This window comes from Rhodopseudomonas sp. BR0M22, from assembly GCF_010907035.1.
Lineage (GTDB): Bacteria > Pseudomonadota > Alphaproteobacteria > Rhizobiales > Xanthobacteraceae > Rhodopseudomonas.
This window is the reverse complement of the sequence record NZ_QUMK01000005.1, coordinates 1-56,369: the sequence shown is the minus strand read 5'-3', so window position 1 is coordinate 56,369 and position 56,369 is coordinate 1. Positions and strand designations below refer to the sequence as shown.

Genomic DNA, 56,369 nt, shown 5'->3' with positions numbered 1-56,369 from the left:
CTGCCGCCGATGATCCTTGCAGTCTTGTCTCTTGCGCTGGCGCTGAGCTTCGTTGGCGGCCTGACGTCGTTGCTCGGCAAAACGGCCAGTGCGGCGTTGTTCGTCGCCTATGGGCTGACCGGCGCCGCGACGCTGCACACCCTGACGCAGGCATCGCGCAACCGCCTGTTTCTGCTCAGTTCGGCCTATGCGCTGATGCTGATCTTCCTGTGGCCAGCCGTCGGCTTGATCGCCCTCGGACTGGCAGACGCCTTCTTGAATCTTCGACAGCGCTACTTCCAGCGCCGCTCGATGCCGCCTCCGCCCTCTCACTGAAACGACATTCGCAAACACACCACGAGGAGATATCGTTATGGAAGTTATTCTGCTGGAACGCGTCGCCAAGCTCGGCCAAATGGGTGAGCTGGTGCGGGTCAAGGACGGTTACGCGCGCAACTTCCTGCTGCCGCGCGGCAAGGCGCTGCGGGCCACCGCCGCCAACCGCGAGAAGTACGAGCACATGAAGGCCGACCTCGAGGCGCGCAACATCGCCGCGAAGGCCGAGGCCTCCAAGGTCGCCGAGAAGATCGACGGTCAGAACGTGGTGGTGATCCGCCAGGCGTCGGAAGGCGGCCAGTTGTTCGGTTCGGTGTCGGTGCGCGACATCATCGCCAGCTTCGACGGCCAGGGCGTCAAGATCGATCGCAGCCAGGTGCTGCTCGACGCGCCGATCAAGACCATCGGCAAGCACAGCATCCAGGTCGCGGTGCATCCGGAAGTCGAAGTCGAGGTGTCGGTCACCGTGGCGCGCAGCGCCGAGGAAGCCGAGCGGATCAACCGCGGTGAGGACATCTCCTCCCGCCGCGAGGACGAAGACGCCGCCGCCGAGGCGCTTGCCGCCGCCGGCGAATTCTTCGATCCGGACGCGCAGTTCGGCGAAGAGCAGCCGGCCGAGCAGTAAGCAGCGTTCGCAATCTCGCAATGCCGAGGCCCGGCCTGAGCAATCAGGCCGGGCCTTTTGCCGTCCGGCCCAGCATTCACGGCCCTTCAGACCGGGGCGCTGGAATGAACAGCCCGAAATACAAAAAAGGGCCGCGTCGAAGCGGCCCTTTTCAGCATCAAATGGTCCCGAATTATTTCGACGCAGGCGCGTCGGCGGAGCCGGAAGGCTGCGGCGCCGGAGATGGCGCCACCTCGGTCGACGACGGAGTTTCCGACGACCGATTGTTGGGCGGACCGGCTGGCGACGGCGCAGGCTGAGGCGCCGCGGCCGGTGCAGCTGCGGCAGGCGACTTGGCCTCGGCAGGCGCCGCGGGCTTGGCCGGCTCGGGCTCGGCCGCTTTCGGCGCCGGGGTCACGGCGGGCACCGGATCGGTGCGCGCGGGAGTTTCGGCCGCGGGAGCAGCGGCGGGCTTGTCAGCGCCATGCTTGGGTGCAGCGCCCGTCTCCGCCTTGCTGGGCTCGGCCACAGGCGTCTCCGGCTTGGCGGCTTCTGGCTGAGCCGGCTTCTGGTGATGACGCTTCTTGTCGGTGCGCTTCTTGGCCGGCTTGGCTTCCGGCTCGGGAGCAACAGCCGGCTCGGCTTCTGCGCCTGGAGCCGGAGCAGCGGTCTCGGCGGGCTTCTCCGCCTCGACCGGCGCGGCGCGGCGCTTGGACTTACGGCCCCGCTGGACCTTCGGTTCTTCAGCCTGCGGTGCGGGCGCGGCCTCCTCCGGAGCAACGACTTCTTGAGCGCCGCGGCGCTTGCGTCGCTGCCTCGGCTCGGACGGAGAATCCTGCCTGCCGCGAGCATCCGCGCCGCCGTTCGAGACCACGTAGCCGGCCAACATGGCGGCCATGTCACTGCTGGTGGTGTAGTGCTGCCTCAGAAAAGAGGCGACCGCGTTCGGTGGGACGGTGCGCAGCAGACCCCGCGGACTTTTGTGACAGACCGCGCAGGTGCTGGAGAAGATCTCCGCCGAGCTCTTGCCCGCTTCTAGATTCTGGGCTCGGGCGGGCTGTGCGACGGCCGCGCCGAGCACGAGCAATACCGCTACCGAACTGAGCAATCGGCTTACCATTTAGCCCTCCGATGCAAAAAATCACCGCAGCCGCGGCGGTGACCTTTTAGCGAATTGTGAGATGATTGGAAGCGGAGAGATGGAACATTACCGTGCTTGAAATGAGGCACCTGATCGGCCCCATCGTCATAACGCGGATGTTACCTGTGAATGCTTCGGCCGTGGTCGGGTGACAGCGATACGAACAGAACCGCACGGCCGGCGTTGAAGCAATCGAGGCGCCGCGTCGCTGACGGCGTCCGGTTTTGAGGCAGGTCGATGGACGGAGTATTTCGTCTGCTGCTGAACCGCTTCATCCGACGCGGCAACATCATCTTTACAACCTCGGACGGCACAACCTTCACCTGCGGCGACGGCACCGGCAAGCCTGTGCACGCGCGACTGACATCGCGCATCGCACAACGTCGCCTGCTGGTCGATCCCGAGCTCGCGCTCGGCGAGATCTATATGGACGGCGGCCTGGTGATGCAGCAGGGCTCGATCGCCGACCTGCTGGCGGTCGTCATGGACCAGCCCGACTGGACACCGCGCTGGACCAAACTCCACGGCCTCGTGCGCTACTGGATCCGGACCCTGCACCAGTTCAATCCGCGCAGCCGGTCGCGCAACAACGTCGCCCATCATTACGATCTCGACGGCCGGCTCTACGCGCTGTTTCTGGATTCCGACAAGCAATATAGCTGCGGATACTTCGAAGCGCCCGATGCCAGTCTCGACGACGCCCAGCTCGCCAAGAAGCGTCATGTCGCCGCTAAGCTGCAGACCGCGCCTGGACAGCGGGTGCTTGATATCGGTTCAGGCTGGGGCGGCTTGGGATTGTATCTGGCCGAAACCTGCGGCGCGGATGTCACCGGCGTGACGCTGTCGCAGGAGCAGCTTCAGGTCTCCAACGGCCGCGCCGCCGAACGCGGCCTCGCCAACCGAGCCCGCTTCCTGCTGCAGGACTATCGCGATGTCCCCGGCCCGTTCGACCGCATCGTCTCGGTCGGCATGTTCGAGCACGTCGGTGTCGCCCATTACGACACCTACTTCCGGCGCTGCGCCGCATTGCTCGACGAGGGCGGCGTGATGCTGCTGCATTCGATCGGCCGCTCCGAAGGGCCGGGCTTCACCAATCCGTGGATCGCCAAATACATCTTCCCGGGCGGCTATCTGCCGGCGCTCTCGGAAGTGCTGCCGGCGATCGAACGCGCCGGGCTGCTGGTCTGTGACATCGAAATCCTTCGGCTGCATTATGCCGAGACGCTGAAAGCGTGGCGCGAGCGCTTCCTGGCGCATCGTGAGGAAGCCGAACGGCTCTACGACGCCCGTTTCGTCAGAATGTGGGAGTTCTATCTGGCGGCGTCGGAGATGTCCTTCCGGAAGCAGAACACCATGGTGTTTCAGATTCAGATCACCCGCCGCCAGGGTGTGGTGCCGATCACCCGCAACTACATTGCTGCCGAAGAACGACGATTGCGTGGGATCGAAAGCAGCCACCGACCGCGGCTGCAACTCGCCGGCGAGTGACGTCCCTGATGAACGTCCCTGGTGGTGGCCGAAGAAATTCTCAGCTCACCAAACGGACCGGAAGCTCCTGCTTCGCCTCCGGCGGCAAAGGCCGCGCCAAATGTGCTTTGGCGGCACGCAGCAGTTCGCGATCGCACGGTCGATGCTCGGCCTCTTCCATTTCGGCCCGTTCGAAGGACTCGATCAGCGAGGTCAGCCAATCACGGTCGGAGTCGTCGTGGCAATAATGCTGCGCCATCGTCTGTGTCCATCATCCGAGGACGCCCGCGAGCCGCTGCGGAGTGCCTCGACGCTCTTGCCCTGTTTCGCGTCCCCTTGTTCGAGTGCATCCCGTCAGGGCGCCTCGGTGATCGCGTCTTTCGAACCATCCTCGCCGAAAATTCTTACGAATCCCCGACTGGAGCGGATCGATCTGTCTCGACCGTCCATTTTGAACAGTCGCCCCACGGCGCCGCCAGGTTCAATTCGGCCGCAACGCCGCCGGAACACGTCAAGCACGGGTGACGGCGGCTCGAGCGGTCATCCACATTCTTGTCGTGGTTGGGCATAACGCGCGATTGCCGCTTTCGCTCCCGACGAAATCGGCGCTTTAGTCGCGCCCCGCATCCGACAAAATCGATCCGATATTCGAGAGCTATGGCCGCATCTGATTCGAACGTTCTCAAGCTCGCTCCGGAACCGGGCGCGCCGGCCTACCGGACCGCACCGCACAACATCGAGGCCGAACAGGCCCTGCTGGGCGCGATCCTGGTCAACAACGATGCGTTCTACCGGGTTTCGGACTTCCTCGAATCGAAGCACTTCTTCGAGCCGATCCATCAGACGATTTTCGAAACCGCGGCCAGCATCATCCGGGCCGGCAAGATCGCGACGCCGGTCACGCTGAAGACGTTTCTCGCTGCCGATCTCGATCTCGGCGGCCTGACGGTCGCGCAATACCTGGCCCGCCTCGCCGCCGAAGCCACCACCATCATCAACGCGCAGGACTATGGGCGGACCATCTACGAGCTGTCGCTGCGCCGCGACCTGATCGGCATCGGCACCGACATGGTCAACGTCGCCTACGACGCTCCGGTCGACTTCGCGCCGAAGAACCAGATCGAAGACGCCGAGCGAAGGCTGTACGAACTGGCAGAATCCGGCCGCTACGAAGGCGGCTTCCAGAAGTTCTCCCAGGCCCTGACAACCGCCGTCGACATGGCGGCGAAAGCGTTCCAGCGCGACGGCAAGCTGTCGGGCATCTCCACCGGACTGCGTGACCTCGATACCCGGATGGGCGGCCTGCAGCACTCCGACTTGATCGTGCTCGCCGGACGTCCCGGCATGGGCAAGACGGCGCTCGCCACCAACGTCGCCTACAACGTCGCCAAGGCCTATCGCGGCGAGGTGCAGCCGGATGGTTCGACCAAAACCGTCAATGGTGGCATCGTCGGCTTCTTTTCGTGCGAAATGTCGGCCGAACAGCTCGCCACCCGTATTCTCGCCGAGCAGGCCGAGATCGCGTCGAGCAAGATCCGCCGCGGCGGCATTTCCGACGCCGACTTCGACAAGATCCGCGACGTCTCGATCGAGCTGCAGTCTCTGCCGCTCTACGTCGACGAAACCGGCGGCCTGTCGATCGCGCAGCTTACCGCCCGCGCCCGACGCCTGAAGCGGCAGAAGGGCCTCGACATGCTGGTGGTCGACTACATCCAACTGCTCCAGGGCTCGAGCAAGAAGGGCGACAACCGCGTCCAGGAAGTCACCGAGATCACCACCAGCCTGAAAGCGCTGGCGAAGGAATTGAACATTCCGGTCATCGCGCTGTCGCAGCTCTCGCGTCAGGTCGAATCCCGCGACGACAAGCGGCCGCAGCTCGCAGACTTGCGTGAATCCGGATCGATCGAGCAGGACGCCGACGTCGTGATGTTCGTGTTCCGTGAAGAATACTATCTCCAGAACAAGGAGCCGCGGCCCGGCACGCCCGAACACGAGAAGTGGGCGACCGATATGGAGCTGGTCCACGGCAAGGCCGAAGTCATCATCGCCAAGCAGCGTCACGGCCCGACCGGCACCGTCGATCTGCAGTTCGAGGGCCAGTTCACCCGCTTCAGCGACCTCACCGACGACAGTCATCTGCCCGAGCGGATTTGACGCCGAAGCGGATCTGGGCCGCGCCGGCTGCCGTTGAACGGGCCGCAGGCAACGCATTAAGGTGCGCCATGAATATCCTTCCCGATCCGAACGCGACCGCCGCCGGCCTGCCGGCGCCGGAGGCGGCTGTTAGCGCCGAACTCGCAGCAACCAACCCGGCGACGTCCGGCATTCTCACCGTCGATCTCGACGCACTCGTCGCCAATTGGCGCAAGCTGGAGAAGACGGCTGTGCCGTCCGAATGCGCCGGCGTGGTCAAGGGCAACGCTTATGGCTGCGGTGCCGGTCCGGTCACCAAAGCACTGCTCGCCGCTGGCTGCAGGACCTTCTTCGTCGCCACGCTGGGCGAAGCGCGCGCGGTGCGCGACGTCGCTCCCGATGCGACCCTCTATGTGCTCGACGGATTCTTTCCGAACTCCGGCGATGAGTTCGCCAAGCTGAACTGCCGCCCGGTGATCGGGGATCTATACGAGCTCGCCGAGTGGGACTCATTCTGCCGCACCAGCGGGTGGCGCGGCGGTGCTGCGCTCCACATCGACACCGGCATGAGCCGCCTCGGGCTGACGATCGCGGAGGCGCAGAGCATCGTGCCGCGGATCGTCGCCGGCAACCACGGCATCACGCTGGTGATGAGCCACCTCGCCTGCGCCGATCTGGTCAATCATCCGCTGAACGCCAATCAGGTGTCCGCATTTCGCGAAATCGCCGGCGAGTTCGCCGGCGTGCCGGCGTCGTTGTCGGCTTCGTCGGGCATCTTCCGGGGACCGCAATTCGCGTTCGATCTGGTGCGGCCCGGCGCAGCGCTTTACGGCATCAATCCGACGCCGGAAGCCGACAATCCGATGCAGCCGGTGGTCGACCTGAAGGTGCGCATCGTTCAGGTTCGCACCGTCGAACGCGGCGACACTGTCGGCTACGGAGCGACCTGGAGCGCTCGGCGCCCGACCAGGATCGCGGTGCTGTCGGCCGGCTACGCCGACGGTTACTTCCGCGCCGCCGGCTCCAGCGACGGCACCCGCGGCGCCGAGGTGATCATCGCCGGCGAACGCTGCCCGATCGCCGGCCGTATCTCGATGGATCTGATCGCGGTCGACGTCACCGACCTGCCCGCCAATGCGGCGCGCCGCGGCCAGATGGCGACGCTGATCGGCGAAGGCATCACCGTGGACGAACTCGGCCATCACTTCGGCACGATCGGCTACGAGGTGCTGACCAGCCTCGGCCGGCGCTATTCCCGGATCTACAAAGGCGGCGACGCCAAGCCGGCGACTGAGCCGGTCGCATCGGTCGAACCGGCAGTTCCGGCGAGCTGAGAGCACGTCACCCGCCGACGTCATTGCGAGCGAAGCGAAGCAATCCAAGCGCCGAACACTCAGTTCATGGATTGCTTCGTCGCGGCGCTCCTCGCAATGACGTGGAGATGACCCGCGGAAATCATGAGCGCGCGCGTGCAGGTGCGGCTCAATCCTCGTGCACCAAAAACAGAAATCCGGTGATCGCCGCCATGAAGGCGAACGATCCGGCGACGCCGACTACGAAGATGATCCGCACCAGGGTCGGCGCCTCGCTGGTCGCGATCACGCCCGACAGGCCGAAGTAATTGTTGTACAGCACGATCGCTGCGAACAGCGCTCCGAACGCCGCACCCATCCCGAAATGGCCGGCGACCTGCCGCCATTTCCGCCGCTCGTAGTCCCGCTTGTCCCGATCGTTACGCATCATCGGACTATTCTAAAACGCTTTCGAGCGAGCCGCCTACGGTCGCGCGCGAGCCGAACCGCCGTCAGTGCCGGGAGAACATATCCCGCAGCCGGCACAGCGTCGTGGTGATGTCAAAGCGCTGGTCCGGCAGCGTCTCGCCCTTGATGATCAGATCGATCGCGGTCGCCGGGTCGGTCTCGCCGGTGAGCAGCACATCGGCGCCGCGCTTCTTCATGTGACGAACGTAGCCGTCGCCGGCGCTGCCGGCGACGATCAGCTCGACGCCGTCGAGCGGATGCGGGCCGTCGTCCTTGAAATAATGCGGCAGCTGTTCCTTGGCCAGTTCGACACGCGACGGCGGCGGCAGCGGCCGGCCGTCGCGATGCGCCGAAAGATCGTACACCATCCAGCGCGACGCCTGCCCGGCATGGCCGCTGATCGTGGCCCAGTCCTGGGTCGGAATGGCGATCTTCATGTCCGGTCTGTCCCAATCGCGCTCCGGGCGGGCGCCCGAGTTCACTCCCATTCTCGACCAAACGTCGGCGGCTGTCTGCTGGACCGTTGACGAATAGAACAAACTATGAACATCAATAACATATCTCCCCCGGTCCAGCCGAGCACGCGATGGCCAAAGCCTCCTCTTCCTTCGTCTGTCAGAACTGCGGCGCGGCGTTCAATCGCTGGCAGGGCAAATGCGAGGCGTGCGGCGAGTGGAATACGCTGGTCGAGGAAGCCGGCGACAACGCAGTGCCAGTGTCGATCCGCGCCAAGCGGCGCGGCCGGACGTTCCGGCTGGAATCGCTGGCAGGCAAGAGTAACGACGCCCCTCGCCTGCCCTCCGGCATGGCCGAACTCGACCGCGTCACCGGCGGCGGTTTCGTGCGCGGCTCGGTGCTGCTGGTCGGCGGCGATCCCGGTATCGGCAAGTCGACGCTGCTGACCCAGGCGACCAGCCTGATGGCCAAGGCCGGACACCGCACCGTGTACATCTCCGGCGAAGAAGCGATCGCGCAGGTGCGGCTGCGCGCCGAACGACTCGGCCTCGCCTCCGCGCCGGTCGAACTCGCCGCCGAGACTTCGGTCGAAGACATCGTCGCAACCCTCTCGGAGGGCACGACGCCGAAACTGATCGTGATCGACTCGATTCAGACGATGTGGACCGACACCGTCGAGTCCGCGCCCGGTACGGTGACGCAGGTGCGCGCCTCGGCGCAGGCGCTGATCCGCTTCGCCAAGAAAACCGGTGCGGCGATCATCCTGGTCGGCCACGTCACCAAGGACGGCCAGATCGCCGGCCCACGCGTCGTCGAGCATATGGTCGACGCGGTGCTGTCGTTCGAAGGCGAAGGCTCGCAGCAGTTCCGCATCCTGCGCTCGGTGAAGAACCGCTTCGGCCCGACCGACGAGATCGGCGTGTTCGAAATGACCGGCTTGGGCCTGCGGGAAGTCAGCAACCCGTCGGAGCTGTTTCTGTCCGAGCGCGACCTCGGCTCGCCGGGCACGGCGGTGTTTGCCGGCATCGAAGGCACCCGCCCGGTGCTGGTCGAGTTGCAGGCACTGGTGGCGCCGTCGACGCTCGGTACCCCGCGCCGCGCAGTTGTGGGGTGGGATTCAGCGCGGCTGTCGATGGTGCTCGCGGTGCTGGAGGCGCATTGCGGCGTCAAGCTGTCTGGCTACGACGTCTACTTCAACGTTGCCGGCGGCCTGCGCATCAACGAACCCGCCGCCGACCTCGCCGCAGCCGCCGCGCTGGTGTCGTCGCTGGCGAACGCGCCGCTGCCGACCGATGCGGTGTATTTCGGCGAGATCTCACTGTCGGGCGCAGTGCGGCCGGTGGCGCAGACCCCGGCACGGCTGAAGGAAGCCGCCAAGCTCGGCTTTGCCCGCGCCGTTCTGCCCGAACAAACCCGGGGCGATTCCCCGGCCGATGCCGGTCTGGCGCTGCAGTCCGTCGGCGGCCTCTCCAGTCTGGTTGCTGACATCGCGGCGCGCGGCACGCGGCGCGGTGACGACGACGGTTCGCCGCGGACGAAAGCTGCCTCAAATGCCACACCGGCGCGATTCCGGCGCCAGGAGGGATGAAGCGGCGTGACGTTTGCAAGACGCGCCGCTATACAACGCGCGCGCAAGCTGAACGTATCCGGCCACCAAGCCTTAACCCAGCGGAACATTGCTGTGACGAGGCGGACCGGAACAGTTTTCTGACCTTGCGCCGCGTGCCATACCACCGTCACCTGTGCCGATACCGTGCACGCCGATTCGCCGTTGTGCTGACCGAGCGGACCTGACCTGCCGATGCCGATTACCATCCTCGATCTCGTTGTTCTCGCGGTGATGTTGGTGTCGGGCCTATTGGCGATGGTGCGCGGCTTCATGCGCGAAGTGCTGTCGATCGCGGCCTGGGGCGCCGCCGCCCTGGTGACGCTGTACGCGTTCCAGAAGCTGATGCCGATGGCGCGGACCTATTTCTCGTCCGAGACGGTCGCCGCCGTGGTGGTGATCGCCGGCGTGTTCCTCGGCACCCTGATCATCGTGTCGATCATCACGGTGCGGATCTCGGACATGATCCTGGATTCGCGCATCGGCGCGCTCGACCGCACCCTCGGCTTCCTGTTCGGTCTGGCCCGCGGCCTTTTGATCGTGGTGGTGGCGTATCTGTTCTTCAACTGGCTGGTGCCGGACAAGCAGCGCCCCGAATGGGTCACCAACGCCAAGTCGCGCACCGTTCTGCAGGGAACCGGCGATTGGCTGATGACGCTCTTGCCGGACGACCCTGAAAATACCATCTTGAAGCGGTTCAAGAAGAACAAGCCGGAGGACGAGCAGCAGCAGACCGACGATTCGGCTGCTCCCGGCACCAGTGACGGCTACAGCAAACCCGCCCGTGACGGCCTGAAAAAGCTGATAGAGGGCAAACCGGCCACGCGTTGAGCGTGTCCCACATGAAAGGGGCGATGGACGCGATGCCCAGCTCTTCCGACGACGCCGCAACGCCCTCTTCGGACGCTCGCGACCAACATATCCTCGACGAGACCGTTTTCGATACCGACGGTGACACGCTGCGCGAAGAGTGCGGCGTGTTCGGCATTTTCGGGCACCCCGATGCCGCCGCGATCACCGCGCTCGGCCTGCACGCGCTGCAGCACCGCGGTCAGGAAGCCGCCGGCATCGTGTCGTTCGACAACGGCCGGTTTCATTCCGAGCGTCGCCTCGGCCTGGTCGGTGACACCTTCTCCCGCGCCGACGTGATCGCGCGGCTGCCGGGCAATTCGGCGATCGGCCACGTTCGCTATTCGACGACCGGCGAGACCATCCTGCGCAACGTCCAGCCGCTGTTCGCCGAGCTCAACGCTGGCGGCTTCGCGGTCGGCCACAACGGCAATCTCACCAACGGCCTCACCCTGCGCCGTGAGCTGATCCGCAGCGGCGCGATCATGCAGTCGACCACCGATACCGAGGTGATCCTGCATCTGGTCGCGCACTCCAAGAAGACCCGCTTCATCGAGCGCTTCATCGAGTCGCTGCGCGCGCTGGAAGGCGCCTATTCGCTGGTGTCGCTGACCAACAAGAAGCTGGTCGGCGCCCGCGATCCGCTCGGCATCCGCCCGCTGGTGCTCGGCGAACTCGACGGCTGCCCGATCCTGGCGTCGGAGACCTGTGCGCTCGACATCATCGGCGCGCATTACGTCCGCGACGTCGAGCCCGGCGAAGTCGTTGTGTTCGATCGTCACGGCGTGACCAGCCACAAGCCGTTCCCGCCGCAGCCGCCCCGCCCCTGCATCTTCGAGTACATCTATTTCGCCCGGCCGGATTCGATGGTCGGTGGCCGTTCGGTGTACGATGTCCGCAAGGCGTTCGGCGCCCAGCTCGCGCTCGAGAGCCACGTCGAATCCGACGTGGTGGTGCCAGTGCCGGATTCCGGCGTGCCGGCAGCGATCGGCTATTCGCGGCAGTCCGGCGTGCCGTTCGAGCTCGGCATCATCCGCAACCACTATGTCGGCCGCACCTTCATCCAGCCGACCCAGAGCGTGCGCGAACTCGGCGTGCGGATGAAGCATTCGGCCAACCGCGCCGCGATCGAAGGCAAGCGGATCGTGCTGATCGACGACTCTCTCGTCCGCGGCACCACGTCGAAGAAGATCGTGAAGATGATGCGCGATGCCGGCGCCCGCGAGGTGCACTTCCGCATCGCCTCGCCGCCGATCACCCACCCGGACTACTACGGCATCGACACCCCGGATCGCGCCGGCCTGCTGGCCGCAACGCATTCGCTCGAAGAGATGCGCGACCTGATCGGCGCCGACACCCTGGCGTTCCTGTCGGTCGACGGCATCTATCGCGCGATGGGTGAACCGGGCCGCGATCCGGCGTTGCCGAAGTTCACTGACCACTGCTTTACCGGCGACTACCCGACCGGCCTCACCGACCACAATCAGACTGAGTCGGCGCCGCGGCAGCTCTCATTGCTCGCCGAAGCAAGCTGACCCGGCGATCGGTTTCACACCGTCATCGACTCTGTCGATGACGGTGCCTTCGATACCTCTTTTAGAGGATGGATACTCGGGTCCGGTCCGCGTATGACAGTACGCGATATATCTTATGCCGGACCTGTCATGACCCAACCTCTCGCTTCCCGCATTGCTCTCGTCACCGGCGCCTCGCGCGGCATCGGCTACGCCACCGCCAAGGCGCTCGCCAAGGCCGGCGCGCACGTCATCGCCGTTGCCCGCACCCAGGGCGGCCTCGAGGAGCTCGACGACGAGGTGCGCAAGGACGGCGGTCATCCGCTGACGCTGGTCCCGCTTGATCTCACCGACTATCAGGCGATCGGCCGCCTCGGCGGCACGATCTACGAACGCCATGGCAAGCTCGACGTTCTGGTCGGCAACGCCGGCATCGGCGGCCCGTCGTCGCCGCTCGGCCATATCGAGCTGAAGCCGTGGCTCGATGTCATCGGCATCAACCTGAATGTGAACTTCCAACTCGTTCGCTGCATGGAGCCGCTGCTGCGCGCCTCCGATGCCGGCCGTGCCGTGTTCCTGACCTCGCTCGCCGGCGGCAAGGCACCGGGCTATCGCGGTCCCTATGCGGCATCGAAGGCCGCCCTGGAAACGCTGGTTCAGGTTTGGGCCAAGGAAGTCGTGAATACGACGGCTATCCGCATCAACCTGTTCGATCCCGGTCCGACCCGCACCAAGCTGCGCGCCAGCGTGATGCCGGGAGAAGACCCGGAAACTCTGCCGACGCCGGATCAGGCAGCGGAACTGTTGCTGCCGCTGTGCCTGCCCTCCTTTACCGAAACCGGCAAGCTGTTCGACGGCCCGTCTCGCACCCTGAAAGACCCCCAGGCCGATTGACTTCGGCCCGGCAGCGCGATTGACTGACTGCAAGCGGGGAAACATCCGCGGTCAATCAGCTATCCATACAAAGGGGGAAGTGATGAGAGGAGTGTTCTCGCACGCCATCGCTGCTGCGTTGGTGAGTGCGGCGTTGATCCTGCCGGCGTCGGCCCAGTCCGGCGACAAGACCGCCAAGATCGGCGTACTTAACGACATGTCGAGCCTGTACGCCGACATCGGCGGCCCGAACTCAGTGGTCGCCGCGAAGATGGCGATCGCCGATTCCGGGCTCGAAGCGAAGGGCTGGAAGATCGAACTGGTCTCCGGCGATCACCAGAACAAACCGGACGTCGGCGTCAACCTGGCGCGGCAGTGGATCGACGTCGACAAGGTCGACCTGATCACCGACACGCCGAATTCGGGCGTCGCGCTCGCGATCAGCAATCTGGTCAAAGAGAAGAACAGCATCCTGATGAACTCGGGCGGCGCCAGCGCCGACCTGACCGGCAAGGCGTGCAACGCCAACACCATCTCGATGACCTACGACACTTATATGCTGGCGCACGGCACGGGTCAGGCGCTGACCAAGGCCGGCGGTGATACCTGGTTCTTCCTCACCGCCGACTACGCGTTCGGCGCCGCGCTCGAGCGCGACACCACCGCGGTCGTCAAGGCCAATGGCGGCAAGGTGGTCGGCAGCGTCAAGCATCCGCTGAACACCCCGGACTTCTCGTCGTTCCTGCTGCAAGCGCAGGCGTCGAAGGCCAAGGTGATCGGCCTCGCCAATGCCGGCGGCGACACCACCAACTCGATCAAGCAGGCCGCGGAGTTCGGAATCACCGCGGGCGGTCAAAAGCTCGCCGCGCTGCTGCTGTTCATCAACGACGTGCACTCGCTCGGGCTGAAGACGGCGCAAGGCCTGACCTTCACCGAGTCCTACTATTGGGACCTCAACGACAACACCCGTGCGTTCGCGGACCGCTTCCAGAAGCAGGCCAAGAACAACGCCAAACCGTCGATGACCCAGGCCGGCGTGTATGCCGCGGTGCTGCACTATCTGAAGACGCTGGAAGCGATGGGCGGCAATCCGCATGACGGCGCCAAGGTCGTCGCCAAGATGAAAGAAATCCCGGCGGACGATCTGCCGTTCGGCAAATCGGTGATCCGCGCCGACGGCCGCCGCATGGTGCCGGCGTTCCTGTTCGAAGTGAAATCGCCGGCCGAGTCCAAGGGCCCGTGGGACTACTACAAGAAAGTCGCCGACATCTCCGCCGAAGACGCTGCGCGTCCGCTGGCGGACAGCGAGTGCCCGCTGGTGAAGAAATAGCTGCGTGCACCCGACCGCCCGATGATCCGCGATGGCCGGGGCAATCCCCCGGCCATCGTGTTTCTGGAGCGGCTCGTGCAGCGCCTGGGATCAGGCCACCTGCCGCGATCCGCTCAACGGCATCATCATCTCGCGCAACGCCTCCCCTCCGGTTTCGACAAATCCCAACCGAAGATAAAGCCTTCTGGCCCGATCGTTGGACGGCTGAACCGACAACGTCAGCCGCCGCAGCCCCATCTTTCCCGCAGCGCGCACCAGGCCGCCGATCACCTCGCGGCCAATGCCACGCCCCTGAGCGGATGGTAGCAGCGCAATATCGACGAGCCGGAGCCCATCATAAGTTCGCGACCGTTCTGGCGACCTCCCGGACGGAGCGTCTCGATCTTGCGGCCCAGCGTCGGTGGCCTCGAGCACGGTCACAACGCGGCCGACCGCGGCGCCTCGCTCCGTAACCACGAAATACTCTGCTTCGGGAAAACTTTGCCGGTAACCGGTCCGCTGCGCCTCAAACTGCTGATCCAGCAGGACGGCGAGCAATCGACCTTGCACCCCCATCTGCACGAATTGCTCACGCAACACCGCGTCGGAAAGGCGACGGCAGAACGCATCGTCAGCGGCCACCTGCGGGGCGATCCTCAGCCCCTGCGCATCGAGCCGGAAATATGCAGCGATGCCACTCACAGAGGCTTCCGCCCTCTTCGATCGCCCACCCGATTGACGCGCATCATTGACGTCTCCCCAGATCGCTACAATGCACTAATCATTCGACGTTCGATGAAACCGCAGAACCTGCGAAACACGAATGCACTTGTATGACCTGTGATTTGCAAGCCACCGACATCACTTTGAACGCGACCGAGGCAACAGATGTATCTGATGAAGCCGGAAGATTTCGAACCTTGGATTGGGCGCGCCGTTCGCGTCGCGACCATCCCCGAGCCAGTGGAACTCACGCTGGTCAGGCTGCAGCGCAAGCCGGTATTCGTCGGCGCCGAGCGTGAGCCATTCAGCCTGTTCTTCGAGTCCCCGGATGATGTGTACCTACTCGATGGCGCCTATGAATTCGATTGCGGCCGGGGCGGCCCCTACACGATCCTGATCTCTCAGTTGCAACCAAATAACGGCCGCCGCCATTATCAGGCTGTTTTCAGCTGAGCAGCCACGCCTCCGCGGCGGCGGGCTCGCGTCACCTTGCGACGCGAGCCCGCTCATGGGGCGTCTCACCCGCGCGTGGGATAAATTCCCGACAAGCAGATATTGCTGCGCAGTGCGAGGTAGGGCGGCAGAATGTCAAACGGCACATTACCACCGGTATTCCCGATCTGCACAGTACCGCCGGTAATCCCACCGCCGCCGCTCACCCCGCCAAGATTGACAGGCGTGCCCGCGGTCCCCGCCGGCGCGTAGATTTTCGGCTGAGAGGCGCCGCCAGGAGCCGTGTTGGCCAGTTGCGATCCGGCGGCCGGCGTGCCCGTCAGCGAACCGGCAGCCACGCCGCTCAAGGCCTGGACGGTCGTCGGCGTACCGCCACCGCCGCCGCTCGGTATGAACGTTGCCGTGTGCGAATGCGCCGGTAGATTGGCGTTCGTGAGCGAGACCCGTTCCACCCCGGCTTGCTCACCCCAGGTATAGTTACTGAGACCTGGCCCCTGCCCCGCGCCAATGATCACACGCGACTGCAGGTTCGGGAGTTGAAAAGTCGTCCGCCCGTCACCACCGAAAGTTCCGCCGATCAACGCGAACAAGGCCTGGTTTTGATTGACGTTAAACATCTGCCCGGCCGCCACGGCCCAATCGACCGGCGCGAAATTGAAACTGACCTGCATGATTTGACCGATATACGCTTCAGCCATCTGCTCTATCCTCGCCACATCAATGATCGGGTGCGAAAAAGCGAACACCCGCATCTGGTTTATCCAAAGAGATAACGGCTCTGACGCAATGCGGTGCGCCGCAAATTCGACGACCCACCAACACACTCTTCACTCAACAATTACTCACAAGAATGTTTCAAACGGCATTCCGACACCGCTGACGACAATTCATCAATTGATGAATGCGGAACACGCGCTACTAACTGTTACATTCTTGCATCGACGACCGCAATTTATCTAGCTGATTATTTGTTCTTCTTGATACCACCGCCACCGAATGAGAACGTCCGAGTCGTTTTAAGGTCGGGCCTCGTCTGCGGTTGGACCGCTGTTATTTTCAGAGGCTCCGATAAGTTCCGAAAGCGGCCAAAAATATGCATTTCGCCCAGCGCTTAGCATCGCTCTGTCTCTCTGCTTCGCAATTGCGATTGTTGGCTAAGATTCAACCGGTAAGTACACACCTCGGTAGAGCAAAGCATGATCGGCGCCGCACTGGCGACAGCGCTCCCGCAACAACCGCCGCCACCACAATACCGTTCATCCGGCGAAGGAGCCGCCACCTAGCTGTCGCGGCATTTGCCTGCATCGTTGCGGCATCGACACCGACGCTGAGTTGGGCGGCATCGGCAGGCTGCGACGCGGTCAATGGCGGCGCGCTGAACTACAGCGTCACGTTCTCGTCGCCTGATAGTCCCGACGATGGAAATGGGTTCAAAAATACCTTCGTCACAGGCTTCGCCGCGGGCGACATCATCAACTATTCTGTCACGATTAATCCGACTGCCGGCGCCATCCAGGCGGGTTTCGTTGCCGACTTCAGCTTCGGAATTCCGACCGGCTTCAACAACAACACGGGCGGAGGATTCACGTCGACGGTCACAAATCAACACTATCAATTGACCTCGACCGACGTCAGCAACATCGACTCGACTTCGGGCCTCTACGCCGAGGCTTACAACGGGAATTTCCAGGGCTTTACCGGCAGCGTTTCGCTTTCGGCGACCTGCACTCCGGCAGGCACGCCGAGCGTCACTTCCGTGGCGCCGACCTCGGGTCCGCTCGGCGGCGGCACGTCGGTGACTATCACCGGCACGAACTTTACCGGTGCCACGTCGGTGAGCTTCGGCGGAACGTCCGTGCCGAGCAGCAGCTTTAGCAGCAGCTCGGCGACACAGATCGTCGTGCCGTCACCCGCAGGCAGCGCCGGAACCGTGCACGTCACCGTCACGAACGCGATCGGCACGTCTCCGACCAGTTCCAGTGACCAATTCACCTATGTGGCAGCGCCGACGATCAGTTCGATCTCGCCGAATTCAGGCCCGGCTGCTGGCGGAACCTCGGTCACGATCACGGGCACCAACCTGAGCGGCGTCACCAGTGTCACGGTCGGCGGCGCAGCCGCAACGCTCGGCACCAATACGTCGACCTCGATCGTGATCACGACTCCGGCGGGCACCGCCGGCGCCCGCGATGTCGTGGTGACGACGGCTGGCGGTTCGGCGACCTCCGTCGGCGGCTTCACCTATCTGCCGTCCCCGACGATCAGCACAATTACGCCGAACTCGGGCCCGGCCACCGGCGGCACCTCCGTGACCATCACCGGCACCAACCTGTCGGGTGTCACGTCGGTGACCGTTGGCGGCGCCGCCGCGACACTCGGCACCAATACCTCAACCTCGATCGTGATCACCACGCCGGCCGGAACAGCCGGCGCCCGCGACGTGGTCGTGACCACCTCGGGTGGCTCGGCGACATCGACCGGCGGATTCACCTACGTTGCAGCCCCTACCATCAGTTCGATCTCGCCAAACTCGGGCTCGACCGGCGGTGGTACGTCGGTAACCATCACAGGTACCAACCTGTCCGGCGTCACCTCGGTCACGGTCGGCGGTGCGTCGGCGACGCTCGGCACCAACACCTCCACCTCGATCGCCATCACGACACCAGCCGGCAGTGCCGGCGCGCAGGACGTCGTGGTGACGACAGCCGGTGGCTCGGCGACATCGACCGGCGGATTCACCTACACCTTGTCGCCCTCGATCAGCACGATCACACCGAATTCCGGCCCGACCGCGGGAGGAACCTCAGTGACCATCACCGGCACCAATCTGTCCGGCGTCACAAGCGTGACAGTTGGCGGCGCCTCTGCGACCCTGGGCACCAACACCTCAACCTCGATCGCGATTACCACGCCCGCCGGAACAGCCGGTGCCCGCGACGTGGTCGTGACCACCGCAGGCGGCTCTGCGACATCAACCGGCGGCTTCACCTACGCAGCGCCACCGACCATCAGCACGATCTCGCCGAGTTCCGGATCCACTGGAGGCGGCACATCGGTCACGATCAGCGGAACAAATTTGGCAGGCGTCACCTCTGTCACGGTCGGCGGCGCAGCCGCAACGCTCGGTACCAACACTGCGACCTCGATCGTGATCACGACGCCGGCAGGAACAGCCGGCGCCCGCGACGTGGTCGTGACCACCGCGGGTGGCACGGCGACATCGACCGGCGGCTTCACCTACGTGACGTCTCCGACAATCAGTACGATCACGCCGAATTCAGGCCCGGCAACCGGCGGCACGTCGGTCACCATCACCGGCACCAACCTGTCGGGTGTCACGTCGGTGACCATCGGCGGCGCCGCCGCGACACTCGGCACCAATACAGCAACCTCGATCGTGATCACCACGCCGGCGGGGACGGCCGGCGCGCGCGACGTCGTGGTCACCACCGCGAGCGGATCCGCCACGTCGACCGGCGGCTTCACCTATACGGTGACCGTGACGGTGACGGCGATTACGCCCGCTGTGGGCCCGACCAGTGGCGGTATGTCCGTCACCATCAGCGGCACGAATTTCACCGGCGCGACGGCGGTGACGATCGGTGGCGCCGCCGCGACAGGTGTAACGGTCGTGAATGCCACCACGATCACAGCGACCACGCCGGCCCATGCGGCGGGCAGCGTCGACGTCGTGGTCACGACGCCCGGCGGCACCGGCACCGGGACGGGTCTCTATAGCTACGTCTCGGGTCCCACCGTGACGTCGATCAGTCCGGCCAGTGGCCCGAGCGCTGGCGGCACCTCGGTCACAATCACCGGCAGCAATCTAACCGGCGCGACGGCGGTGAGCTTCGGCGGCGCGGCGGCCACAGCGTTCAGCGTAACCAGCGCCACCACGATCACAGCAACGACGCCGACGCATGGCGCGGGCGCAGTGGACGTCACCGTGACGACGCCCAGCGGCAGCAGTACCGGAGCTGGCCTCTTCAGCTACATCGTATCCACCACCACCACCACACTCGCCTCCTCTCGAAATCCGAGCGAGGCGAACCAGGCGGTGAGCTTCACCGCAACAGTGACGGCGAGCGGTGCAACGCCGAGCGGCACCGTGACTTTCACCGATGGCGGTGTTGCGATCGGATCGGTTGCGTTGTCCGGTGGGACCGCGACGTTCACCACCAGCAGCCTGACGGTCGGCACCCACACCATCGTCGCCGCGTTCGCCGCCAACGCCAGCTTCGGCGCCAGCACCTCGTCGCCACTCCTGCAAGCCGTCAATACGCCCCAGGACAGTCTGAAGCTGCGCGCGATGCAGATCATCGCGAGCAAGACGGTCGCACAGACCTCCGGTGCCGCCATTTCGAGTGCGATCGATTCGGCGATTTCCGAAGGGTTCAACGATGGCGGAGAGCTGATCACGCCGTCCAGCACGGGTCTGCGCTTCAACTTTACCGACGACCTTTCGCAGAGCAGAGCCGGCAGTCGCGACATCGCCGCGGAGAGCCGCTGGCCGAGAGCTGGCGTGCGTGACGACGCGGCCGGCGGCCAGGCGATCGGATTCGGCGCTCCTGCAGGATTTGGACGCGGTCGATCGCGCTTCGACGACACATTTGCCGCGATGGGCAGTAGCGTCGGCCCCCCCGGTATCACCAAGGCCCCCGCGAAAATGCCGACCGAGCCGAGGGATTGGCTGATGTGGGCCGAAGTAAGAGGTGCCGGGATCGGCCAATGGAATTCGAGCAATACTGGCTCGGTCTTGACCGGCAATCAAGTCAATGCCCTGATCGGACTGACCAGGAAGCCGTCTCCCGACTTTCTGATCGGCATCGTCGGTGGCTACGAGACCTTCGATTACAAGTCTGGTGCACTGAACGGCAGGCTCAAAGGCGATGGCTGGACGATCGGCTCATATGCTGCGTGGCGATCCGCTGCGGGGTTGCGCTTCGATATTGCCGGCGCCTATTCCGGGATCGGCTACGACGGCTCGGCCGGTGCCGCCTTCGGCAGCTTCGATGGACAGCGCTGGATGTTGTCCGGAGGCATCACAGGCAGCACCGAAGCGTTCGGAATTGCGATCGAGCCCTCGGCGAAGATCTACGCACTGTGGGAGCGCCAGAACGCCTATGCGGATTCGCTCGGCACACAGCAGGCGCAGCGCGAATTCTTCACCGGCAGAGCATCGGCAGGCCTCAAGCTGAGCTACCCCTGGCTTTACAGCGCGTCGCTGACGCTTGCGCCCTACATGGGCGCCTTTGCTGACTACTATTTCCTCGGCGACAACGCCGAGACGGTCACGCTGGCCGGCGGAACGCCGCTGGCCTCGGTGCCGCTGCTCGATGGGTGGTCTGCTCGCGTGTCCGGAGGCGTCGCTGCACGGCTTGGGAACGGCGCGTCAGTCGCGGTCGGCGCTGAACTCGGAGGTCTCGGTGGCACCGTCCAGATCTGGACATTCCGGGGTCGGGCGTCGGTGCCGTTCTGAGCAAAGTCCCCCTGGCAAAATGCGAACGGAGCGGAAAAATGGCCTATGGCTGAGGTCGCTCGGCCTTGTCTCCGGCCAACACCACGATCACCACCGACACGATCAGCAGCGCGCCGGCGAGCAGGAACGGCGCGCCCGGCAAATGCAACGGCGCTCCGGCATCGATGAAATAAGCGAAGATCATCGTGAACAGGAATGGTCCGATCAACTCGGCGACGCTCTTCACGCTTGTGGTCGCGCCCTGTAGCTGCCCCTGCTGCGCCGGCGACACCAACCGCGTCATCATGCCCGAAGTGGCCGGCCCGGCAATGCCCCACATCGTCATCACCGGAATGCCGATCCAAAACAGCGAGCCGCTCGGCGCCAGCGCGTAGATCGCAAAACCAAGCGCACCACCGCCGTAACCGAGCACTTGCGCGCGCCGCTCGCCCAGCCGCTTCACCGCGGGGCCGACCAGGAAACCCTGCACGATCGTGGTGCAGACGCCGACGAAGGCCAACGCCAGTCCAATCGTGGTTTGGTCCCAACCGTAGCGGTAGCCGGTGTACAGAACGAACGTCGCCGGCAACGCGACGTGCGCCAGCTCGGCGCAGAATTCGACCACCGCCAACGCCGCCAGCGTCGCGTTCGAGGCGAGCAGGCGCACGGCCCCGATCGGATTGGCGGACTTCCAGCGGAACGGCGAGCGCCGGTCGCGCGGCAACGATTCCGGCAGGACGAACAGACCATAGAGCGCGTTAGCTAGGCTCAATCCTGCCGCCACCCAGAACGGCAACCGCGGATCGACACCACCGAGCAGTCCGCCGATCGCAGGACCGAAAGTGAAGCCGAGTCCGAACGCCGCACCGACCATGCCGAACACAGCGGCCCGCTTCTCGGCAGGCGTGACGTCGGCGATATAGGCGAACGAGGTCGAGATGCTCGCCGAGGTGATGCCCGAGATCACCCGGCCGACGAACAGCCACCACAGCGACGGCGCCAGCGCCATCAGGATGTAATCGAGGCCGAGGCCGAGGTTCGACAGCAGGATCACCGGTCGCCGCCCGAACCGATCCGACAGGCCGCCCAGGATCGGCGATGCGAACAACTGCATCAGAGCCCAAGCCGTGCCGAACGCGCCGTAGACCCGCGCGGCATCGGCGGTGTTGTTGTCGGAGAAGCTTTCGATCAGCTTCGGCAGGATCGGCAGGATCATGCCGACACTCAGCATGTCGAGCGCGATGGTGATGAAGATGAAGCCGACGGCGGCGCGGCGCGGGCCGGGAGCGAGCGGCTCCGACAGCGGCCGGTTCGGAACGTCGGCGGTGGTCATGACTTCCGCTTGCGCTTGTGCGCGAACGGGTTCGCCTTCTCGCGCAGGGTGATGCGGACCGGCGTGCCGGGCAGTTCGAACGCGCCGCGCAGGCTGTTGACCAGGTAGCGCAGATACGATTCAGGCACTGCGTCGGCACGCGAACAGAACACCACGAAGCTCGGCGGTCGCGCCTTGGTCTGGGTCACGTAGTTCAGCTTCAGGCGGCGGCCCGAGACCGCCGGCGGCGGGTTCTGCGAAATCGCCTGCTCGAACCAGCGGTTCAGCGCCGCGGTCGGCACACGCCTGTTCCAGACCGCATAGGCATCCTGGATCGCCTGCATCAGACGGTCGACGCCCTCGCCCAGCATGCCGGAGGTCGCGACGATCGGCACGCCCTTGATCTGCGGCAGCCAGTGGTCGGCGTCGGCCCGAAGCTGTGCGATCTGGCCGCCCTGTCGCTCGATCAGATCCCACTTATTGACCGCGATCACCAGCGCCCGCCCCTCGCGCTCGACGAGGTCGGCGATCCGCAGATCCTGCTCTTCGAAGCGGTGCTGAGCATCCATCATCAGCACCACGACTTCGGCGAAGCGCACCGCGCGCAGCGCGTCGGCAACCGAAAGTTTCTCCAGCTTCTCTTCGATGCGCGACCGGCGCCGCAGCCCGGCGGTATCGAACACGCGGAAGTCGCGTCCCTTCCATTCCACCTCGACGGCGATCGAGTCCCGCGTGGTTCCTGCTTCCGGGCTGGTCAGCAAGCGCTCTTCGCCGAGCAGGCGGTTGATGAAGGTCGACTTGCCGGCATTGGGACGGCCAACGATGGCGACCCGGATCGGCCGCGTCGCGATCGCCTCCTCGCTGTCGTCGATCGGCTCCTCGTCTTCCTCGTCGTCCGGCTCGGGCATCAACGGGCGCAGCGCATCGTAGAGCTCGCCCATGCCCTCGCCGTGCTCGGCGGAGATCTGCACCGGGTCACCAAGGCCGAGCGCATACGACTCCATCGCGCCGATCTCGCCGTGCTTGCCCTCACTCTTGTTGGCGACCAGCACCACCGGCTTGTTGGCGCGGCGGGCGAAGTCGGCGAAGGCGCGATCGTTCGGGGTCAGGCCGGCGCGGGCGTCGAACACGAACAGCAGCGCATCCGCCAGTTCGATCGCCGTTTCGGTCTGCTCCTGCATTCGGGCTGTGAGCGAGCCCTTCGGCCCCTCGTCGAGACCGGCAGTGTCGATCAGCGTGAAGTTGAGATCGCCGAGCCGGCCTTCGCCTTCACGGCGGTCACGGGTGACGCCGGGCGCATCGTCGACCAGCGCCAGCTTTTGGCCGACGAGGCGATTGAACAGGGTCGATTTACCGACATTAGGCCGGCCGATGATTGCGAGGATGAAAGACATGGCTGATCCGTCGCCGAGAAGCGGCGGCCTGTCAATGTCGCTCGGGTCCGACCTTCGAGGCCGAAGCCTCAATCAGCGCTGAAAACTGCCGCTCGGCAACGGCGCCGGGAAGGAAGGAGCCGTTCCGGAGGATTGCGACGGAGCCGACGCCGGGGCGGACGACTGATCGTCGGCCGGCGGGGCGGTGACGCGGCGGCGCGACTGTTTGGCCGGCTTCGGCGCCGGCGGCACGGCGGCGGCGCCGCCCTCTTCCTCGGCGGCCGGCTCAGCGGCGGGCTCAGCCGCCGGTGCGGCCGGGCGGCGCGCCGCTGATTTATGCCGGCTCTTGGAGCGAGCGGCAGGCTTCGGCTTTTCTTCGACCGGCGCAGGAGCGGCTTCGGCGGCGGCCTGCTGGCGCTGCTGCTGCTCGACCTCGTCCTTGTACAGGCTCTTCGGCACGCCCTGCTCGAGGCCCGGCACGCCTTCCGGAAACACCGGCTTTCGTTCGCCGGCGAGCTTCTTCTTCTGATCCAGGAAATCGAACATGTCGGTCGGATCGAAGCTGCTCATGCTGCCGCAACCGGCCAAGGCACTGGACAGCGCGACCAGCACGGCGAGTGGAATCAGGCGGTGCGACAGGCGCATGGATCAATCTCTCACAGAGTTCAGTGTCGCGGTCGCTCGAACAAGGTCAGCTTTTGGCGGCGGTGGGCGGCAGCAGCGCTTGCAGCACATCGGCCCGGCTGCGCAGACTACCCGGCGTTTCGGCATCGGCATTGATCTTGTCGATCCACTGCCGGGTCGCCGTCACGTTCTTGGCCCGCCACGCGGACAGCGCCAGCAGTTCGCGTGCAGTATGCCGGAACGCGCCATCGCCCGATGCGACCGGCTCGAGCCGCTGCACCAGATCGTTGTAGCTTGCCGTCTCCAGCACCAGGCCCGCGGACCGGATGCTGGCAAGATCGCGGAACGGCGCAGCGAGGCTGCGGTCTGCTGAGATCTCGTCGTAACGCTTTCCCGCAGCTTGCGGATCGCGCGCGGCAATCTCCGCGGCTGCACGCAGCCGCGCCAGGGTGCGGTAGCCCGCAGGAGCCGACGCGGCGATCTTGTCGAACGCGGCTTCCGCCTCGGCATGCTTGTTCTGCTCGGCAAGGTCTGCAGCGGCAGCAAAGGCCGCGCCGGCTTCGGCCGCCTTTTTGGACTCGTAATATTCATAGCCGCGCCAGGTGCCGACCCCGACGACGATCAGGACGGCCGCGCCGACGATAAAGATCGAGTACTTGTCCCACAGCTTCCTGAGCCGTTCGCGACGCAGCTCTTCGTCGACTTCATTAAATAATTCAGACACTTGGAGATTTTTCCTGTCCCGACAGCACAGCATCCCAGCGGTTGCTGCAGCTCGCCCGTCCCTCGCCGTCGCGCGGGCGATACCCTAGCGTTATGGCGCTGGCAAGGCAAAGCGAGACGGATCAAGGGGATACCTTGAACCGTGCGCACGCCTTGGCTTGCCGCCTCACGCCTTCGACTTCATCCCGTAAACATGCTCCGGCCCTGGGAAGGCACGGGACCGCACCTCCTCGGCGTAGCCCTTGATGGCCTCTTCGATTCCCGGCCCGAGATTGCCGTAGCGCTTGACGAATTTCGGCGCCCGCGGCGACAAGCCGAGCATATCTTCGAGCACCAACACCTGACCATCGCAGGCCGCGCTGGCGCCGATGCCGATGGTCGGGATCGCAATCGACTCGGTAATCTTGCGGCCGAGCGGCTCGGCGACAGCTTCGACCACGACCGAGAACGCTCCGGCGTCGGCGACCGCCTTTGCGTCGGCCTCGATCGGCGCCCAGCTTCCCTCCTCGCGGCCCTGCGCGCGGAACGAGCCCAGCGTGTTGATCGACTGCGGCGTCAGGCCAATGTGGCCCATCACCGGAATGCCGCGCTCGGTGAGGAACGCGATGGTCTCCGCCATCCGCACGCCGCCCTCGAGCTTCACGGCGCCGCAGTGCGTCTCCTTGAGGATGCGCGCGGCCGAATGAAACGCCTGCTCTTTCGAAGCTTCATAGGAGCCGAACGGCATATCGACCACGACCAGCGCATGCTGGGAGCCGCGCATCACCGCGTGGCCCTGCAGGATCATCATGTCGAGCGTCACCGGCAACGTGGTCTCAAAGCCATGCATGACGTTGCCGAGCGAGTCGCCGACCAGAATGGCGTCGCAATAGCGATCGACCAGCGAGGCAGTGTGAGCGTGATACGAGGTCAGCATCACGATCGGGTCGCCGCCCTTGCGCGCGCGGATGTCCGGAGCAGTCTTCCGCCGGATCGTCGATTGAACAGACATGATTAGGCTCCGAACACGGACACGCCGATGACGTAGGGATGGAACACGAAGGCCAGCGCGAGATACAGCAACACGCCGGCAACAATGGCGATGACGTCGTTCTTGACGCCACCGACCGGGATCAGCGGGCCGCCTGCGTCGCTGCGCCGCTTCAGCGAGATGCGGTCGTACACCGCCCATGCGAGCAGCGAGCCGAACAGGATGATCGAGCCGAGATCGCCATTGGCGATCAAATGGCCGACCGCCCACAGCTTCACCGCGGTGATCATCGGGTGCTTGACCGCGGCATAGATGCGGCCGCGCGAATAGGCCGCCGCCAACAGGATCGCCATCGGCAGCATCAAGAGCGCGGTCAGATGCCGTGTCCAATGCGGTGGATACCAGACGTCGATCCAGCCATGAGCGCGATAGGACCCGAACCCGTAGGCGATCAGAAGCAGGCCGCCGATAGCCAGCACCGCATAGGCGATCTTATAGACCGCCTCGCCGCCGATCCCGATCAGGCGGCTGCGCAGGTCGCGCCGCGTCGTCACGACATGGGTGCCGATGAACAGCACCAGGCCGATGATCATCACCGCAAGTCCCATCGCATCACTCCTGTCTCGGCCGGTGCATGCGGCTATTTGCGCACCTGCCAATTCCCCCTATGGTCCGCGCCATCGGATGGCCGACCGCAGCACGGCGCCGCACGGGCGAAATCCGGGTATCATTCTTTACGGGACCGATGCAAATGCTTGGACACCTCCTCCGCCGGGCGCTGCCATCGACACTCGCGATGTTCGGTATCGCAGCCGTTGCGATCAGCAGCGCCAGCGCAGCACAGCCTGCTGCATGGCCGCCGAAGTTGGTGCGGATCGTGGTGCCGTTCGGCGCAGGGTCGACACCGGACATCGTCGGCCGCGTGCTCGCCGACCGTCTGCAGGCGCGCCATCCCGCCACCAGCTTCGTGATCGAGAACAAGCCGGGCGCGGCCGGCAATATCGGCACCGACACCGTCGCCAAGGCGACTCCGGACGGCGCAACGCTCGGCATCTCGATCCCGGGCCCGCTGGTGATCAACAAGATGGTGTTCGCCAAGCTGCCCTATGATCCAGAGCACGACATCACCCCGGTGACGATGCTGACCCGGATGCCGAGCGTACTTGTCGTTCCGACGAGCCTGGGGACTGCGAGCGTGGCCGAGTTCGTCGCGAAAGTGAAGGCCGACCCACGAGGGCTGGCTTACGCTTCGATCGGGGCTGGCTCGCTGTCTCAGCTCTGCATGGAAGCGATCGCGCAGAAGGCGGGCGGCAGCATGGTGCACATCCCCTACGCCGGTTCGCCGAACGCGGTGACCGCCCTGATCCGCGGTGATGTACAGGCCGGGTGCTTACCGGCGATCTCGGTCGCGCCGCAGCTTGCTGCGGGAAAGCTGAAGATCCTCGCCGTGACGACGCCGCAGCGCTCGCCGTTCCTGCCCGACGTCCCGACGCTGAAGGAGAGCGGCATCGAGGTGGAATCGGACGCCTGGAATGCGCTGATCGCGCCGCGCGGAACCTCGCCCGAGCTGGTCGCCGAGATCAATCGAGAGTTCACCGACGCTCTCGCCGATCCCGCAGTGATCGCGAAGCTGAAGACCCAGATGATCTTGGCCGAACCATCGACACCCGAGGCGCTACGCCAGAAGATTGCCGATGAAAAGCGAACATGGGCCGAAGTGATCAAGGCCGCCGGCATCGAGATCCGATGACGCAGGCGCGGTCGTCGCCGCGCCCAACCGAAACGCCAGGATCAGTGCGACGACATCCAGGCGCGGGCTTCGCGCTGTGCGATCGCGATCTCGTCCGCCGACATCAGCTCGGCGAGCTCGCGGCGATAGGCGATCGCGTCGGCCCGCCCCTTCAGCGCAGCGAGATTGAACCATTTGTGCGCCGCCACCAGGTCAACCGGTGAGCCACGCCCCGACGCGAACAACAGGCCGAGATCGAACAGCGCATCGGGGTTCTCCCCGGCCTCGATCGGCATCGCATTTTCGATATTCAGATGTCCCTGTAGCATCTTCGTTCTCCGTGTCCGCAGCCGAACCCGAGGGCGGCTCCTGTCCTCTGTCTGTCGTCCCCTGCCGCCGTGTCCCGGCGTGTTATGGGGCAATGATGACCGATCAACTTTGAAGAGCAGTTTAAGCGTTGCGCTGAACGATTTCTGAACGTGCCGCCGGAGACGAACGACGCCGGTGCGAGAAGTGGTTGCGCTGAAATGGTTTTTTGGATTCGTAGAGAGACGGTTTACCGTCCGCCTTGGCGAACCGATAACCATCGCCGCAACCGCGGTGGAAAGCCGGCGCGACGGACAGCATCGCCGCTGCGATGGCTGCGGTCTGACCGCCACTCGGAAGATGAGGAAATGGAACAAGGAAGCCGGACCGTTCCGGCGAAGGGCGAGCGCCCTTCCAAACAACGAGGGCGTCGGCGAACACGTCAGGCTCAGATCTCATGCGCGGCTGAGCGCCCATGACATTGCGGACTTCGCGTCCGCACCGTTCGAAGAAAAACCGTTTCTTCTACCGGGCCGTTTGCCGCCGGGTTACCCCTGTGGCTGTCGGATCCGGCCGTCTGACCTGATGTCTCGCCGACACCCTCTCGTCGACTAGGTCCTGGTTCGTGTCGCGGTGCGAGGAACCAGTCCTGTGACGCTGCCGGCAGTCGCCTGCCGACACTCGCTCAAAAGCGAGCTTACTTCTTCTTGGCGGCCTTCTTGGCGACCTTCTTGGTGGTCTTCTTCGCGGTCTTCTTCACCGCGCTCTTCGCGGCCTTCGCCTTCTTCGGCGCCGCTTTCTTCGTCGCCGCCTTCTTCACTGCTTTCTTGGCCATGTTGCCCTCCGATCAAGTCAGATCGCTCGATTGCTGCTGCGTGCACTCGGGAATCGAGATGCACTAATTCCCGAATACACCAACGCTTTAAAAAAGACAGTGTCCCGCTTAAGGAAGAGTTGATGGGAGTTGTCCCTGGCGCACAGGCGGTCTAGGCGAACGAAGCGCCGAGGGATCGACCGCGCGAACCAAGTTATGCGCGAAAAACCTGCGCCCCTATTTGTCAAGATCGCAAGAAATGCCTGCGACACAGCGATTTCATAAACTCACAAATCGAGACAACTAACTACTTCGTCAAAGCGTGGGAAGCGCCGAGTCGATCGGGCGACGCCCGCCGCTGAGCCTGAGTCGTAATGTTTGGCAATGAAAAAATTTTCGCGCGCGCGCCTGTGCAGAAGCGCTCGATCGCTCCGGCACAGGGGTTTCCTGCACGCGAGGATGCGGCTGATTCGCGAACGCGAGCGCTGTCGCGACAGGACGCGGCGGCGGCGCGGCAGTTCGCGCACGCCCCCGCGAGGTCGGCCTCAGAGGCCGAGCTTGCGCTTGAGCAGGTCGTTGACGGCCTGCGGATTGGCCTTGCCGCCCGATGATTTCATCACCTGTCCGACGAACCAGCCGAGCATCGCCGGCTTGGCGGCGACCTGCGCGACCTTGTCGGGATTGTTCGCGACGATCTCGTCGACGACTTTCTCGATCGCAGAGAGATCGGTGACCTGCTTCAAGCCGCGCTGCTCGACGAGCACGCGCGGATCACCGCCTTCGACCCAGACGATCTCGAACAGTTCCTTCGCGATCTTGCCCGAGATGGTGCCCTCGCCGATCAGATCGACGATGGCAGCGAGCTGTGCGGCGGAGACCGGCGATGCGCTGATGCTCAGGCCGTCCTTGTTGAGCCGGCCGAACAACTCGTTGATCACCCAGTTGGCGGCAAGCTTGCCGTCGCGCGCCTTGTCGGTGAGCCCGGCCAGCACCGCCTCGTAGAACTCGGCGCTCTCGCGCTCGCTCACCAACACCCCGGCATCGTCGGCCGACAGCCCGAAATCACCAATGAACCGGGCCTTCTTGGCATCGGGCAACTCGGGAAGCGCGGCCTTCAACTCGTCCACATAGGCCTGCGAGAACTCCAGCGGCAGCAGGTCCGGATCGGGGAAGTAGCGGTAGTCGTGCGCCTCTTCCTTCGACCGCATCGAGCGCGTCTCGCCTTTGTCTGCATCGAACAGCCGCGTCTCCTGGTCGATCTTGCCACCATCTTCGAGGATGCCGATCTGGCGGCGCGCCTCGTACTCGATCGCCTGGCCGATGAAACGGATGGAATTGATGTTCTTGATTTCGCAGCGGGTGCCGAACGGCTCCCCAGGGCGCCGCACCGAGACGTTGACGTCGGCACGCAGGCTGCCCTTTTCCATGTCGCCGTCGCAGGTGCCGAGAAAGCGCATGATGCTGCGCAGCTTGGCGACATAGGCCATGGCCTGTTCGGCGTCGCGGATGTCCGGCTTGGAGACGATCTCCATCAGGGCGATGCCGCAGCGGTTCAGGTCGATGAGGGACTGCGACGGCAACTTGTCGTGCAGCATTTTGGCCGGATCCTGTTCCAGGTGCAGCCGCTCGATGCCAACCGTGACCGAGCCGCCATCCGGCAGATCGACCACGACTTCGCCCTCGCCGACCACCGGCGACTGGTACTGGCTGATCTGGTAGCCCTGCGGCAGGTCCGGATAGAAATAGTTCTTGCGGTCGAACACCGAGCGCAAGTTGATCTTGGCGTTCAAACCCAGCCCGGTGCGGATCGCCTGCCGGACGCACTCCTCATTGATCACCGGCAACATGCCGGGCATCGCCGCGTCGACCAGCGAAACCTGCGTGTTCGGCGCGCCGCCGAACTGGGTCGCTGCGCCCGAGAACAGCTTGGCGTTTGAGGAGACCTGGGCGTGGATTTCGAGCCCGACCACGACTTCCCAATCGCCGGTGGCGCCCTTGATGAGCTGGGACGGTTTGACGGGTGCGTTCATGGGAGAAGCCTTTCGACGGGCGCAGATTCAACAAGACAGCGCCTGAATATGCCCTTCCCGGGCATATGCCAACAACGACCGATCGCGCGTGATCAGCCGATAGCCGTATTCGCGGGCGGTCGCAGCGATGATCCGATCCGCCGGGTCGCGATGCGGGAAGCTCGGCAGGAACGATGAAGCCACCAGCACATCCGGGGTCAGCGCGGCGAAAGGTAGGCCAGAAATTCCCCTGTCACCTCCGCCGTCGCGATCGTCGCACAGTAACGAGCGCAACGGCGGAAATCCAGTTTCGGAGGCAGATAACGGTGCAGCCGTTTGGCCACAGCCGTCTCCATCGGGTGCTACGCCCACACCTCGGCGGCCGTCGCGACGTCGGTCTTCGAAGCCAAGGCGTTCAGCGCGACCTGATGCACGACCGCGCTAGGCGCGGTGCAGAGGTCACTGACGACTTTGACAGTGAGACCATCGGTGGCTCGCGACATCGCGGTGAAGACGACGCAGTTCTGCGTCATCATGCCGGCGATCAGCAGCTGATCGATCCCGTTCAGATGCTGCGCGAGGTCGGTATCCTGAAAGGCATCCGCGACATGTTTGGTCACGACCGGCGCATCGCCGGCTGCCGCGACAATCGCCGGACGGATCGCAACGCCGACGCTACCTGCCACGAACGGCCCGGCCGCCGCAGTCGAGACGTGCTGCACGAGAATGATGCGATTGCCGGCAGCCCGCGCCTTGCCGATTGCCGCGATGAGACGCGCCTCGGTCTCCTCGGCTTGCCACAGCGGCAACGCGCCGCCTGCGAAGTAGTCGTTCTGAATGTCGATCACGAGAAGTGCGCGTGCCATCGGTATCTCCCTGGTTGGCTGCGAAGACGTCCCGTTGGTCTAGGCAATGGCATCGCCTCGGATCAGTGGCCCGATAGACATTCTTCGGCTAAATTGGGCCAATGCGGATCGCCATTCTCGCCTACGACCGGATCAGCCCATTCATGCTGTCAACGCCGCTTGCGGTGTTCGGCGAGCCGTTTCTCGCCGGCGGCCATCGGGTCGATGTCTGTGCGGAACAGCCGCGTTTCTCAGCGACCGGCGGCCTGACGATCGAAGCCCCCCAGCCGCTCGCAGCCGCACGGGACGCCGACGCCGTCATCCTGCCGGGCTGGCGTGCTGCGGAGGAGCCGGTGCCCCCGGCAATCACCTCTGAACTCCGCGCCGCCGAGGCGCGCGGTGCGATCGTGGTCGGACTGTGCCTCGGCGCATTCGGCCTTGCCGAGGCAGGTCTGCTCGATGGGCGCCGCGCAACCACGCACTGGGCCTGCGTCGAGATTTTCGCGAAACGCTACCCGCAAGTCGCCGTCGATCCAGGCGCTCTGTTCGTCGACGAGGGGCACATCCTGACTTCGGCAGGTGTCGCGTCCGGTCTCGATTGTTGCCTGCACCTGCTGGCCCGGATCTCCGGCATAGCCGAAGCTAACCGCATCGCCCGGCATCTCGTGGTGGCGCCGCAGCGTGCGGGAGAGCAGCCGCAACTGATCGAACGCCCTGCGATCGGCTCGTCTGCCGATCGCAGGGTCACCGATATTCTGGAGAGGCTTCGTGCGGATCCGGCGTCCGCGCCATCGCTCGATGAACTGGCGCTGCGCGCCGGCATGAGCCGCCGCAGCCTCACCCGCCACATCCGTGCACGCACTGGAAGCAATCTCGGCGACTGGCTGCGCCGCGTCCGCCTGGCGCGAGCGCAAGACCTTCTGGCAGGCGGCGCGCGCGGGCTGGAAGACATCGCCGCGCGCTGCGGCTTTCCGGATGCCGCCGCGCTACGCACGGCGTTCCGCACCGAACTCGGCATTACGCCGCGGCAATGGCTGGCACGGCAACGCCTCGACTAACGCGCTCTCGACTGACGCCGCTAATGCGGCACTGATGTCGTTACGGCGTCGAAGGTGAGCGTGAACCAAGTGCCCTGCCCGCGGATCGACTTGGCGTCGAACGCGACGTTGCGGGCATTCTCTTTCAGCGTCTGTAGGATCAGCGCGCCGAGCTTACGTGGCGATGGCCACTCCTGCCCTTCCGGCAGCCCGACGCCGTCGTCCGACACCACCACCGAGACACGGCCGGCAACGACGCTGCAGATCACCTTGATGCGGCCGCCACTGCGGCCAACGAAGGCGTATTTCAGAGCATTGGTCAGCATCTCGTTGACCAGCAAACCGGCCGGCATCGCGATGTTCACCGACAGCGGACAATAAGCAGTGCTGACCTCGTAGGCGACCTCGTCGCGGCCGTGAGCCTGCATCACCGCAGTAGTGACGTCAGACAAGTATTGCCCGAGATCGATATCGTTGCCGCCGGCGTTCTCCGCAGACAGGATGCGATACAGCGCGGTGAGCGCGTCGATCCGGCTGGCGAGCCGCGCCAACGCAACAGTTTCGCCTTCGGCAGCCGAGCGTGCCTCGAGCCGCACCAACGCGGTCACGAGTTGGAGATTGTTCTTTACCCGGTGCTGCAGCTCGCGCATCAGCGTATCGCGTTCGCGGATCTGGGTTTCGAACCGCTCGATCTGCGCGCGCTCGCGGCCGCCGACGTCGACCAACGCGGCGATCCGAAAGCTCTCCAAACCGTCCTCGCTCTCGATCACCGACGCATAGGCCTGCACGATCAGGACACGATCGGATGGAGCAAGTGGGCGGAACACGCCGAGAAAATCTTCGCCGACCCGGATCGCGGAGCCGAGCGTCTTGGCAGGATCGTCTTCGCTGACCAGCATGTCGAGGCAGGTCCAGCCCTGTCCCTCGACATCGGCAGCGGCCAATTCCAGGAGCGCCTCGAAGGCCTTGTTGATGTAGGCGATACGCTGCTCGTCGAGACTGCCACGCGACACTGCAACCGCGACAGGGACATTGTCGAGCAGGTGCTTATAGCGGTCGTTTTCGATCGCGACGGCGATCTCCGACGAACCCAAAATTCCGTCTACGCCTTGCGGAGACGGCACCCCTTCGTCAGCGCTCATTCAACCATCCTGCCCCGCCGAAGAATGACCGCAGCGCGGAAGAAACGCAACGCAAAACCGCCTCGCGCGCAGACGCTCAGGCCCACCACTTCTGCGGCACAAACCGACCAGCCGACTGCTCGATCACCTCGCCGACCGAGAACAATGTCTCCTCGTCGAACGGCCGGCCGATCAGTTGCAGCCCGAGCGGCAATCCTTGCGAGTCGCGGCCCGCGGGAACCGCGATCCCCGGCAGGCCGGCCATGTTCACCGTCACGGTGAAGATGTCGTTCAGATACATCTCGACCGGATCGGCGCCGCCCTTCTCGCCAATGCCGAACGCCGCAGACGGCGTCGCCGGGGTCAGGATCGCCGAGACGCCCTGATCGAAGCATTGCTCGAAGTCTCGCTTGATCAGCGTGCGGACTTTTTGGGCGCGGAGATAATAGGCGTCGTAATAGCCCGCCGACAGCACATAGGTGCCGATCATGATCCGGCGCTTGACCTCGGCGCCGAAGCCAGCGGCACGGGTATTTTCGTACATCTCAACGACGTTGCGGCCGTTGACGCGCGTGCCGTAGCGGACGCCGTCGTAGCGCGCGAGGTTGGACGAGGCTTCGGCCGGCGCCACGATGTAATAGGCCGGCAACGCGTATTTGGTGTGCGGCAGCGACACTTCGACCAGCTCGGCACCCCCCGCCTTCAGCCACTCGGCGCCCTGGTTCCACAGCTTCTCTATTTCGGCCGGCATACCTTCGAGCCGGTACTCCTTCGGAATACCGATCTTCATTCCCTTCACCGAGCCGCCGATCGCGGCCTCGTAATTGGGCACCGGCCGATCGACCGAGGTGGCGTCCTTCGGATCATGGCCAGCCATCGAGCGCAGCAGGATCGCGGAGTCGCGCACAGTGCGCGCGATCGGACCGGCCTGATCCAGCGAGGACGCGAACGCCACGATGCCCCAGCGCGAGCAGCGGCCGTAGGTCGGCTTGATGCCGACCGTGCCGGTGAACGCGGCCGGCTGCCGGATCGAGCCGCCGGTGTCGGTCGCGGTGGCGCCGAGGCACAGGCTTGCCGCTACCGCGGCGGCCGAACCACCGGACGAGCCGCCCGGCACCAGTTTGGCGTCGGAGCCAGCACGGCGCCACGGATTGACGACAGGACCGAAGCACGAGGTCTCGTTCGACGAGCCCATCGCAAATTCGTCGTTGTTGAGCTTGCCGAGCAGCACCGCGCCGTCGCGCCAGAGCTGCGACGTGACGGTCGACTCGTAGGTCGGCTTGAAGTCGCCGAGGATTTTGGAGCACGCCGTAGTTCGCGTGCCCTGGGTGGCGAACAGATCCTTGATCCCAAGCGGAATGCCGGCGAGCGGACCGCCCTCGCCTTTGGCGATCTGCGCATCAGCGGCCTGCGCCATGCGCCGCGCCTCGTCCGGCGTCTCGACCACATAGGCGTTGAGCACGCGCGCCGCTTCGATCGCGGCGAGGTGGGCGTCGGTCAGTTCGACCGCGGTGAAGGACTTGTTTGCGAGGCCATCGCGGGCCTCGGCCAGCGTCAGCGAAGTCAGGTCGGTCATGGTTCAGGGCACGCCAGAATAGAAGCCGGCGACAGGCCGGTCACGGGCGCCGCGGATCGTGCGGCTCTGCTCAGCGCTGGCTAGCACAGCGCCTGCGGGAAATGAAGCGATTGCACCGATTTGCCCGTCGGTTACAGTCCGACCATTGACGGCAAGATTATTGTAGTTACATAATTCAATGGCAATCACGTTTGATCCGGCAAAGCGGGATTGGACCCGGCGGCATCGCGGTCTCGATTTTGCCGCGGATGCTGCAACGGCGTTTGCCGGACGCATCGTGACGAAGCTCGACGACCGATTTGACTACGGTGAGAGCCGTTACATCACGGCCGGATATGTTGGTTCACGCATGGTCGTGATTGTCTGGACGCCTCGCAACGGCGGTCGTCACGTGATTTCAATGAGGTACTGTCATGCCAAGGAAGAAGTCCGCTGGGCCGCGCTCTTTCGGCGAACCTCTGACTGACGATCCAGACGATGCCCCGGAACTGCTCGACGAGTTTTTCCGGACAGGTGAGATCCGCGTCGACGGCAAGATCGTCCGCCGCGGACGTCCACCGCTCGGGACACAACCGAAAAGCTCCGTGACGCTGCGGCTGGATGCCGATGTCCTGGATGCCTATCGCGCTTTGGGCCGTGGCTGGCAGTCGCAGATCAACGCCGACCTGCGCCGGGTGCGGAAGCTGAAGAAGGCCTGATCTCTACTTATTGACCGGGCTGCAGAAGAACGGCGACAGCGTCTTGTCGTTCTCGGGCGCGTCGCGCTTGGCCTTGTCGGCGGCCTGCAACTGGTCGAGCACCGCATCCATCGCCTTATCGGCGTCGACGACCTTGCCCTGCCGCCCCATCGCGTCGAGGTAATCCATGTAGGCCTGATAGGCCTTCTCGTCGTCGCACAGCAGGCACATCGGCGCGTCCTTTATTCGACCACCTTCGGCACCAGGAAGAAGTGCTCCTCGGTCGCCGGGGCATTGGCCACCACCTGATCGGCGATATCGCCATCAGTGACAACGTCGGCGCGCTTCTTCATCTGCATCGGCGTCACCGAGGTCATCGGCTCGACGCCCTCGACGTTCACTTCCGAAAGCTGCTCGACGAAGGCCAACATCGCGTTGAGCTCACCCTGCAGATGCGGCACTTCATCGTCGGTCACGGCGATCCGCGCCAGATGCGCGATGCGGCGAACGGTGGCGGCATCGACCGACATAATATGGGGCCCTTCTTCGAGATATCGACCTGCGCCGTATAGCAGAGCCCGGTTTCTCGTCGCAACCTCGGTGCGCGGGCCCGCCGGTTCAGCCCGCGAGCTGGCTGAGCCGCGCCAGCGCTGCGCCGGCCAACGCCCGGGTGAGTTCGGCTGCCGGCATGTCGCGGCCGAGCCGGACCGCCTGCCCGGCCCACAGATTGGTGAAGTCGGTCTTGCCGTGCTGTTCAGCGGCCGACTTCAGCGGCCCCAGGGCCGAGGCCGCATGCGGGAATGCCGGCGCGTCCGGCGACACCGGTCCGACCTCGCGCATCAGACGATTGCCGACGCCGCGCGCCGGCCGGCCGGTCATCACATTGGTGATCACGGTTGCTTCGTCGGTGCCCTGCGCGAGCTGCGCCCGCACCAGGGCACTGGTCCGAGCTTCGCGGCAGCGCAGATACGCGGTGCCGATCTGCACGCCGGCGGCGCCGAGCGCGAACGCCGCCGCGATGCCGCGGCCATCGGCGATGCCGCCCGCCGCGATCACCGGCACCCGCACCGAATCGACCACCTGCGGCAGCAGCGCGAACAATCCCGGCTGCTGCGCAATGTCGTCGGTCATGAACATGCCGCGGTGGCCGCCGGCTTCGGCGCCCTGCACGATCACCGCGTCGACGCCATGCTCTTCCAGCCAGATCGCCTCGCGCACGATCGTGGCGGATGCGATCACCTTGGCGCCGGTCGCCTTGACGCGGTCGAGTAGCGCGGCTTCAGGCAGACCGAAATGGAAGCTGACGACCTCGGGCTTCAGCTCCTCGACCAGCGCGCACATTGCCGCATCGAACGGCGCCCGGCTCGCCGCCGGCGCCGGCATCGCCGGGTCGAGCCCAAGCTCGGTGAAGTAAGGCGTCAGCCGCTTGCGCCAGACTTGCTCGCGCGCCGCATCCGGCGTCACCGCCTGATGACAGAAGAAGTTCAGATTGATCGGCGCGGCGATCTGTTGCCGAAAAATCCCGACCTGCTCGCGCGCTTTGTCCGGCGACAGCATCGCGCACGGCAGCGAGGCCAGCGCCCCGCCGCGCGCCGCGGCAACGGCGAGTTCCGCATCCATCGCGCCCGCCATCGGGGCGAGCAGAATCGGACATTCGATAGCGAACAGGTCGAGGAGACGGCGATCCGGCCACATGATCAGGCTCTCGCGATTGTAGGGGGAGCGGCGCAGCCTCGTTGCCCGCCGAGCCCCTTTTACACACCGCCTCGTGGCTCGGCTATGGCGCCTCACGCCCCGCACGACGGACCAATGGATGTTTTGGCAAGTCGGCCGCGCGTGCTATGCGGGCGTCATGCCTGCCCTGATCCTCCCTCTGATCGAAGCCGCCGCACATTGGCCGGCGCGCGGTGCCCTGCTCGGGCTCGACCTCGGTACCAAGACGATCGGCGTCGCCGCGTCAGATCCGGACCGCAAGCTCGCCACCGGCGTCGAGACCATTGCCCGCAAGGCGTTCACCGCCGATGCTGCGCGCCTGCTGGCGCTCGCGGCCGAACGCACCGCCTGCGGGTTCGTGCTCGGCCTGCCGCTCAACATGGACGGCAGCGAGGGCCCGCGCGCCCAATCGACCCGCGCCTTCGCCCGCAACCTCGCAAAACTCACCGAACTGCCGATCGGGTTCTGGGACGAGCGGCTGTCGACCGCCGCGGTCGAGCGCGAGCTGATTGCCAACGACGTCAGCCGGGCGAAACGGGCCAAGGTGATCGACGAACACGCCGCGATCTTCATCCTGCAGGGCGCGCTCGACCGGCTCGCGGCACTGCGCCGCGCCGAGTGACCAGCGACGGGAACGATCCGATGAATTGCGTGTGCGGCTCGGGAAAGACTTACGATGACTGCTGCGGCCCCCTGCTCGCCCGGACCCGGCCTGCAGCTTCGCCCGAGGCGCTGATGCGGTCGCGCTATGCGGCCTACGCGCTGAAGGACTTCGACTACATCGTCGAGACCACCGATCCGGAGCGGCGCGATCTGTTCGATCACGACGTCAACCGCGCCTGGATGGAGGAGTCCGACTTTCTCGAACTACGGGTGCTCGGCAGTAGCGAGAAAGGCAGCCGCGGCACCGTCGAGTTCATCGCCCGCTTCCGCCGCGGCAGCGGCCCCGAGCAGAGCCATCACGAGCGCTCGCAATTCCGCAAAACCCGTGGCCGCTGGTACTTCTCGGAAGGCGAAGCGGTCGACTGATCACTTGCGCTCCCGTCATCGCGAGGAGCGAAGCGACGAAGCGATCCAAAAACGCAAGGCACTGAGCCTCTGGATTGCTTCGCTCGCAATTACGGAGTTATCGCTTCCGCAAAAGCACCCGCCGCCTCACATCTCCGGCAGCACGCGCCCCAGCAGTCCCTTGGCAACATCGGTGGGAATATCGGCGGCGCCGTACAGCGTCGCCGGCTCGGGCGCCAGCCGGGTGCGCGCGAACATCTCGGCATGCGGCGGGTGGATTTCGTTGAGGGCTGCTGCGGCGGCGAGCTTGGCCAACATCTCGACGGCCAGCCGCGCGGTGCGCTCGTTATCGACCTGCAGAAGTGCCCGCGCGATCAGGCCGGCCGCCGTCGGCCCGCCGGTGAGCGCCGAGGTATCCTGAATCAACGCTTGCAGCACTTCAGTGCCGGCGTCGCTCTCCCGCGAGATCGCGCGCAACACGTCCAGGCACATTACGTTGCCGGAGCCTTCCCAGATCGCATTGACCGGCGCCTCACGATAATGCCGCGTCAGGATGCCCTCCTCGACGTAGCCGTTTCCGCCGAGGCATTCCATCGCTTCGTACACGAATGGTGGCGCCGACTTGCAGATCCAGTACTTCACCGCCGGCGTCAGCAGCCGCATATAGGCGGCTTCGAACGGATCGTTCGGCGCCTCGTCGAAGGCGCGGCACAGCCGCATCACCAGCGCGACCGAAGCCTCGACCTGCAGCGCCATGTCGGCGAGCACCGACACCATCAGCGAATGGTCGGCGAGCCGCTTGTCGAACACGGTGCGGTGCCGGGTGTGGTGTACCGCATGCGCCAGCGACGAGCGCATCAGGCCGGCAGAGGCAATCGCGCAGTCCTGCCGGGTGAGCTGCACCATCTGAATGATGGTGCGGATACCACGGCCGGGCTCGCCGACCGGCAGCGCATAGGCGCCGGTGAACTCGACCTCCGACGACGCATTGGAGCGGTTGCCGAGCTTGTCCTTCAGCCGCTGGAACCGGATCTCGTTGATCGATCCATCCGGCTGAAAGCGGGGCATGAAAAAGCAGCTCAGTCCCTCGTCGGCCTGCGCCAGCACCAGGAAGGCGTCGCACATCGGCGCCGACATGAACCATTTGTGGCCGACGATGCGGTACGCGTCACCATCGCGGATCGCGCGTGTGGTGTTGGTGCGGACATCGGTGCCGCCCTGCTTCTCGGTCATCCCCATGCCGATGCTCATGCCGCGTTTGGCGGTCCGTGGCGCGAAGCTCGGATCGTACTGGCGCGTGCCGAGCACCGGCATCACCTGCGCCAGCAGGTCGGGCTGCGAGCCGAGCGCGGCGACCGACGCGCGTGTCATCGTCACCGGACAGAGGTGACCGGTCTCGACCTGAGCGGCCATGTAGAACTTCGCCGCGCGAACCACTTCCGAGGCATTGCCGGCGGGCTTGCCGTGTGCGTCCCAGGTGGAGTTGTGCAGGCCGGCCTTGAAGCTCTCCGCCATCAGCTCGTGATACGACGGATGGAATTCGACCTGATCGCGGCGCACGCCCTTGGCGTCGAAGGTTTTCAGCTTCGGGGTGTATTCGTTGGCGAGACGGCCGCGTTCGGCCATCTCGGTGGTGCCCCAGGCCTTGCCGAAGGCTTCGAGTTCGACATGCGCATTGGCACCCTGATTGAAGGTGACCGCCTCGAGCAACGGCCGGTCGGCGCCGAACAGGTCGAGGTCCGGAAGCGGCGGCGACTGGTTGAACACCTCGTGGGTGGCGAAGGAAGGCTGCGTCATGTCGGTCCTGGAGCGGTGCGGATTCGCGCGCATGTTACGCAGAAAACCGCCCCGAGGACACGGCGGATCGCCGCGCCCTCACTTCATCCGTTCGCGCGCCGCCTTGAAGCCGGTGACGAAACGGGCCAGCGTGTGCGAGGTGGCGCCGCGTGGCAGCATCACTTCGATCAGCGAGAACACCCCGCGCCGCTCGACTGCGCGGGCGAGCGCCGCGGCGAGTTCGGCGCGCGTCGTCACGCGCTCGCCGACCCCGCCGATCGACTTGGCGATGTCGGCGAAATGCCAGTCGTCGAGATCGTTGAACTTCGATTCCGGCTGGAACACCCGGAGCATTTCCCAGCTGCAATTGTTGAACAGCACCACGATCGGATCGAGCCCGTAGCGCTTGCAGTTGCCGAGCTCCCAGCCGGTCATCTGGAACGCGCCGTCGCCGACCAGCACCAGCGGTCGTAGGCCGGTCGCAGCAACACCGATACCGGCCGGCACGCCGAACCCCATGCCGGCATAGTATCCTGGTGCCGCCAACGCGGTATTGTCGATCTCCATCGCGGTGAACAGGCAATCGCCGATGTCGGCGGTCATCGGCATCTTGCCATACCGGTCGAACAGATCGTTGATCGCGGTGGCGATATCCGACGGCGCGATCGGCGATGCGTCGAGGGTCAACCCACGCGGATAGGCCATCCCCTTCCCGACATTGCGCGGTCGCGGTGGATGCTGCGCGGCGTGGGCGTCGAGGCCGGCGATCAGATCGGCCAGCGGCAGATCGCGATAAACATGATGACCGATCTGCACCTCGCGTCCGGTTGCCAGCACGGTGCGGCGCGGATCGGTCATGTTGGAGGACAGCGCGAAATTGGTGTCGGACAGGATGACACCGAACATCAGCACCAGGTCGGCGCTCTCGACCAGTGCCGACAGGTCCGGATCGCCGGCAGCGCCGAGATAGGTGCCGGCCACCACGTCATCGGCGCCCTCGAGCAGGCCGCGGCCCATGAACGTCGTCACCACCGGCAGGCCGAGCTTGCGGGCCAGCGCGGCGACCTGCTGCTCGACGCCGTAGCGGCGGATCTCGACGTCGACCACCATCACCGGTGACTTCGCCCTGGCGATGCGATCCAGGATTTCTTCGGCGCACTCCTCCAGCGCGCCAGCGTCGGCCTCCCGCCGCGGCAGCTTCGGCACCGGGTCGACCTTGGCGTCGACCATGTCGCGCGGAAATTCGATGTACACCGGCAGCGAAAATTCGAGTGCGCTCCGAAGCACCCGCGCGATCTCGGCCGGCGCTGTCACGGGATCGCTCAGCACGGCCTGATCGCAGGTGACTTCCTTGAATACCGCAAGCTGGGAATCGACGGTGCGGACCTGATGATGCAGCAGATAGCCGCTGGTGCGCTCGCGCGCGCCGGGCGCACCGGCGATCACCACCACCGGCGAGCGCTCGGCATAGGCGCCAGCGATCGAGTTGACGAGGTTGAACGCGCCGGCCCCGTAGGTCACCACCGCGACGCCGATGCTGCCGCGATAGCGCGACGCCGCATCGGCTGCGAACCCGACCGCCGGCTCGTGGCTCATGGTGAAATACGGCAAGCCTCCGCTTTCCTCGATCACCTTGAAGAACGGCAGCACGAAATCGCCGGGGATGCCGAAGATCTCCCGGGCACCGTGATCCTTGAGGGCGTCGAGCAGCGCGGTCGCAAGCGTCGGCATGGCGGTTCCTGACTGGGCACGAAAAGCGCCGGACCGCTTTACCAGAGCTTCCGACTTTCGACCAACCGGATGCCCGTTGGAAACGCTGGACGGCCGAAATGCCGGCTGTTCCACAACGCCGGGGGATTATTCCGCGCCGCGTCCCGTTGGCGCTTGCCCGGCTATCCAACACTCCCTATAGCTCTTGCTTTAATGACCCCCGCCCCAAAATCGACTTTCGTCCTCGGTCACCGGCATCTGCTGGGAATCGAAGGGCTTTCCGCCGCCGACATCACCGGCCTGCTCGACCTCTCCGAGGAGTATGTCGAGCTCAACCGGCAGGTCGACAAGAAGCGCACCTCTTTGCGCGGCCGCACCCAGGTCAATCTGTTCTTCGAAGCGTCCACCAGGACGCAGTCGTCGTTCGAGATCGCCGGCAAGCGGCTCGGCGCCGACGTGATGAACATGAGCGTGTCCTCGTCCTCGATGCGCAAGGGCGAGACGCTGATGGACACCGCGGTGACGCTGAATGCGATGCACCCGGACATCCTGGTGGTCCGCCATCACGCCTCCGGCGCGGTGGAACTGCTGGCGCGCAAGGTCGACGGCTCGGTGATCAACGCCGGCGACGGCGCGCACGAGCATCCGACACAGGCGCTGCTCGACGCGCTCACGATCCGCCGCAACAAGGGCCGGCTCGAAGGCCTGGTGGTGGCGATCTGCGGTGACGTGATGCATTCGCGCGTCGCCCGCTCCAACATCCTGCTGCTGAACACGATGGGCGCCCGCGTCCGTATCGTCGCCCCCTCCACGCTGCTGCCGGCCGGAATCGAGCGGCTCGGCGTCGAAGTGGCGCGCGACATGCGCGAAGGGCTCGACGGCGCCGACATCGTGATGATGCTGCGGCTGCAGCGCGAGCGCATGAACGGCTCGTTCGTGCCCTCCTCGGCCGAGTACTTCAACTATTTCGGGCTCGACCAGAAGAAGCTGTCCTACGCCAAGCCGGACGCGCTTGTGATGCATCCGGGTCCGATGAACCGCGGCGTCGAGATCGATTCGATCGTCGCCGACGGCGCCCAGTCGGTGATCCGCGAACAAGTCGAAATGGGCGTGGCAGTGCGCATGGCGGTGCTCGAAGCGCTCGCCCGCAACCTGCCGAATGCCTGATGCCGGAACGGGAAACAACATGCTGACCGACCGCCGCCCGATCCTGCTCGCCAACGCCCGCCTGATCGACCCCTCACGCGACTTCGACGGCATCGGTGACGTGCTGATCGCCGACGGCGTCATCCGTGATGCCCGCCGCGGCATCGGCGCTGCCGGCGTCCCTGAAGGCACCGACATCGTCAATTGCGCCGGCATGGTGGTCGCGCCCGGTCTGGTCGACATGCGCGCCTTCGTCGGCGAGCCCGGTGCCAGCCACCGCGAGACCTTCGCGTCCGCCAGCCAGGCCGCGGCCGCCGGCGGCATCACCACCATCGTCTGCCAGCCCAACACCAGCCCGGTGATCGACAATTCGGCGACGGTCGACTTCGTGATGCGCCGCGCCCGCGACACTGCGATCGTCAACATCCACCCGATGGCCGCGATCACCAAGGGCCTCGCCGGCGCCGAAATGACCGAGATAGGCCTGTTGAAGGCCGCCGGTGCGGTGGCATTCAGCGACGGCGACCTCAGCATCACCAACGCGCAGGTGATGCGCCGCGCGCTGACCTACGCGCGCGATTTCGATGCGCTGATCGTGCATCACACCGAGGATCCGGACCTCGTCGGCGAAGGCGTGATGAACGAAGGCGAGTTCGCCACCCGGCTCGGCCTCGCCGGGATTCCGAATGCCGCCGAGACGGTGATGCTGGAGCGCGACATCCGCCTGGTGATGCTGACCCGTGGTCGCTATCACGCCGCGTCGCTGACCTGCATCGAGTCGCTGGAGATCATGAAGCGCGCCCGCGACCTCGGCCTTCCGGTGTCGGCATCGGTGTCGATCAACCACGTCGCGCTGAACGAGAACGACATCGGGCCGTATCGCACCTTCCTCAAGCTGGCGCCGCCGCTGCGCACCGAGGACGACCGCAAGGCATTGATCGCGGCGCTCGCCTCCGGGCTGATCGACGTGGTGATGTCGGACCACAATCCGCAGGACGTCGAGGTCAAGCGACTGCCGTTCGCCGAGGCCGCGGCCGGCGCGATCGGACTCGAGACGATGCTGCCGGCCGGGCTGCGGCTGGTGCACGCTGGCGAACTCGATTTGCTGAGCCTGATCCGCGCGATGTCGACCCGTCCGGCCGAACTGCTCGGCCTGCCCGGCGGCACGCTGCGCGCAGGCAGCCCCGCCGACCTGATCGTGATCGATCCCGACGTGCCATGGCTGGTCGATCCCGACGAACTGAAATCGAAGTGCAAGAATACGCCGTTCGACGAAGCGCGGTTCTCCGGCCGGGTGATCCGCACCATCGTCGGCGGACGCACCGTCTACGAGCATGTGTGAGATTTGAAGGCTTGGTCGAGGGCGCCGCTTGAACAAGGCCTTTCGATCCGTCATTGCGAGCGCAGCGAAGCAATCCAGAAATGCAGAGTACGGAATTAGATTGCTTCTCGCTTCGCTCCTCGCAATGACGGGGAGAGACTGACGTCATTGCCGCGCTAGAGTGTTTGGAGAGTTGTGATGATCGGGATCTACATCGCCGCGCTGGTGATCGGTTATCTGTTCGGCTCGATCCCGTTCGGCCTGATCCTCACCAAGATCGCCGGTACCCAGGATCTGCGCTCGATCGGCTCCGGCAATATCGGCGCCACTAACGTGCTGCGAACCGGCCGCAAAGGCCTCGCCGCGGCGACCCTGCTGCTCGATGCGCTGAAGGGCACCGCCGCTGTCATCCTGGCCGCCTATCTCGCCTCCGGCACCGACGCGATCGCCGCTAACGCCGCGATGCTGGCGGCGCTCGGCGCCTTCCTCGGCCATCTGTTTCCGGTGTGGCTGAAGTTCAAAGGCGGCAAGGGCGTTGCCGTCTATATCGGCGTGCTGATCGGACTGTTCTGGCCGGCTGCGGTGGTGTTCTGCCTGATGTGGCTCGCCACCGCCTTCACCTCGCGCTACTCGTCATTGTCGGCGCTGGTCGCAAGCTTCGTCACCCCGATCTTCCTGTGGTGGTTCGGCCACGACACCCTCGCCTCGCTGTTTGCCGTGCTGACCCTGCTGCTGTTCTGGATGCACCGCGAAAACATCAAGCGGCTGCAGGCCGGCACCGAGGGTAAGATCGGCGAGAAGAAGTAGTTACTTATGTTGCTTCTCTTGATCGACCAGACCGCTTAGGACTAGCTCTCTCGCAAGTTGGCGACAATTGAGACCGACTTGATGGCGGACGATATCCCAGAAATACAGTTGAAGAAGTCGCTCTTGGTAAGACTTCAATACTCCGAATTCACCATGGTGAATGAGGCTATTGCGCATGCCTGAAATTTCGCCGAACAGCAAATAGTCGTCAGCAAATTTCTTGTTTGAATTGCCATAAGCCTTTGAAAGGCTAGTCCTTATGGCATCATTCTTACCCCCAACGATGATTTCCAACGCTATCCAGTAGCTCGAAAAGCGGAAAGCCTCATTTCTTTGGCTGAGCGCCATATCGAAAAAATCACACGCACGCTGAAATCGTATTCGATAAGGGAGCTGTTGACGAACGAGCCTCCCTAGAATTTCGTTAACGAGAGAAGCATCAAAAATCTTGAAGAAATCGCCGTACAACGGCACGCGCACCGCTTCACTGGTGAGCGAGACAACACCTTCAATGTCAAAATCAAAATCAGCAATCCAAGCATAGAATGGCAGTTTGCCTAGGGACAAAGCGATTAGACTTCGCAGGAAACTGATCGCCTGGAAGCTGCTGAAGTAGTTAGTTTCTCCATCATTTCGGCTTACGGGCGCGACGATCGCCAGATAGTCGCAGTCCGGGAGGCGTAGATTTTCAATCTGAAACTGTAGTTTGAGCTGCCCCTCCTCTTGGACCAATATCGGGTTCGCGCGATATGGAACTAACGAAGCCAGTTTTCCAACGATCATCGTCGCCGGCACGTTCCCGGGAAAAGCATCGGCCGTGAGGCTGATTTCGTTCATGAACGTCAGAGCCTTGTCAGGCTCAGGGGGAACAAAACTGTACAGCTTGCCGTGAAATTGACTGTAGTTTGCATTCCGTTGTGCAAACGAGTGGGCGATATCTCGAAGAGAGAGCTCTTTCATTTCCACGTCGCGTTCCTCTGCGAGCATCAATATTGTTTCAGTTTAGCGCCTTCTTGTACTCTCTTATAAGTTGCGCGACACTCCTCTGGGGGTGTGCGTGGGCGAGCCGATTACCAGTTCGGGGACAACCGTTCTCACTGAGGCGCAGCGGATCGACTGGCTGCGGCTGATCCGCGCCGAGAATGTCGGCCCTCGCACCTTTCGGTCGCTGATCAATCATTTCGGCTCGGCGCGTGTGGCGCTGGAGCGGTTGCCGGAGCTGGCGCGGCGGGGCGGCGCGGCGCGGGCCGGTCGTATCCCATCCGAAGACGAAGCGCGGCGTGAGATCGAGGGCGGCCGCCGGATCGGCGTCGAGCTGGTGGCACCGGGCGAGACCGGCTACCCGCCGCGGCTGGCGACGATCGATGATGCCCCGCCGCTGCTCGGCGTCCACGCCCTGCCCGATGCGCTCGCCGTGATGGCACGGCCGATGATCGCGATCGTCGGCTCGCGCAACGCGTCCGGCGCCGGGCTGAAATTCGCCGGCCAGCTCGCCGCCGATCTCGGCGCCGCTGGTTTCGTGGTGATCTCCGGCCTTGCCCGCGGCATCGACCAGGCGGCGCATCGGGCGAGCCTGGCCAGCGGCACTGTCGCGGTGCTGGCCGGCGGCCACGACAAGATCTATCCGGCCGAGCATGAGGATCTGCTGCTGGACATCATCCAGGCACGCTGCGCGGCGATCTCCGAGATGCCGCTCGGCCATGTCCCACGTGGCAAGGACTTTCCCCGCCGCAACCGGCTGATCTCGGGCGCCTCGGTCGGGGTCGCGGTGATCGAGGCGGCCTATCGCTCGGGCTCGCTGATCACCGCCCGCCGCGCCGCAGATCAAGGCCGCGAGGTGTTCGCCGTGCCGGGCTCGCCGCTCGATCCGCGCGCCGCCGGCACCAACGACCTGATCAAGCAAGGCGCAACGCTGATCACCTCGGCCGCCGACATCGTCGCGGCAGTCGCATCAATCCTGGAGCGGCCGCTGGAGACGCCTGGCCGCGAGCCGGAGCACGCTCCTCCCACCGGCGAGCCCGACGCCGGCGACCGTACCCGCATCCTGTCGCTGCTCGGCCCGAGCCCGGTCGGGATCGACGACCTGATCCGATTGAGCGGCATCTCGCCAGCCGTGGTACGCACCGTCCTGCTCGAACTCGAACTCGCCGGCCGGCTGGAACGACACGGCGGCGGGCTGGTGTCACTGAGCTGAACGTCAGCGGGTCTCACGCTCATCGAACGCCTGCCTCGCCGTCTCGATCTCCGGCAAATGCGCGAGCGCCCAGGTGCCGAGCGCCTGTATCGGATGGCTGAGGCCGTGGCCGAGCGGCGTCAGTTCGTAGTCGACCCGCGGCGGCACGGTCGGAAACACGGTCCGGGTGACCAGACCGTCGCGTTCGAGCCCGCGCAGCGTCAAGGTCAACATCCGCTGCGAAATCCCGCCGACCATCCGCTTCAGCTCATTGAAGCGGCGCGGCCGCTCGCGCAGCAGCATGATCACCAGCACGGTCCATTTGTCACCGACCCGCGACAGCACCGAATTGACGCCGCGGCAGTCTGTATGGGCACTGCCCCCGTGTGGCGCAGGCACATCGCTGTGCCCGGGCACATCGCTGTGCGCAGGCAAATCGGTGTGCGCGGGTTTCAAAATAGTGCCTTCTTGTGCCATTTGGGCAGTCACTCATAGTGCGTCAGTTACAAATCTATACCAAGGATGACGCCAATGAAACTGCTTCACATCGACTCCAGCGTACTGGGCTCCAACTCCGTCAGCCGGCAGGTCACCGCTGCCATAGTCGACCGGCTCCGCCAGGCGCAGCCGGGCCTGGCCGTCACCTACCGCGATGTCACGGCCGAGCCACTGCATCACCTATCCGGCTTGCATGTCGCCGCGGCCCATGGCGCCGCGCCGGAGCCGTCGCTGCAGCCCGACCTCGCCGCCGGGCAAAACGTACTGGAAGAATTTCTTGCCGCCGACATCGTGCTGATCGGCGCACCGATGTACAACTTCACTGTCCCGAGCCAGCTCAAGGCCTGGATCGATCGCATCCTCGTCCGAGGCAAGACGTTCAGCTATGGGCCGGGCGGCGTTCAAGGTCTGGCGGGCGGCAAACGCGTGATCGTCGCAGTGTCACGCGGCGGGTTCTACGGCGCAGACACGCCGATGGCGGCCGGCGAACATCTGGAAAGCTATCTGCGGTTCGTGTTCGGCTTCATCGGCGTCACCGATCCGGAGATCATCTCGGCTGACGGCATCCAGGTGGGGCCGGAACATCGCGAGAAGGCGCTGGAGGCGGCGCTGTCGGCCGCCGCCGGCCTGCAGGCCGCCTGACGACAGCCGGCCCGGGCGCCGGGCGCGGGGCTTGACGAGACATCGGGCGGTTTGCCATCTGGCACGCCGCCCTGTCCCCCCGAGCGCCCACCGCCGATGCTGTTCTACGAACCGCTTTTTCTGACGGTCTTTCCGGCGGTCTACGCGCTGTATCTGGCGGTGACCAACAAGATCGCACGCAAATGGGTCCTGCTGGTCGCCAGCCTGCTGTTTTACAGCTGGGGCGAGCCGCTGTTCGTCCCGGTGCTGCTGGTGTCGGCACTGATCGACTACGCGCTGACCGCGCGGCTGCATCGCTCGGACTCCGAGCACGAACGCCGGCTGCTGCTGACGCTCGGAGTCGCCTGCAATCTCGCCGTCCTGGTGTTCTACAAATACACCGACTTTCTGATCGCCAATTTCGACGCTCTGCTTCAGCCGGCATTCGGCTGGCGGATTCAGTTGCTCGGTATCGCGCTGCCGATCGGCGTCTCTTTCGTGGTATTCGAGAAGATCACCTATTTGGTGGATACTTATCGCGGCGTGTCGCCGCCGGCGCGGCGTTTCGCCGACTACTGCCTGTTCGTGCTGTATTTCCCCAAGCTGCTCGCCGGCCCGATCCTGAAATATCACGAGATGGCCGCGCAGATCGCCGCGCCGCCGTCGCCGCGCTGGCGCGATGCCCGCGACGGGCTGGTGCGGTTCTGTATGGGGCTGGCCAAGAAACAGCTGATCGCCGACCCGATGGGCGGCTGCGCCGATCAGATCTTCGGCGCCGATCCGACAATGCTGTCGGCGCCAATGGCCTGGCTCGGCCTGCTCGCCTTCACGCTGCAGATCTTCTTCGATTTCGCCGGCTATTCGGACATGGCGATCGGGCTATCGCGGATGTTCGGCCTGTCGCTGCGCGAAAATTTCAAAGCCCCCTATATCGCCCGATCGATCACCGAATTCTGGCGGCGCTGGCACATCTCGTTGACCACCTGGATCCGCGACTATCTCTACGTGCCGCTCGGCGGCAATCGCCATGGCGCGCTGCGGACCTACGTCAATCTGTGGATCTGCTTTCTGTTGTCGGGGCTGTGGCACGGCGCGAGCTGGAATTTCGTGCTCTGGGGTGCCTGGAACGGGTTGTTTCTGACGCTCGATCGCATCTTCCTGAGCCGTGCGCTGCAGCGGATCGGCCCGGTGCTGGCGACGCTGACAACCTTCCTGCTGGTGATGATCGGCTGGTCGATCTTCCGCTCCCCCTCGCTGTCACATCTCGGCCCGTTCTTCGCGGCGCTCGCCGGCGCCTACCATCAGGCGGCGCCGATCGTGCTGGCGCCCGAGGTGCCGTGGGCGGCGGCGGCCGGGCTGATCGTATCGTTCACACCGGGCCTGCCCGGCTATCGCCATCTGCAGGCCGCCTATTATTCGCTATGGGCCGTGCGCTGGCTGGCGCAGGCCGCGATCATCACGCTGGCTGTGGTGGGGATCGCACGGGCCCTCGCGCTGCCGTTCAAGCCGTTCATCTATTTCCGGTTCTGAAGCGATGGCGATCAACAAGCACATCACACGAACCGTCTGGGCACTGATCTTCACCGTGCTGCTCGCGCTGCCGGTCGTGACGGCGTGGAATCTGATCGCCGCACCGATGAATCCGCGCTTGCTTGCGATCATCGGCAAGAGGCTCGGCGGCGTCACCGCCAAAGACCCGCTCGACTGGTCGTGGAAGGCGGTCAGCGACGCCACATTGCAGAAGGCGCTGGCGCTGCGGGTGACCGAGGCCAATCCGCTGCGGCCACTGTTGATCCGCAGCTACAACCAGCTTCGCGCCTCTCTGTTCGACGAACTGACCGCACAGGGGCTGGTCCGCGGCACCGATCGGCAGTTGCTCGAGACCTTCTATCTCGACGACTACTGCCAGCGGACCGTCGGCATGGCCGACGAACGCGCCCACGACAGGATCCCGCTGCTGAAGGACATTCAGGATTTCTACCGCTCGCGTGGCGGCGTCTTCCTGTTCGTCGTCACCCCGTCGAAGCTCGGCTACATGCCGGAAGCGTTCACCGGCACCCGCCCCTGCCCGAGCACGGAAGCGGCCCGCAACGAGCTGCGGCCGCGTTACGTCGACCTGCTTCGGCAGGCGGGCGTCGAGGTCTTCGACGCCGCCGCGCTGATCTATGCGCAGCGGCGTGCCCAGGCCATGCCTCTGTTTCCGCGCAACGGCGCGCATTGGAATGATCTTGGGCTTGCGATCGCCAGCGTTGCGATCCTGAATCGGCTGAACGAGGTGGCCGGCCGCACCGTCGCAGCGCCGCTGACCTATTCGATCACGATCGACGACCAGGCCACCGAACGCGACATCGATCTGATCGGCTTCCAGAACCAGTTGCTCGATCCGCCCCCGATCCGGACGCCCCACGTACAGTACCGCTCAGGGATCGACTGCAACACGTTCTCCGGCCGCGACGCGAACGCAGCCATCGTCGGCGGGTCGTTCATTCGAATGACTGCCGAGATCCTGATCCGCGACGCCTGCATGGCCCGGCTCGACTCCTACTTCTATCTCAAGCTCGAGCGTGAGGGCGGTGTCCCGTTCCGAACGCTCGATCGCGACCTCGGTCCAGCCCAGCTCGCCCGGCTGCGCGACGTCCAAATTCTGATCCTGGAAGAGAATGAGTCGTTCCTGGGCAAGTCCGCCCACGTTCGCGCGCTGCACAGCATCCTGATGCAACGCTGAGCTGAGGCAAACACCTTCCCCAAAAAGCCAACGGCCCGAAGCGGTGAGCTCCGAGCCATTGTCCAGGAGCGGACGTACATCCGGCCCGCCCCGACGTTCGAATCGTGGACTGGTTCGGTTAATTAGAGGTTAACTGCGAACGCCTCGTGACAGCGGTTGCCGATGAAGGACATTTCCAGGCTTGATGCCGTTCAAAGCTCAACCAAAATTCGAGGAGCCGCGAAAGAATCCTTCGTCATGAATGGGATCTCGGAACTTGTTCAATCTCCGCTGGAATTGCGCCTCCGACGGACGACCTCCCTTGCCTCCATCCGCGCCATGTCGAGCAAATAGCAAACCATGTCGAGGCGATGCGCCTGGGCAACCTGAATGAGCTGCCCGGTCGCTTCGGACAGGTATTGGGCTGCTTCAACGGGCCCGCCATCTCGTGGCCGGGCAGAACGCGAGTTTCGGTGGCTCTCGGACGGCGACGTCATCGGGCACCATTCCTGTACAGAATCGAACACTCCAATTAGGAGCAATTGAGATGGTATACACGTATAAGTTGTACACCTCTAGGTTTATGTTTGGTGAATTTCATGCGTGAGTGGAGTTGATTTCGCGCCGGTTCCCCGAGCGGCCATTTGACAGCGCACCCGTCACCACCCATGTTCCGGGCAATCTGGCCGGCGCGAGTCTCGCAGACCGGCCTTTTTCTCTTCATTCTGACGCCTGGAATGCGATGAACCTCGTCATTGTCGAGTCGCCGGCGAAGGCCAAGACGATCAACAAATATCTCGGCTCGTCCTACGAGGTTCTGGCCTCGTTCGGGCATGTGCGCGACTTGCCGGCGAAGAACGGATCGGTCGACCCGGACGCCGACTTTCAGATGATCTGGGAGGTCGACCCGAAAGCCGCGAGCCGGCTCAATGACATCGCCAAGGCTCTGAAAGGTGCAGACAAACTGATCCTCGCAACCGACCCTGATCGTGAGGGCGAGGCGATCTCCTGGCATGTCCTGGAGGTGATGAAGCAAAAGCGTGCGCTGAAGGACCAACAGGTCGAGCGCGTGGTGTTCAACGCCATCACCAAGCAGTCGGTCACCGACGCGATGAAGCACCCGCGTCAGATCGATGGTGCGCTGGTCGACGCCTATATGGCGCGCCGGGCGCTCGACTATCTGGTCGGCTTCACCCTCTCCCCGGTGCTGTGGCGCAAGCTGCCCGGCGCCCGGTCCGCCGGCCGCGTGCAGTCGGTGGCGCTGCGTCTGGTGTGCGACCGCGAAACCGAAATCGAGAAGTTCGTCCCCCGAGAATACTGGTCGCTGATCGCCACTCTGGCGACGCCGCGCGGCGATACCTTCGAGGCGCGGCTGGTCGGCGCCGACGGCAAGAAGATCCAGCGGCTCGACATTGGCAACGGCGCCGAGGCCGAGGATTTCAAAAAGGCGATCGAGGCAGCGAATTTCCGCGTCTCTACCGTCGAAGCCAAGCCGGCGCGCCGCAATCCCTACGCTCCCTTCACCACCTCGACGCTGCAGCAGGAAGCCAGCCGCAAGCTCGGCTTCGCGCCGGCCCATACCATGCGGGTGGCGCAGCGGCTGTACGAAGGCGTCGATATCGGCGGCGAGACCGTCGGTCTCATCACTTATATGCGTACCGACGGCGTGCAGATCGACCCGTCCGCCATCACCCAGGCGCGCAAGGTGATCGCCGAGGACTTCGGCAACGCCTATGTGCCGGAGGCACCGCGTCAGTACACGGCGAAAGCCAAGAACGCGCAGGAAGCCCACGAAGCGATCCGCCCGACCGACCTGTCGCGCCGGCCGTCCGACGTCAGCCGCAACCTCGATTCCGACCAGGCCCGGCTGTACGAGCTGATCTGGATCCGCACCGTCGCCAGCCAGATGGAATCCGCCGAGCTGGAGCGCACCACCGTCGACATCGAGGCGAAAGCTGGGTCGCGCTTGCTGGAGCTGCGCGCCACCGGTCAGGTAGTGAAGTTCGACGGCTTCCTCGCCGCCTATCAGGAAGGCCGCGACGACGATTCCGAGGACGAGGATTCCCGCCGACTCCCCGCGATGAGCGAGAACGAGACGCTGAAGCGCGAGGCGCTTGCCGTCACCCAGCATTTCACCGAGCCGCCGCCACGGTTTTCTGAAGCCTCGCTGGTGAAGCGGATGGAAGAGCTCGGCATCGGCCGGCCCTCGACCTACGCCTCCATTCTGCAGGTGCTGAAGGATCGCGGCTACGTCCGGCTGGAGAAGAAGCGGCTGCATGGCGAGGACAAAGGCCGCGTCGTGGTCGCGTTCCTGGAGAGCTTCTTCACCCGCTACGTCGAATACGACTTCACCGCCGGGCTCGAAGAAGACCTCGACCGCATCTCCAATAATGAAGTGTCCTGGAAACAGGTGCTGAGCGACTTCTGGCGCGACTTCATCGGCGCGGTCGACGAGATCAAGGATCTGCGCGTCGCCCAGGTGCTCGACGTGCTCGACGAGATGCTCGGGCCGCACATCTACCCGGCGCGCGAGGACGGCGGCGATCCGCGGCAATGCCCGAGCTGCGGCACCGGCAAGCTCAATCTGAAAGCCGGCAAGTTCGGCGCCTTCGTCGGCTGCTCGAACTATCCGGAATGCCGCTACACCCGGCCGCTCGCCTCCGACAGCGCCGGCGATGCCGACCGCGTGCTCGGCACCGATCCCGACAGCGGCCTCGAGGTCGCGGTGAAGTCCGGCCGGTTCGGCCCCTACATCCAGCTCGGCGAGACCAAGGATTACGGCGAAGGCGAAAAGCCGAAGCGGGCCGGCATTCCGAAGGGCACCTCGCCGTCCGATGTCGATCTCGAAATGGCGCTCAAGCTGCTGGCGCTGCCGCGCGAAGTCGGCAAGCATCCGGAGACCGGGCAGCCGATCAAGGCCGGCATCGGCCGGTTCGGCCCCTATGTGCAGCACGAGAAGACCTATGCCAGCCTCGAAGCCGGCGACGACGTCCACACCATCGGCCTGAACCGCGCGGTGACGCTGATTGCCGAGAAGGTCGCCAAGGGCCCGAGCAAGGGCCGCTTCGGTTCTGATCCCGGCAAGGCGCTGGGCGACCATCCGAGCCTCGGCGCGGTCGCGGTGAAGAAGGGCCGCTACGGTGCTTACGTCACCGCCGGCGGAGTCAACGCCACGATTCCGAACGACAAGACCGAAGATACCATCACCCTGCCCGAAGCGATCACGCTGCTCGACGAGCGCGCCGCCAAGGGCGGCGGCAAGGCCAAGAAGGCACCGGCGAAGAAGGCCGCTGCCAAGAAGGCGGATGCCGACGGCAAGGCCAAGCCGGTGAAGAAGGCCGCCGCCAAGAAGGCCAAGCCGAAGGCCGAAAGCGCCGCCGCCAGCAAGGCGCGCGCGCCGGTCGCGGCGAAGAAGGCGGCGAAGAAGGCCGCCAAGCCCAAAGACGCGGCCAAGAGCAGCGCCGCCAAGAACGGATAGATGTGAGCAAGCCGCGCGACGCGAAGTTTCCGGACAAGGCCACCCTCCTCGCCTTCATCCGCGCCCACCCCGGCAAGGTCGGCACCCGGGAGATCGCGCGCGAATACGGCCTGAAGAATGCCGACCGCGCCGAGCTGAAGCGGATGCTGCGCGAGCTTGCCGACGGCGGAAGCATCCGCAAGAGCGGGCGCCGCAAGGTCTCGGAGCCGGCCACGCTGCCCCCGACCTTGCTGGCGGACATCGTCTCGCGCGACACCGACGGCGAACTGATCGCCACGCCGTCCGAATGGGACGAGCAGGACGGCGACGCGCCGAAGATCCGCATCCACACGCCGCGCCGGATCAAACCCGGCACCGCAGCGGGGATTGGTGATCGCGCGCTGTTGCATGTCGAAGCAGCCGCCCCGCACGAGTCCGGCCCGGCTTATGTCGGCCGCGTCATCCGTGTGCTCGAACGCGGCAAGGCCCGTATCCTCGGGATCTTCCGCGCGCTGCCGCAGGGCGGCGGCCGGATGGTGCCGGTCGACAAGAAGCAAGCCGGGCGCGAACTCAACATCGCGGCGCACGATGCCGGCGGCGCGCAGGATGGCGATCTCGTCAGCGTCGACCTGATCCGCACCCGCGGCTATGGCCTCGCCTCCGGCCGCGTCAAGGAAAGGCTCGGCTCGCTCGCCAGCGAAAAGGCGATCAGCCTGATCGCGATCCACACCCACGATATCCCGCAAGACTTCTCCTCGGCGGCGATCCGCGAGTCCGAGGCTGCGGAGCCGGCAACGCTCAAAGGCCGCGAAGACTGGCGCGAGCTGCCGCTGGTCACGATCGATCCGCCCGACGCCAAGGACCACGACGACGCGGTCCATGCCGAGCCGGACCCCGCCCCCAACAACAAGGGCGGCGTGATCCTGCACGTCGCAATCGCCGACGTCGCTTACTACGTGCGCCCCGGCTCGGCGCTCGATCGCGATGCGCTGCGCCGCGGCAATTCGGTGTACTTTCCCGATCGCGTCGTGCCTATGCTGCCGGAACGGATCTCCAACGACCTGTGTTCGCTCAAGCCGGGCGAGCCGCGCGGCGCCCTCGCCGTCCGCATGGTGATCGACGCGCAGGGACGCAAGCGCTCGCATTCGTTCCACCGAATCCTGATGCGCTCGGCGGCGAAGCTGAGCTACGCGCAGGCCCAGGCCGCGATCGACGGCAAGCCGGACGATGTCACCGACCCGTTGCTCGAGCCCATCCTGAAGCCGCTGTACGACGCCTATGCGGTGGTCAAGCGCGGTCGCGACGAGCGCGATCCGCTCGACCTCGATCTGCCCGAGCGCAAGATTGTTCTAAAGCCGGACGGCACCGTCGACCGCGTCATCGTCCCGGAACGGCTCGATGCACACCGGCTGATCGAAGAGTTCATGATCCTCGCCAACGTCGCCGCCGCCGAGATGCTGGAGAAGAAGGCGCTGCCGCTGATCTACCGGGTGCACGACGAGCCTAGCGTCGAGAAGGTCCACAACCTCGTCGACTTTCTGAAAACGCTCGATCTATCATTCGCCAAAGGCGGCGCGCTGCGGCCGGCGCAATTCAACCGCATCCTGGCGATGGTCAAAGGCGAGGACTCCGAGCCGCTGGTCAATGAAGTCGTGCTG

54 protein-coding genes (1 of these 54 running past the window's edge) are annotated in these 56,369 nt (G+C 64.9%); 27 read left to right on the top strand and 27 right to left on the bottom strand.

The window, feature by feature from the left end:
• A protein-coding gene (locus tag DY468_RS02725; protein ID WP_164602148.1) for a hypothetical protein crosses the window boundary here: on the top strand, positions 1-315 show its end. It extends 636 nt beyond the left edge of the window; the window shows 315 of its 951 coding nt (coding positions 637-951); its start codon lies off the left edge, out of view; the stop codon is at positions 313-315.
• A 37-nt stretch (positions 316-352) separates the two neighbouring features.
• Entirely contained in the window at positions 353-940 is a 588-nt protein-coding gene (rplI, locus tag DY468_RS02720) for a 50S ribosomal protein L9 (protein ID WP_164602146.1), read from the top strand.
• Positions 941-1,112: 172 nt separating this feature from the next.
• Here the strand turns inward: rplI and DY468_RS02715 are convergent, their stop codons facing one another.
• Positions 1,113-2,000: a flagellar biosynthesis protein FlhF gene (locus DY468_RS02715; RefSeq protein WP_349644236.1), complete on the bottom strand. Its 888-nt coding sequence runs from the start codon at positions 1,998-2,000 to the stop codon at positions 1,113-1,115.
• A 297-nt stretch (positions 2,001-2,297) separates the two neighbouring features.
• Here DY468_RS02715 and DY468_RS02710 point away from each other — a divergent pair, with 297 nt between their 5' ends.
• A complete protein-coding gene (locus DY468_RS02710) occupies positions 2,298-3,548 on the top strand; it encodes a cyclopropane fatty acid synthase (protein ID WP_164602142.1) in 1,251 nt (416 codons plus the stop codon).
• A gap of 40 nt (positions 3,549-3,588) precedes the next feature.
• On the opposite strand, the gene DY468_RS02705 is transcribed toward DY468_RS02710, so the two are convergent.
• Positions 3,589-3,786, bottom strand: coding sequence for a hypothetical protein (locus DY468_RS02705; RefSeq protein ID WP_164602141.1), 198 nt, complete (start codon positions 3,784-3,786; stop codon positions 3,589-3,591).
• Positions 3,787-4,184: 398 nt separating this feature from the next.
• Between DY468_RS02705 and DY468_RS02700 the strand changes: the two genes are divergently transcribed.
• Positions 4,185-5,681, top strand: coding sequence for a replicative DNA helicase (locus tag DY468_RS02700; RefSeq protein ID WP_164602139.1), 1,497 nt, complete (start codon positions 4,185-4,187; stop codon positions 5,679-5,681).
• A 68-nt stretch (positions 5,682-5,749) separates the two neighbouring features.
• Positions 5,750-6,994: an alanine racemase gene (gene alr, locus DY468_RS02695; RefSeq protein ID WP_164602137.1), complete on the top strand. Its 1,245-nt coding sequence runs from the start codon at positions 5,750-5,752 to the stop codon at positions 6,992-6,994.
• Positions 6,995-7,142: 148 nt separating this feature from the next.
• Here alr and DY468_RS02690 read toward each other — a convergent pair whose 3' ends face one another.
• Positions 7,143-7,403, bottom strand: coding sequence for a hypothetical protein (locus DY468_RS02690; RefSeq protein ID WP_246700862.1), 261 nt, complete (start codon positions 7,401-7,403; stop codon positions 7,143-7,145).
• Positions 7,404-7,464: 61 nt separating this feature from the next.
• On the bottom strand, positions 7,465-7,857 hold the full coding sequence (locus DY468_RS02685; RefSeq protein WP_164602135.1) for a NifB/NifX family molybdenum-iron cluster-binding protein: 393 nt from the start codon (positions 7,855-7,857) through the stop codon (positions 7,465-7,467).
• A 149-nt stretch (positions 7,858-8,006) separates the two neighbouring features.
• Between DY468_RS02685 and radA the strand changes: the two genes are divergently transcribed.
• The 5 genes from radA to DY468_RS02660 all read left to right on the top strand — a co-directional run bounded on the left by radA (position 8,007) and on the right by DY468_RS02660 (position 14,048).
• Positions 8,007-9,464: a DNA repair protein RadA gene (radA, locus tag DY468_RS02680; RefSeq protein ID WP_164602133.1), complete on the top strand. Its 1,458-nt coding sequence runs from the start codon at positions 8,007-8,009 to the stop codon at positions 9,462-9,464.
• A 213-nt stretch (positions 9,465-9,677) separates the two neighbouring features.
• Positions 9,678-10,313 (top strand): CvpA family protein, encoded by a 636-nt coding sequence (locus DY468_RS02675; RefSeq protein WP_164602131.1) that lies wholly within the window; start codon positions 9,678-9,680, stop codon positions 10,311-10,313.
• Positions 10,314-10,336: 23 nt separating this feature from the next.
• Positions 10,337-11,866: an amidophosphoribosyltransferase gene (gene purF / locus DY468_RS02670; RefSeq protein ID WP_164602129.1), complete on the top strand. Its 1,530-nt coding sequence runs from the start codon at positions 10,337-10,339 to the stop codon at positions 11,864-11,866.
• Positions 11,867-11,995: 129 nt separating this feature from the next.
• Positions 11,996-12,739 (top strand): SDR family NAD(P)-dependent oxidoreductase, encoded by a 744-nt coding sequence (locus DY468_RS02665; RefSeq protein ID WP_164602127.1) that lies wholly within the window; start codon positions 11,996-11,998, stop codon positions 12,737-12,739.
• Positions 12,740-12,821: 82 nt separating this feature from the next.
• The gene (locus DY468_RS02660; protein WP_107356030.1) at positions 12,822-14,048 is read left to right on the top strand and encodes an ABC transporter substrate-binding protein; all 1,227 of its coding nucleotides are present in this window, start codon (positions 12,822-12,824) and stop codon (positions 14,046-14,048) included.
• 90 nt (positions 14,049-14,138) lie between these two features.
• Here the strand turns inward: DY468_RS02660 and DY468_RS02655 are convergent, their stop codons facing one another.
• Positions 14,139-14,729 carry a GNAT family N-acetyltransferase gene (locus DY468_RS02655; protein ID WP_164602125.1) on the bottom strand — a complete coding sequence of 197 codons (591 nt, stop codon included), beginning with the start codon at positions 14,727-14,729 and terminating at the stop codon, positions 14,139-14,141.
• 186 nt (positions 14,730-14,915) lie between these two features.
• On the opposite strand from DY468_RS02655, the gene DY468_RS02650 reads away from it, so the two are divergent.
• Positions 14,916-15,203, top strand: coding sequence for a DUF6916 family protein (locus tag DY468_RS02650; RefSeq protein ID WP_164602123.1), 288 nt, complete (start codon positions 14,916-14,918; stop codon positions 15,201-15,203).
• Between the two features lie 65 nt (positions 15,204-15,268).
• On the opposite strand, the gene DY468_RS02645 is transcribed toward DY468_RS02650, so the two are convergent.
• Positions 15,269-15,955, bottom strand: coding sequence for a phage tail protein (locus DY468_RS02645; protein ID WP_246700861.1), 687 nt, complete (start codon positions 15,953-15,955; stop codon positions 15,269-15,271).
• A gap of 341 nt (positions 15,956-16,296) precedes the next feature.
• Here DY468_RS02645 and DY468_RS02640 point away from each other — a divergent pair, with 341 nt between their 5' ends.
• A complete protein-coding gene (locus DY468_RS02640) occupies positions 16,297-20,682 on the top strand; it encodes an IPT/TIG domain-containing protein (protein ID WP_246700860.1) in 4,386 nt (1,461 codons plus the stop codon).
• 43 nt (positions 20,683-20,725) lie between these two features.
• Here DY468_RS02640 and DY468_RS02635 read toward each other — a convergent pair whose 3' ends face one another.
• The 6 genes from DY468_RS02635 to DY468_RS02610 form a co-directional block, all read right to left on the bottom strand.
• Positions 20,726-21,994, bottom strand: a complete 1,269-nt coding sequence (locus DY468_RS02635) for a TCR/Tet family MFS transporter (RefSeq protein WP_164602121.1) — start codon at positions 21,992-21,994, stop codon at positions 20,726-20,728.
• Positions 21,991-23,367 (bottom strand): ribosome biogenesis GTPase Der, encoded by a 1,377-nt coding sequence (gene der / locus DY468_RS02630; protein ID WP_164602119.1) that lies wholly within the window; start codon positions 23,365-23,367, stop codon positions 21,991-21,993. Before der ends, DY468_RS02635 begins: the two co-directional genes overlap by 4 nt.
• A 72-nt stretch (positions 23,368-23,439) precedes the next feature.
• Positions 23,440-23,991 (bottom strand): hypothetical protein, encoded by a 552-nt coding sequence (locus DY468_RS02625; RefSeq protein WP_164602117.1) that lies wholly within the window; start codon positions 23,989-23,991, stop codon positions 23,440-23,442.
• A gap of 46 nt (positions 23,992-24,037) precedes the next feature.
• The gene (locus DY468_RS02620; protein ID WP_164602115.1) at positions 24,038-24,694 is read right to left on the bottom strand and encodes a tetratricopeptide repeat protein; all 657 of its coding nucleotides are present in this window, start codon (positions 24,692-24,694) and stop codon (positions 24,038-24,040) included.
• 165 nt (positions 24,695-24,859) lie between these two features.
• Entirely contained in the window at positions 24,860-25,684 is an 825-nt protein-coding gene (panB, locus tag DY468_RS02615; RefSeq protein WP_164602113.1) for a 3-methyl-2-oxobutanoate hydroxymethyltransferase, read from the bottom strand.
• 2 nt (positions 25,685-25,686) lie between these two features.
• Entirely contained in the window at positions 25,687-26,271 is a 585-nt protein-coding gene (locus tag DY468_RS02610) for an NnrU family protein (RefSeq protein ID WP_164602111.1), read from the bottom strand.
• Between the two features lie 188 nt (positions 26,272-26,459).
• Between DY468_RS02610 and DY468_RS02605 the strand changes: the two genes are divergently transcribed.
• On the top strand, positions 26,460-27,413 hold the full coding sequence (locus DY468_RS02605; RefSeq protein WP_246700859.1) for a Bug family tripartite tricarboxylate transporter substrate binding protein: 954 nt from the start codon (positions 26,460-26,462) through the stop codon (positions 27,411-27,413).
• A 41-nt stretch (positions 27,414-27,454) separates the two neighbouring features.
• Here DY468_RS02605 and DY468_RS02600 read toward each other — a convergent pair whose 3' ends face one another.
• The 6 genes from DY468_RS02600 to DY468_RS02575 all read right to left on the bottom strand — a co-directional run bounded on the left by DY468_RS02600 (position 27,455) and on the right by DY468_RS02575 (position 31,387).
• Complete coding sequence (locus DY468_RS02600; protein ID WP_164602107.1) at positions 27,455-27,721, bottom strand: SEL1-like repeat protein; 267 nt, start codon at positions 27,719-27,721, stop codon at positions 27,455-27,457.
• A gap of 121 nt (positions 27,722-27,842) precedes the next feature.
• On the bottom strand, positions 27,843-28,139 hold the full coding sequence (locus DY468_RS02595) for a hypothetical protein (RefSeq protein WP_164602105.1): 297 nt from the start codon (positions 28,137-28,139) through the stop codon (positions 27,843-27,845).
• Between the two features lie 256 nt (positions 28,140-28,395).
• Complete coding sequence (locus DY468_RS02590; protein ID WP_013502043.1) at positions 28,396-28,533, bottom strand: hypothetical protein; 138 nt, start codon at positions 28,531-28,533, stop codon at positions 28,396-28,398.
• A gap of 524 nt (positions 28,534-29,057) precedes the next feature.
• Positions 29,058-30,542: an Asp-tRNA(Asn)/Glu-tRNA(Gln) amidotransferase subunit GatB gene (gene gatB / locus DY468_RS02585; RefSeq protein WP_164602103.1), complete on the bottom strand. Its 1,485-nt coding sequence runs from the start codon at positions 30,540-30,542 to the stop codon at positions 29,058-29,060.
• Between the two features lie 27 nt (positions 30,543-30,569).
• The gene (locus DY468_RS02580) at positions 30,570-30,815 is read right to left on the bottom strand and encodes a PIN domain-containing protein (protein ID WP_164602101.1); all 246 of its coding nucleotides are present in this window, start codon (positions 30,813-30,815) and stop codon (positions 30,570-30,572) included.
• A gap of 68 nt (positions 30,816-30,883) precedes the next feature.
• On the bottom strand, positions 30,884-31,387 hold the full coding sequence (locus DY468_RS02575; protein ID WP_164602099.1) for a cysteine hydrolase family protein: 504 nt from the start codon (positions 31,385-31,387) through the stop codon (positions 30,884-30,886).
• A gap of 101 nt (positions 31,388-31,488) precedes the next feature.
• Here DY468_RS02575 and DY468_RS02570 point away from each other — a divergent pair, with 101 nt between their 5' ends.
• Entirely contained in the window at positions 31,489-32,424 is a 936-nt protein-coding gene (locus tag DY468_RS02570) for a GlxA family transcriptional regulator (RefSeq protein WP_205511834.1), read from the top strand.
• 20 nt (positions 32,425-32,444) lie between these two features.
• Here the strand turns inward: DY468_RS02570 and DY468_RS02565 are convergent, their stop codons facing one another.
• Entirely contained in the window at positions 32,445-33,545 is a 1,101-nt protein-coding gene (locus DY468_RS02565) for a sensor histidine kinase (RefSeq protein WP_164602097.1), read from the bottom strand.
• Between the two features lie 76 nt (positions 33,546-33,621).
• Positions 33,622-35,100, bottom strand: coding sequence for an Asp-tRNA(Asn)/Glu-tRNA(Gln) amidotransferase subunit GatA (gene gatA / locus DY468_RS02560; RefSeq protein WP_164602095.1), 1,479 nt, complete (start codon positions 35,098-35,100; stop codon positions 33,622-33,624).
• Between the two features lie 178 nt (positions 35,101-35,278).
• Here gatA and DY468_RS02555 point away from each other — a divergent pair, with 178 nt between their 5' ends.
• Together DY468_RS02555 and DY468_RS02550 are read left to right on the top strand one after the other, a co-directional pair.
• Entirely contained in the window at positions 35,279-35,566 is a 288-nt protein-coding gene (locus tag DY468_RS02555) for a BrnT family toxin (RefSeq protein WP_164602093.1), read from the top strand.
• Complete coding sequence (locus DY468_RS02550) at positions 35,514-35,798, top strand: BrnA antitoxin family protein (protein WP_011158654.1); 285 nt, start codon at positions 35,514-35,516, stop codon at positions 35,796-35,798. Before DY468_RS02555 ends, DY468_RS02550 begins: the two co-directional genes overlap by 53 nt.
• Positions 35,799-35,801: 3 nt before the next feature.
• Here DY468_RS02550 and DY468_RS02545 read toward each other — a convergent pair whose 3' ends face one another.
• The 3 genes from DY468_RS02545 to DY468_RS02535 all read right to left on the bottom strand — a co-directional run bounded on the left by DY468_RS02545 (position 35,802) and on the right by DY468_RS02535 (position 37,472).
• Entirely contained in the window at positions 35,802-36,008 is a 207-nt protein-coding gene (locus DY468_RS02545) for a hypothetical protein (RefSeq protein WP_164602091.1), read from the bottom strand.
• Between the two features lie 11 nt (positions 36,009-36,019).
• A complete protein-coding gene (gene gatC / locus DY468_RS02540; protein WP_164602089.1) occupies positions 36,020-36,307 on the bottom strand; it encodes an Asp-tRNA(Asn)/Glu-tRNA(Gln) amidotransferase subunit GatC in 288 nt (95 codons plus the stop codon).
• Between the two features lie 88 nt (positions 36,308-36,395).
• The gene (locus DY468_RS02535) at positions 36,396-37,472 is read right to left on the bottom strand and encodes an NAD(P)H-dependent flavin oxidoreductase (protein WP_164602087.1); all 1,077 of its coding nucleotides are present in this window, start codon (positions 37,470-37,472) and stop codon (positions 36,396-36,398) included.
• Positions 37,473-37,629: 157 nt separating this feature from the next.
• On the opposite strand from DY468_RS02535, the gene ruvX reads away from it, so the two are divergent.
• Both ruvX and DY468_RS02525 read left to right on the top strand, forming a co-directional pair.
• Positions 37,630-38,112: a Holliday junction resolvase RuvX gene (ruvX, locus tag DY468_RS02530; RefSeq protein ID WP_164602085.1), complete on the top strand. Its 483-nt coding sequence runs from the start codon at positions 37,630-37,632 to the stop codon at positions 38,110-38,112.
• A gap of 20 nt (positions 38,113-38,132) precedes the next feature.
• A complete protein-coding gene (locus DY468_RS02525) occupies positions 38,133-38,519 on the top strand; it encodes a YchJ family protein (RefSeq protein ID WP_164602083.1) in 387 nt (128 codons plus the stop codon).
• A 126-nt stretch (positions 38,520-38,645) separates the two neighbouring features.
• Here the strand turns inward: DY468_RS02525 and DY468_RS02520 are convergent, their stop codons facing one another.
• Positions 38,646-40,295: an acyl-CoA dehydrogenase family protein gene (locus DY468_RS02520; RefSeq protein WP_164602082.1), complete on the bottom strand. Its 1,650-nt coding sequence runs from the start codon at positions 40,293-40,295 to the stop codon at positions 38,646-38,648.
• Positions 40,296-40,373: 78 nt separating this feature from the next.
• Positions 40,374-42,005 (bottom strand): indolepyruvate/phenylpyruvate decarboxylase, encoded by a 1,632-nt coding sequence (gene ipdC, locus DY468_RS02515; RefSeq protein WP_164602080.1) that lies wholly within the window; start codon positions 42,003-42,005, stop codon positions 40,374-40,376.
• 192 nt (positions 42,006-42,197) lie between these two features.
• On the opposite strand from ipdC, the gene DY468_RS02510 reads away from it, so the two are divergent.
• The 3 genes from DY468_RS02510 (at position 42,198) to plsY (ending at position 45,258) form a co-directional block, all read left to right on the top strand.
• A complete protein-coding gene (locus DY468_RS02510) occupies positions 42,198-43,151 on the top strand; it encodes an aspartate carbamoyltransferase catalytic subunit (protein WP_164602078.1) in 954 nt (317 codons plus the stop codon).
• A 19-nt stretch (positions 43,152-43,170) separates the two neighbouring features.
• Positions 43,171-44,472 (top strand): dihydroorotase, encoded by a 1,302-nt coding sequence (locus DY468_RS02505; RefSeq protein WP_164602076.1) that lies wholly within the window; start codon positions 43,171-43,173, stop codon positions 44,470-44,472.
• A 174-nt stretch (positions 44,473-44,646) separates the two neighbouring features.
• Positions 44,647-45,258: a glycerol-3-phosphate 1-O-acyltransferase PlsY gene (plsY, locus tag DY468_RS02500; protein WP_164602074.1), complete on the top strand. Its 612-nt coding sequence runs from the start codon at positions 44,647-44,649 to the stop codon at positions 45,256-45,258.
• Here the strand turns inward: plsY and DY468_RS02495 are convergent, their stop codons facing one another.
• A complete protein-coding gene (locus DY468_RS02495) occupies positions 45,259-46,224 on the bottom strand; it encodes a HEPN domain-containing protein (RefSeq protein ID WP_164602072.1) in 966 nt (321 codons plus the stop codon). It lies immediately after the preceding gene.
• Positions 46,225-46,315: 91 nt separating this feature from the next.
• On the opposite strand from DY468_RS02495, the gene dprA reads away from it, so the two are divergent.
• Entirely contained in the window at positions 46,316-47,452 is a 1,137-nt protein-coding gene (gene dprA / locus DY468_RS02490; protein WP_164602070.1) for a DNA-processing protein DprA, read from the top strand.
• Between the two features lie 3 nt (positions 47,453-47,455).
• Here the strand turns inward: dprA and DY468_RS02485 are convergent, their stop codons facing one another.
• The gene (locus DY468_RS02485; RefSeq protein WP_164602068.1) at positions 47,456-47,908 is read right to left on the bottom strand and encodes a winged helix-turn-helix transcriptional regulator; all 453 of its coding nucleotides are present in this window, start codon (positions 47,906-47,908) and stop codon (positions 47,456-47,458) included.
• 54 nt (positions 47,909-47,962) lie between these two features.
• Between DY468_RS02485 and DY468_RS02480 the strand changes: the two genes are divergently transcribed.
• From DY468_RS02480 to DY468_RS02460, 5 genes are all read left to right on the top strand, one after another.
• Positions 47,963-48,571 (top strand): FMN-dependent NADH-azoreductase, encoded by a 609-nt coding sequence (locus DY468_RS02480; protein ID WP_164602066.1) that lies wholly within the window; start codon positions 47,963-47,965, stop codon positions 48,569-48,571.
• 96 nt (positions 48,572-48,667) lie between these two features.
• Positions 48,668-50,080, top strand: a complete 1,413-nt coding sequence (locus tag DY468_RS02475; RefSeq protein WP_164602064.1) for an MBOAT family O-acyltransferase — start codon at positions 48,668-48,670, stop codon at positions 50,078-50,080.
• Between the two features lie 4 nt (positions 50,081-50,084).
• Entirely contained in the window at positions 50,085-51,275 is a 1,191-nt protein-coding gene (locus DY468_RS02470; RefSeq protein ID WP_164602062.1) for an alginate O-acetyltransferase AlgX-related protein, read from the top strand.
• A gap of 721 nt (positions 51,276-51,996) precedes the next feature.
• On the top strand, positions 51,997-54,732 hold the full coding sequence (topA, locus tag DY468_RS02465; protein ID WP_164602060.1) for a type I DNA topoisomerase: 2,736 nt from the start codon (positions 51,997-51,999) through the stop codon (positions 54,730-54,732).
• 2 nt (positions 54,733-54,734) lie between these two features.
• The coding region (locus DY468_RS02460; protein ID WP_164602058.1) for a ribonuclease R family protein at positions 54,735-56,369 on the top strand (1,635 nt) is incomplete at its 3' end.

What these genes read in the sequence shown, in the direction of transcription:
- rplI (WP_164602146.1), top strand. Translation starts at nt 353, where the DNA reads ATGGAAGTTATTCTGCTGGAACGCGTCGCCAAGCTCGGCCAAATGGGT.
- DY468_RS02710 (WP_164602142.1), top strand. Translation starts at nt 2,298, where the DNA reads ATGGACGGAGTATTTCGTCTGCTGCTGAACCGCTTCATCCGACGCGGC.
- DY468_RS02705 (WP_164602141.1), bottom strand. Translation starts at nt 3,786, where the DNA reads ATGGCGCAGCATTATTGCCACGACGACTCCGACCGTGATTGGCTGACC.
- DY468_RS02700 (WP_164602139.1), top strand. Translation starts at nt 4,185, where the DNA reads ATGGCCGCATCTGATTCGAACGTTCTCAAGCTCGCTCCGGAACCGGGC.
- alr (WP_164602137.1), top strand. Translation starts at nt 5,750, where the DNA reads ATGAATATCCTTCCCGATCCGAACGCGACCGCCGCCGGCCTGCCGGCG.
- DY468_RS02690 (WP_246700862.1), bottom strand. Translation starts at nt 7,403, where the DNA reads ATGATGCGTAACGATCGGGACAAGCGGGACTACGAGCGGCGGAAATGG.
- DY468_RS02685 (WP_164602135.1), bottom strand. Translation starts at nt 7,857, where the DNA reads ATGAAGATCGCCATTCCGACCCAGGACTGGGCCACGATCAGCGGCCAT.
- radA (WP_164602133.1), top strand. Translation starts at nt 8,007, where the DNA reads ATGGCCAAAGCCTCCTCTTCCTTCGTCTGTCAGAACTGCGGCGCGGCG.
- DY468_RS02675 (WP_164602131.1), top strand. Translation starts at nt 9,678, where the DNA reads ATGCCGATTACCATCCTCGATCTCGTTGTTCTCGCGGTGATGTTGGTG.
- purF (WP_164602129.1), top strand. Translation starts at nt 10,337, where the DNA reads ATGGACGCGATGCCCAGCTCTTCCGACGACGCCGCAACGCCCTCTTCG.
- DY468_RS02665 (WP_164602127.1), top strand. Translation starts at nt 11,996, where the DNA reads ATGACCCAACCTCTCGCTTCCCGCATTGCTCTCGTCACCGGCGCCTCG.
- DY468_RS02660 (WP_107356030.1), top strand. Translation starts at nt 12,822, where the DNA reads ATGAGAGGAGTGTTCTCGCACGCCATCGCTGCTGCGTTGGTGAGTGCG.
- DY468_RS02650 (WP_164602123.1), top strand. Translation starts at nt 14,916, where the DNA reads ATGTATCTGATGAAGCCGGAAGATTTCGAACCTTGGATTGGGCGCGCC.
- DY468_RS02645 (WP_246700861.1), bottom strand. Translation starts at nt 15,955, where the DNA reads ATGCGGGTGTTCGCTTTTTCGCACCCGATCATTGATGTGGCGAGGATA.
- DY468_RS02640 (WP_246700860.1), top strand. Translation starts at nt 16,297, where the DNA reads ATGCATTTCGCCCAGCGCTTAGCATCGCTCTGTCTCTCTGCTTCGCAA.
- DY468_RS02635 (WP_164602121.1), bottom strand. Translation starts at nt 21,994, where the DNA reads ATGACCACCGCCGACGTTCCGAACCGGCCGCTGTCGGAGCCGCTCGCT.
- der (WP_164602119.1), bottom strand. Translation starts at nt 23,367, where the DNA reads ATGTCTTTCATCCTCGCAATCATCGGCCGGCCTAATGTCGGTAAATCG.
- DY468_RS02625 (WP_164602117.1), bottom strand. Translation starts at nt 23,991, where the DNA reads ATGCGCCTGTCGCACCGCCTGATTCCACTCGCCGTGCTGGTCGCGCTG.
- panB (WP_164602113.1), bottom strand. Translation starts at nt 25,684, where the DNA reads ATGTCTGTTCAATCGACGATCCGGCGGAAGACTGCTCCGGACATCCGC.
- DY468_RS02610 (WP_164602111.1), bottom strand. Translation starts at nt 26,271, where the DNA reads ATGGGACTTGCGGTGATGATCATCGGCCTGGTGCTGTTCATCGGCACC.
- DY468_RS02605 (WP_246700859.1), top strand. Translation starts at nt 26,460, where the DNA reads ATGTTCGGTATCGCAGCCGTTGCGATCAGCAGCGCCAGCGCAGCACAG.
- DY468_RS02600 (WP_164602107.1), bottom strand. Translation starts at nt 27,721, where the DNA reads ATGCTACAGGGACATCTGAATATCGAAAATGCGATGCCGATCGAGGCC.
- DY468_RS02590 (WP_013502043.1), bottom strand. Translation starts at nt 28,533, where the DNA reads ATGGCCAAGAAAGCAGTGAAGAAGGCGGCGACGAAGAAAGCGGCGCCG.
- gatB (WP_164602103.1), bottom strand. Translation starts at nt 30,542, where the DNA reads ATGAACGCACCCGTCAAACCGTCCCAGCTCATCAAGGGCGCCACCGGC.
- DY468_RS02575 (WP_164602099.1), bottom strand. Translation starts at nt 31,387, where the DNA reads ATGGCACGCGCACTTCTCGTGATCGACATTCAGAACGACTACTTCGCA.
- DY468_RS02570 (WP_205511834.1), top strand. Translation starts at nt 31,489, where the DNA reads ATGCGGATCGCCATTCTCGCCTACGACCGGATCAGCCCATTCATGCTG.
- DY468_RS02565 (WP_164602097.1), bottom strand. Translation starts at nt 33,545, where the DNA reads ATGAGCGCTGACGAAGGGGTGCCGTCTCCGCAAGGCGTAGACGGAATT.
- gatA (WP_164602095.1), bottom strand. Translation starts at nt 35,100, where the DNA reads ATGACCGACCTGACTTCGCTGACGCTGGCCGAGGCCCGCGATGGCCTC.
- DY468_RS02555 (WP_164602093.1), top strand. Translation starts at nt 35,279, where the DNA reads ATGGCAATCACGTTTGATCCGGCAAAGCGGGATTGGACCCGGCGGCAT.
- DY468_RS02550 (WP_011158654.1), top strand. Translation starts at nt 35,514, where the DNA reads ATGCCAAGGAAGAAGTCCGCTGGGCCGCGCTCTTTCGGCGAACCTCTG.
- DY468_RS02545 (WP_164602091.1), bottom strand. Translation starts at nt 36,008, where the DNA reads ATGTGCCTGCTGTGCGACGACGAGAAGGCCTATCAGGCCTACATGGAT.
- gatC (WP_164602089.1), bottom strand. Translation starts at nt 36,307, where the DNA reads ATGTCGGTCGATGCCGCCACCGTTCGCCGCATCGCGCATCTGGCGCGG.
- DY468_RS02535 (WP_164602087.1), bottom strand. Translation starts at nt 37,472, where the DNA reads ATGTGGCCGGATCGCCGTCTCCTCGACCTGTTCGCTATCGAATGTCCG.
- ruvX (WP_164602085.1), top strand. Translation starts at nt 37,630, where the DNA reads ATGCCTGCCCTGATCCTCCCTCTGATCGAAGCCGCCGCACATTGGCCG.
- DY468_RS02525 (WP_164602083.1), top strand. Translation starts at nt 38,133, where the DNA reads ATGAATTGCGTGTGCGGCTCGGGAAAGACTTACGATGACTGCTGCGGC.
- DY468_RS02520 (WP_164602082.1), bottom strand. Translation starts at nt 40,295, where the DNA reads ATGACGCAGCCTTCCTTCGCCACCCACGAGGTGTTCAACCAGTCGCCG.
- ipdC (WP_164602080.1), bottom strand. Translation starts at nt 42,005, where the DNA reads ATGCCGACGCTTGCGACCGCGCTGCTCGACGCCCTCAAGGATCACGGT.
- DY468_RS02510 (WP_164602078.1), top strand. Translation starts at nt 42,198, where the DNA reads ATGACCCCCGCCCCAAAATCGACTTTCGTCCTCGGTCACCGGCATCTG.
- DY468_RS02505 (WP_164602076.1), top strand. Translation starts at nt 43,171, where the DNA reads ATGCTGACCGACCGCCGCCCGATCCTGCTCGCCAACGCCCGCCTGATC.
- DY468_RS02485 (WP_164602068.1), bottom strand. Translation starts at nt 47,908, where the DNA reads ATGGCACAAGAAGGCACTATTTTGAAACCCGCGCACACCGATTTGCCT.
- DY468_RS02480 (WP_164602066.1), top strand. Translation starts at nt 47,963, where the DNA reads ATGAAACTGCTTCACATCGACTCCAGCGTACTGGGCTCCAACTCCGTC.
- DY468_RS02475 (WP_164602064.1), top strand. Translation starts at nt 48,668, where the DNA reads ATGCTGTTCTACGAACCGCTTTTTCTGACGGTCTTTCCGGCGGTCTAC.
- DY468_RS02470 (WP_164602062.1), top strand. Translation starts at nt 50,085, where the DNA reads ATGGCGATCAACAAGCACATCACACGAACCGTCTGGGCACTGATCTTC.
- topA (WP_164602060.1), top strand. Translation starts at nt 51,997, where the DNA reads ATGAACCTCGTCATTGTCGAGTCGCCGGCGAAGGCCAAGACGATCAAC.